Source organism: Caulobacter hibisci (assembly GCF_016135805.1).
GTDB classification, from domain to species: Bacteria; Pseudomonadota; Alphaproteobacteria; order Caulobacterales; family Caulobacteraceae; genus Caulobacter; species Caulobacter hibisci.
Genome location: NZ_JADWOX010000001.1, coordinates 1 through 55,060, shown reverse-complemented (window position 1 = coordinate 55,060; position 55,060 = coordinate 1). Strand labels below are relative to the sequence as shown.

Annotated in this window: 54 protein-coding genes (1 of these 54 cut by a window edge); 34 read left to right on the top strand and 20 right to left on the bottom strand. The window is 68.8% G+C overall.

Annotated features, from left to right (window positions below):
* Positions 1-139 carry the end of a LysR family transcriptional regulator gene (locus I4Q42_RS00270; protein WP_198574075.1) on the top strand. 749 nt of this gene lie to the left of the window's left edge, so 139 of the gene's 888 nt are visible here — the last part of the coding sequence; its start codon lies beyond the left edge, outside the window; its stop codon occupies positions 137-139.
* A 9-nt stretch (positions 140-148) separates the two neighbouring features.
* Here the strand turns inward: I4Q42_RS00270 and I4Q42_RS00265 are convergent, their stop codons facing one another.
* From I4Q42_RS00265 to I4Q42_RS00255, 3 genes are all read right to left on the bottom strand, one after another.
* Positions 149-568: a response regulator transcription factor gene (locus I4Q42_RS00265; protein WP_198574074.1), complete on the bottom strand. Its 420-nt coding sequence runs from the start codon at positions 566-568 to the stop codon at positions 149-151.
* Positions 565-1,428, bottom strand: a complete 864-nt coding sequence (locus I4Q42_RS00260) for an aldose 1-epimerase (RefSeq protein ID WP_198574073.1) — start codon at positions 1,426-1,428, stop codon at positions 565-567. The genes I4Q42_RS00265 and I4Q42_RS00260 overlap by 4 nt, the downstream gene beginning before the upstream one ends.
* Before the next feature lie 97 nt (positions 1,429-1,525).
* Positions 1,526-2,128: a YitT family protein gene (locus I4Q42_RS00255; RefSeq protein WP_198574072.1), complete on the bottom strand. Its 603-nt coding sequence runs from the start codon at positions 2,126-2,128 to the stop codon at positions 1,526-1,528.
* Positions 2,129-2,377: 249 nt separating this feature from the next.
* On the opposite strand from I4Q42_RS00255, the gene infC reads away from it, so the two are divergent.
* Together infC and I4Q42_RS00245 are read left to right on the top strand one after the other, a co-directional pair.
* Positions 2,378-2,899, top strand: a complete 522-nt coding sequence (infC, locus tag I4Q42_RS00250; protein WP_198574607.1) for a translation initiation factor IF-3 — start codon at positions 2,378-2,380, stop codon at positions 2,897-2,899.
* A gap of 66 nt (positions 2,900-2,965) precedes the next feature.
* Positions 2,966-3,706 (top strand): 2OG-Fe(II) oxygenase, encoded by a 741-nt coding sequence (locus tag I4Q42_RS00245; protein WP_198574071.1) that lies wholly within the window; start codon positions 2,966-2,968, stop codon positions 3,704-3,706.
* Here I4Q42_RS00245 and I4Q42_RS00240 read toward each other — a convergent pair.
* Positions 3,703-4,695, bottom strand: a complete 993-nt coding sequence (locus I4Q42_RS00240; RefSeq protein WP_198574070.1) for a GlxA family transcriptional regulator — start codon at positions 4,693-4,695, stop codon at positions 3,703-3,705. The two genes, I4Q42_RS00245 and I4Q42_RS00240, sit on opposite strands and share 4 nt — an antisense overlap.
* Complete coding sequence (locus I4Q42_RS00235; RefSeq protein ID WP_198574069.1) at positions 4,692-5,237, bottom strand: isochorismatase family protein; 546 nt, start codon at positions 5,235-5,237, stop codon at positions 4,692-4,694. Before I4Q42_RS00235 ends, I4Q42_RS00240 begins: the two co-directional genes overlap by 4 nt.
* A 192-nt stretch (positions 5,238-5,429) precedes the next feature.
* On the opposite strand from I4Q42_RS00235, the gene I4Q42_RS00230 reads away from it, so the two are divergent.
* The 10 genes from I4Q42_RS00230 to I4Q42_RS00185 all read left to right on the top strand — a co-directional run bounded on the left by I4Q42_RS00230 (position 5,430) and on the right by I4Q42_RS00185 (position 14,084).
* Positions 5,430-5,618, top strand: coding sequence for a hypothetical protein (locus tag I4Q42_RS00230; RefSeq protein WP_198574068.1), 189 nt, complete (start codon positions 5,430-5,432; stop codon positions 5,616-5,618).
* A 41-nt stretch (positions 5,619-5,659) separates the two neighbouring features.
* Complete coding sequence (locus I4Q42_RS00225) at positions 5,660-6,460, top strand: transglutaminase-like domain-containing protein (protein ID WP_198574067.1); 801 nt, start codon at positions 5,660-5,662, stop codon at positions 6,458-6,460.
* A 226-nt stretch (positions 6,461-6,686) separates the two neighbouring features.
* Positions 6,687-7,907: an MFS transporter gene (locus tag I4Q42_RS00220; RefSeq protein WP_198574066.1), complete on the top strand. Its 1,221-nt coding sequence runs from the start codon at positions 6,687-6,689 to the stop codon at positions 7,905-7,907.
* A 160-nt stretch (positions 7,908-8,067) separates the two neighbouring features.
* Positions 8,068-8,268 carry a 50S ribosomal protein L35 gene (gene rpmI, locus I4Q42_RS00215; protein ID WP_018061454.1) on the top strand — a complete coding sequence of 67 codons (201 nt, stop codon included), beginning with the start codon at positions 8,068-8,070 and terminating at the stop codon, positions 8,266-8,268.
* Between the two features lie 15 nt (positions 8,269-8,283).
* Positions 8,284-8,643 carry a 50S ribosomal protein L20 gene (rplT, locus tag I4Q42_RS00210; protein ID WP_018061453.1) on the top strand — a complete coding sequence of 120 codons (360 nt, stop codon included), beginning with the start codon at positions 8,284-8,286 and terminating at the stop codon, positions 8,641-8,643.
* A 123-nt stretch (positions 8,644-8,766) separates the two neighbouring features.
* Positions 8,767-9,840, top strand: coding sequence for a phenylalanine--tRNA ligase subunit alpha (gene pheS, locus I4Q42_RS00205; RefSeq protein ID WP_198574065.1), 1,074 nt, complete (start codon positions 8,767-8,769; stop codon positions 9,838-9,840).
* Positions 9,840-10,238: a hypothetical protein gene (locus I4Q42_RS00200; RefSeq protein ID WP_198574064.1), complete on the top strand. Its 399-nt coding sequence runs from the start codon at positions 9,840-9,842 to the stop codon at positions 10,236-10,238. Before pheS ends, I4Q42_RS00200 begins: the two co-directional genes overlap by 1 nt.
* Positions 10,235-12,673 (top strand): phenylalanine--tRNA ligase subunit beta, encoded by a 2,439-nt coding sequence (gene pheT, locus I4Q42_RS00195; protein WP_198574063.1) that lies wholly within the window; start codon positions 10,235-10,237, stop codon positions 12,671-12,673. The genes I4Q42_RS00200 and pheT overlap by 4 nt, the downstream gene beginning before the upstream one ends.
* A gap of 87 nt (positions 12,674-12,760) precedes the next feature.
* On the top strand, positions 12,761-13,033 hold the full coding sequence (locus I4Q42_RS00190) for a GNAT family N-acetyltransferase (RefSeq protein WP_198574062.1): 273 nt from the start codon (positions 12,761-12,763) through the stop codon (positions 13,031-13,033).
* A gap of 172 nt (positions 13,034-13,205) precedes the next feature.
* Entirely contained in the window at positions 13,206-14,084 is an 879-nt protein-coding gene (locus tag I4Q42_RS00185; RefSeq protein WP_198574061.1) for a 3-hydroxybutyryl-CoA dehydrogenase, read from the top strand.
* Between the two features lie 96 nt (positions 14,085-14,180).
* On the opposite strand, the gene I4Q42_RS00180 is transcribed toward I4Q42_RS00185, so the two are convergent.
* The 4 genes from I4Q42_RS00180 to I4Q42_RS00165 are packed head-to-tail and all read right to left on the bottom strand — an operon-like array spanning position 14,181 to position 17,049.
* Positions 14,181-14,561: a type II toxin-antitoxin system VapC family toxin gene (locus I4Q42_RS00180; protein ID WP_198574060.1), complete on the bottom strand. Its 381-nt coding sequence runs from the start codon at positions 14,559-14,561 to the stop codon at positions 14,181-14,183.
* The gene (locus tag I4Q42_RS00175; RefSeq protein WP_198574059.1) at positions 14,558-14,824 is read right to left on the bottom strand and encodes a hypothetical protein; all 267 of its coding nucleotides are present in this window, start codon (positions 14,822-14,824) and stop codon (positions 14,558-14,560) included. Before I4Q42_RS00175 ends, I4Q42_RS00180 begins: the two co-directional genes overlap by 4 nt.
* 36 nt (positions 14,825-14,860) lie before the next feature.
* A complete protein-coding gene (gene feoB / locus I4Q42_RS00170; protein WP_198574058.1) occupies positions 14,861-16,732 on the bottom strand; it encodes a ferrous iron transport protein B in 1,872 nt (623 codons plus the stop codon).
* Positions 16,729-17,049: a FeoA family protein gene (locus tag I4Q42_RS00165; RefSeq protein ID WP_198574057.1), complete on the bottom strand. Its 321-nt coding sequence runs from the start codon at positions 17,047-17,049 to the stop codon at positions 16,729-16,731. The genes feoB and I4Q42_RS00165 overlap by 4 nt, the downstream gene beginning before the upstream one ends.
* A 200-nt stretch (positions 17,050-17,249) precedes the next feature.
* Between I4Q42_RS00165 and tipF the strand changes: the two genes are divergently transcribed.
* The 3 genes from tipF to I4Q42_RS00150 all read left to right on the top strand — a co-directional run bounded on the left by tipF (position 17,250) and on the right by I4Q42_RS00150 (position 20,073).
* A complete protein-coding gene (tipF, locus tag I4Q42_RS00160) occupies positions 17,250-18,518 on the top strand; it encodes a flagella assembly cyclic-di-GMP phosphodiesterase TipF (RefSeq protein ID WP_198574056.1) in 1,269 nt (422 codons plus the stop codon).
* A 134-nt stretch (positions 18,519-18,652) separates the two neighbouring features.
* Entirely contained in the window at positions 18,653-19,390 is a 738-nt protein-coding gene (locus I4Q42_RS00155) for a methylated-DNA--[protein]-cysteine S-methyltransferase (protein ID WP_198574055.1), read from the top strand.
* Complete coding sequence (locus I4Q42_RS00150; protein ID WP_198574054.1) at positions 19,387-20,073, top strand: 2OG-Fe(II) oxygenase; 687 nt, start codon at positions 19,387-19,389, stop codon at positions 20,071-20,073. Before I4Q42_RS00155 ends, I4Q42_RS00150 begins: the two co-directional genes overlap by 4 nt.
* 104 nt (positions 20,074-20,177) lie before the next feature.
* On the opposite strand, the gene I4Q42_RS00145 is transcribed toward I4Q42_RS00150, so the two are convergent.
* A complete protein-coding gene (locus I4Q42_RS00145; RefSeq protein WP_198574053.1) occupies positions 20,178-21,482 on the bottom strand; it encodes a YadA-like family protein in 1,305 nt (434 codons plus the stop codon).
* 289 nt (positions 21,483-21,771) lie between these two features.
* On the opposite strand from I4Q42_RS00145, the gene I4Q42_RS00140 reads away from it, so the two are divergent.
* Genes I4Q42_RS00140 through I4Q42_RS00130 form a run of 3 tightly spaced genes read left to right on the top strand, consistent with a single transcriptional unit; the run spans position 21,772 to position 24,063 of the window.
* On the top strand, positions 21,772-22,632 hold the full coding sequence (locus I4Q42_RS00140) for a TIGR01459 family HAD-type hydrolase (RefSeq protein ID WP_198574052.1): 861 nt from the start codon (positions 21,772-21,774) through the stop codon (positions 22,630-22,632).
* A 55-nt stretch (positions 22,633-22,687) separates the two neighbouring features.
* Positions 22,688-23,107, top strand: coding sequence for a MaoC family dehydratase (locus tag I4Q42_RS00135; protein WP_198574051.1), 420 nt, complete (start codon positions 22,688-22,690; stop codon positions 23,105-23,107).
* A 14-nt stretch (positions 23,108-23,121) separates the two neighbouring features.
* Entirely contained in the window at positions 23,122-24,063 is a 942-nt protein-coding gene (locus I4Q42_RS00130) for a bifunctional riboflavin kinase/FAD synthetase (protein WP_198574606.1), read from the top strand.
* Between the two features lie 170 nt (positions 24,064-24,233).
* Here the strand turns inward: I4Q42_RS00130 and I4Q42_RS00125 are convergent, their stop codons facing one another.
* On the bottom strand, positions 24,234-25,538 hold the full coding sequence (locus I4Q42_RS00125) for an acyl-CoA dehydrogenase family protein (RefSeq protein WP_198574050.1): 1,305 nt from the start codon (positions 25,536-25,538) through the stop codon (positions 24,234-24,236).
* A 168-nt stretch (positions 25,539-25,706) separates the two neighbouring features.
* On the opposite strand from I4Q42_RS00125, the gene I4Q42_RS00120 reads away from it, so the two are divergent.
* The 3 genes from I4Q42_RS00120 (at position 25,707) to I4Q42_RS00110 (ending at position 29,043) form a co-directional block, all read left to right on the top strand.
* Positions 25,707-26,297, top strand: a complete 591-nt coding sequence (locus tag I4Q42_RS00120; protein WP_198574049.1) for a GNAT family N-acetyltransferase — start codon at positions 25,707-25,709, stop codon at positions 26,295-26,297.
* A 238-nt stretch (positions 26,298-26,535) separates the two neighbouring features.
* Entirely contained in the window at positions 26,536-27,759 is a 1,224-nt protein-coding gene (locus I4Q42_RS00115) for a hypothetical protein (RefSeq protein ID WP_198574048.1), read from the top strand.
* An 81-nt stretch (positions 27,760-27,840) separates the two neighbouring features.
* Positions 27,841-29,043, top strand: a complete 1,203-nt coding sequence (locus I4Q42_RS00110) for a hypothetical protein (RefSeq protein WP_198574047.1) — start codon at positions 27,841-27,843, stop codon at positions 29,041-29,043.
* A gap of 178 nt (positions 29,044-29,221) precedes the next feature.
* Here the strand turns inward: I4Q42_RS00110 and I4Q42_RS00105 are convergent, their stop codons facing one another.
* Positions 29,222-29,626 (bottom strand): VOC family protein, encoded by a 405-nt coding sequence (locus tag I4Q42_RS00105; protein WP_198574046.1) that lies wholly within the window; start codon positions 29,624-29,626, stop codon positions 29,222-29,224.
* Positions 29,627-29,765: 139 nt separating this feature from the next.
* On the opposite strand from I4Q42_RS00105, the gene I4Q42_RS00100 reads away from it, so the two are divergent.
* On the top strand, positions 29,766-30,983 hold the full coding sequence (locus I4Q42_RS00100; RefSeq protein WP_198574045.1) for a hypothetical protein: 1,218 nt from the start codon (positions 29,766-29,768) through the stop codon (positions 30,981-30,983).
* 167 nt (positions 30,984-31,150) lie between these two features.
* Here the strand turns inward: I4Q42_RS00100 and mutL are convergent, their stop codons facing one another.
* On the bottom strand, positions 31,151-33,109 hold the full coding sequence (gene mutL / locus I4Q42_RS00095; protein WP_198574044.1) for a DNA mismatch repair endonuclease MutL: 1,959 nt from the start codon (positions 33,107-33,109) through the stop codon (positions 31,151-31,153).
* Between the two features lie 129 nt (positions 33,110-33,238).
* Here mutL and I4Q42_RS00090 point away from each other — a divergent pair, with 129 nt between their 5' ends.
* Positions 33,239-34,243, top strand: coding sequence for a TraB/GumN family protein (locus I4Q42_RS00090; RefSeq protein WP_332872992.1), 1,005 nt, complete (start codon positions 33,239-33,241; stop codon positions 34,241-34,243).
* Positions 34,244-34,281: 38 nt separating this feature from the next.
* Complete coding sequence (locus tag I4Q42_RS00085) at positions 34,282-35,235, top strand: TraB/GumN family protein (protein ID WP_198574043.1); 954 nt, start codon at positions 34,282-34,284, stop codon at positions 35,233-35,235.
* Between the two features lie 6 nt (positions 35,236-35,241).
* Here the strand turns inward: I4Q42_RS00085 and I4Q42_RS00080 are convergent, their stop codons facing one another.
* Together I4Q42_RS00080 and I4Q42_RS00075 are read right to left on the bottom strand one after the other, a co-directional pair.
* Complete coding sequence (locus I4Q42_RS00080; RefSeq protein ID WP_198574042.1) at positions 35,242-36,324, bottom strand: S1C family serine protease; 1,083 nt, start codon at positions 36,322-36,324, stop codon at positions 35,242-35,244.
* 254 nt (positions 36,325-36,578) lie between these two features.
* Positions 36,579-37,610, bottom strand: a complete 1,032-nt coding sequence (locus I4Q42_RS00075; RefSeq protein WP_232792753.1) for a hypothetical protein — start codon at positions 37,608-37,610, stop codon at positions 36,579-36,581.
* 303 nt (positions 37,611-37,913) lie between these two features.
* Between I4Q42_RS00075 and I4Q42_RS00070 the strand changes: the two genes are divergently transcribed.
* Positions 37,914-38,441, top strand: coding sequence for a methylated-DNA--[protein]-cysteine S-methyltransferase (locus I4Q42_RS00070; protein WP_198574041.1), 528 nt, complete (start codon positions 37,914-37,916; stop codon positions 38,439-38,441).
* 180 nt (positions 38,442-38,621) lie between these two features.
* Here the strand turns inward: I4Q42_RS00070 and I4Q42_RS00065 are convergent, their stop codons facing one another.
* Both I4Q42_RS00065 and I4Q42_RS00060 read right to left on the bottom strand, forming a co-directional pair.
* Positions 38,622-39,050 (bottom strand): DUF4345 family protein, encoded by a 429-nt coding sequence (locus tag I4Q42_RS00065; protein WP_198574040.1) that lies wholly within the window; start codon positions 39,048-39,050, stop codon positions 38,622-38,624.
* A gap of 36 nt (positions 39,051-39,086) precedes the next feature.
* Complete coding sequence (locus tag I4Q42_RS00060; protein WP_198574039.1) at positions 39,087-39,470, bottom strand: VOC family protein; 384 nt, start codon at positions 39,468-39,470, stop codon at positions 39,087-39,089.
* 177 nt (positions 39,471-39,647) lie between these two features.
* Between I4Q42_RS00060 and groES the strand changes: the two genes are divergently transcribed.
* The 4 genes from groES (at position 39,648) to I4Q42_RS00040 (ending at position 42,995) form a co-directional block, all read left to right on the top strand.
* Positions 39,648-39,938 carry a co-chaperone GroES gene (groES, locus tag I4Q42_RS00055; protein ID WP_198574038.1) on the top strand — a complete coding sequence of 97 codons (291 nt, stop codon included), beginning with the start codon at positions 39,648-39,650 and terminating at the stop codon, positions 39,936-39,938.
* Positions 39,939-39,998: 60 nt separating this feature from the next.
* Entirely contained in the window at positions 39,999-41,642 is a 1,644-nt protein-coding gene (gene groL, locus I4Q42_RS00050; protein WP_198574037.1) for a chaperonin GroEL, read from the top strand.
* A 96-nt stretch (positions 41,643-41,738) separates the two neighbouring features.
* Entirely contained in the window at positions 41,739-42,050 is a 312-nt protein-coding gene (locus tag I4Q42_RS00045) for a hypothetical protein (RefSeq protein WP_198574036.1), read from the top strand.
* Positions 42,051-42,311: 261 nt separating this feature from the next.
* Entirely contained in the window at positions 42,312-42,995 is a 684-nt protein-coding gene (locus tag I4Q42_RS00040; protein ID WP_198574035.1) for a Fe2+-dependent dioxygenase, read from the top strand.
* A 188-nt stretch (positions 42,996-43,183) separates the two neighbouring features.
* On the opposite strand, the gene I4Q42_RS00035 is transcribed toward I4Q42_RS00040, so the two are convergent.
* The 3 genes from I4Q42_RS00035 to I4Q42_RS00025 form a co-directional block, all read right to left on the bottom strand.
* The gene (locus tag I4Q42_RS00035) at positions 43,184-44,710 is read right to left on the bottom strand and encodes a tryptophan halogenase family protein (RefSeq protein WP_198574034.1); all 1,527 of its coding nucleotides are present in this window, start codon (positions 44,708-44,710) and stop codon (positions 43,184-43,186) included.
* Positions 44,711-44,746: 36 nt separating this feature from the next.
* On the bottom strand, positions 44,747-46,285 hold the full coding sequence (locus I4Q42_RS00030) for a tryptophan halogenase family protein (protein ID WP_198574033.1): 1,539 nt from the start codon (positions 46,283-46,285) through the stop codon (positions 44,747-44,749).
* 121 nt (positions 46,286-46,406) lie between these two features.
* A complete protein-coding gene (locus I4Q42_RS00025) occupies positions 46,407-49,493 on the bottom strand; it encodes a TonB-dependent receptor (protein WP_232792752.1) in 3,087 nt (1,028 codons plus the stop codon).
* 704 nt (positions 49,494-50,197) lie between these two features.
* On the opposite strand from I4Q42_RS00025, the gene I4Q42_RS00020 reads away from it, so the two are divergent.
* The 4 genes from I4Q42_RS00020 (at position 50,198) to I4Q42_RS00005 (ending at position 54,955) form a co-directional block, all read left to right on the top strand.
* A complete protein-coding gene (locus tag I4Q42_RS00020; RefSeq protein ID WP_198574032.1) occupies positions 50,198-51,238 on the top strand; it encodes a LacI family DNA-binding transcriptional regulator in 1,041 nt (346 codons plus the stop codon).
* 68 nt (positions 51,239-51,306) lie between these two features.
* Positions 51,307-53,562 carry a beta-glucosidase family protein gene (locus I4Q42_RS00015; protein WP_198574031.1) on the top strand — a complete coding sequence of 752 codons (2,256 nt, stop codon included), beginning with the start codon at positions 51,307-51,309 and terminating at the stop codon, positions 53,560-53,562.
* Positions 53,563-53,785: 223 nt separating this feature from the next.
* Positions 53,786-54,529 carry a hypothetical protein gene (locus I4Q42_RS00010; protein ID WP_198574030.1) on the top strand — a complete coding sequence of 248 codons (744 nt, stop codon included), beginning with the start codon at positions 53,786-53,788 and terminating at the stop codon, positions 54,527-54,529.
* A 30-nt stretch (positions 54,530-54,559) separates the two neighbouring features.
* A complete protein-coding gene (locus tag I4Q42_RS00005; RefSeq protein ID WP_198574029.1) occupies positions 54,560-54,955 on the top strand; it encodes an OsmC family protein in 396 nt (131 codons plus the stop codon).
* Positions 54,956-55,060 lie beyond the last annotated feature (105 nt).

The window sequence follows — 55,060 nt, the reverse complement described above, 5'->3', positions numbered from 1 at the left end:
GCTGGCCGTCGAGGGCGTGGCCTATCGCGAGATCGCCGGCCAGACCCCCGTGGCGCGGCTGAGCCTGGCGAGCGCCAAGACGCCGAGCCCGGCGCTGCGCAACTTCATCCAGGTGATGCGGCCGAGTTTTCGGGGGTGATGAGAGGCCCTAGGCCCCCACCACCTTGCGCACCTGAAGGCTCAGGGCGTCGGTGATCAGCGGCTTGTGGATCACGCCGGCCCACAGCGCGTCGGCGGCGGAGAGGTCGACCGGACCGTCGGCCAGCAGCACGGCCGGGGTGCGCACGCCCTTGCCGCGCAGGGCGGCCAGCGCCAGGAAATCGACGTCCAGCACCAGGCAGTCGGCGGCGATCAGGTCGGTCAGCGGCGCCTGGGCCACGCCGGCGAAGGCGCGGATCCAGTAACCCTCGGTCTCCAGGGCGAAGGCCAGGGCCTCGCGCAGGGCCGTATCGGCTTCGACGACGACCACCAGCGGACGGGCGGGCGATGGAACGCTCATCGCGTCATTCAGGCCCGCCTCGGGCCAGCGCGCCTTGATCGCGCGCAAATCCAGCAGGTCGGCGATCATGCGATCTTCAGGGTCATCCAGACGGCGGTCTTCTCGCCCGGAGCCAGGGCGACGATGCCCGTCTCGCCTTCACCGAACGGATCGGGACGGCTGGCGGTCGGCTCGACGCAGACGAAATCGGCGCCCGGCGGCGAATAGACATGCGCCCAATGGCAGTTGTCGGACGCCTCGATCACCGTCGAGGCTCCGCCCGGCGCCGACAGCACGGCCTTGCCGCCGAAACCGGTCCAGCAGTTGTCGATCAAGGTGTCGGTCGCCGCGAGCGCGCCGGCCGCCCAGTCGCGCATCCACGGCCCGTCCTTGGCGATGTCGTGACGCACGGTGGGCAGGACGTCGGCGTCGACCATCCAGACGCCGTCGGCGTCCAGGGTCAGGGTCTCGCCCGGGCGGGCCGCGAAATAGGGGTGCAGGCCCAGGCCAGCCGGCATCACCTCGGTCCCGGTGTTGGTCACCGACAGCTCGACCCGCAGCCCCTCGTCGGACAGCACGAAGATCTGCTCGGCGCGATAGGCCCAGGGCCAGTCCGAGGGGGCGTGGTCGTAGGTCAGGACGGCGCGGGTGTCCGACAGGCCGGTGACGGTCCAGGCCGCCCGCCAGCCCTGGCCGTGCAGCGCGTGCGGATGGCCGGCGAGGTTCGGAGCCAGGACGACGTCGCGGCCCTCGAACGAAAAGCGGCCGTTCGGGATGCGGTTGCAGAACGGGACCAGCGGGAAGCAGCCGACGTCCAGGGCGTCGGTCGTTCCTTCCGGCGCCCTGCGCAGCACGTCGCGGCCGTCGACCACGAAGCGGCCGATCGAGCCGCCCACCTGCGGCAGCAGTTCGACGCGGGCGCGGGCGGTCGCCAGGACGGGACGTGTCATCGGGAACCCATTGTTATGTTAGCGCTAACTGGCTCAGCTCGGGCCGTCATATGCCAGTTCGGTCCCCGCTCGGCCAGGGGCGTCGAACAGGCCGCGTTCAGTAACCGGCGTAGCGGCCGGGCTTGTGGTTGGCGATGATCACGACGCTGAGCGCCACCGCCGACAGGATCGACAGCAAGAGCTTGTCGAAGCTGACCACCATGAAGGCCGCGCCCACCACCAGGACGTCGGTGGCCATCTGCACCTTGCCGGCGCTGATCCCGTGCTTTTCCTGCAGCCACAGGCCCAGCACCCCGATGCCGCCGACCGACGAGCGGTGGCGGGCCAGGGCCAGGATGCCCATGCCGATGATGGTGCCGCCGAACACCGCCGCGAAGATCGGATTGACGCCCTGCAAGGTCAGCCAGTGCGGCAGGGCCAGGGTCAGCACGGTCAGCAGGACGTTGGTGGCCAGGGTCTTGAGCATGAACACCCAGCCCAGGGCGCGCTGGGCGAAGACGTAGAACGGCAGATTCAGCAGGAAGAACACCACCCCCACCGGCCAGCCGCCCAGGTAGGATATGATCAGGGCGATCCCGGCGATGCCGCCCGTCACCAGGCCGGCGGCCTTCAGCAGGGTCAGGCCCACGGCGATGAAGCTGGTTCCGATCAGCAGGGCGTGCACGTCCTCGATGAACGTGTGGCGCGGAACGGCGGACATGGCGGAGGAGGCGGCGGTCAAGGCAGGGGCGAGTCGCGTCTGGAGGATGGGAAAACGCCCCTTCGTCCCGTTCGCGTTCCCGTCCCGCCGCTCCTTTCACCGCTTATCGGCGGTCGTGGAACGGTCTTGTCGCGGCGAGCGCTTGATAGCGCCCGTGTCTGGCGTCATATATCATCTGAACGCGACGCCCCATGGGCGCCGCGCGAAATCCTCTACAACAATTCCGGAGCCGCCCCTATTCGCCGTCCCATGCAAGCGCCGCCCGTCAAGGATGGACCGCGTATCAACGATGAAATTCGCGTCCCCCGCGTTCTGCTGATCGACCAAAACGGCGAGAAGCAGGGCGAGATGCCGACCGCGTCCGCCATGGAAGCGGCCGAAGAGGCTGGGCTGGACCTGGTGGAAATCGTTCCGAACGCGAACCCGCCCGTCTGCAAGATCCTGGACTATGGCAAGTTCAAGTTCCAGGAACAGAAGAAGAAGAACGAGGCCCGCAAGCGTCAGAAGGTGGTCGAGCTCAAGGAGATCAAACTCCGCCCGAACATCGACATCCACGACTACGAGGTGAAGGCGAAAGCCATGCACCGCTTCTTCGAGGAAGGCGACAAGGTCAAGGTCACCCTGCGCTTCCGCGGTCGTGAAATGGCTCACCCGGAACTCGGCATGAAGCTGCTGCTCAAGGTCAAGGCCGACTTCGAGGAAGTCGCCAAGGTCGAATACGAGCCGCGCATGGAAGGCCGCCAGATGATCATGATCCTGGCGCCCCGCTAAGCTTCCGCTCTATCTTCGAAGACGCCCCGGTGAGAGCCGGGGCGTTTTTCGTTTCCGGTCACCTCGATGTCCCAGCACGCCGCCAAGCAAGCCCCCCTCTCCCTGGATCCCGGCCTGACGCCCAAGGCGTGGCGCGAGGCCTTCGCCGTCAACGGTCGGCTGCACGTGCCGGGGATCCTGACCGCCGACTCGGCCGCGCGGCTGCACGCGGGCCTGGCGCTCGACACCCCGTGGAGCGGGGTGGTCGGGATCGGGACCAAGCTGTGGACCCTGCCGCTCGACGGCCCCGGCGCCCTGTCGGAGGCCGACGATCTGGCCCTCGACCGCCAGGTGGCCGAGGAAACCCGCAACGGCTTCGGCTTTCGCTTCGACAATTTCCGGGTCAGCGACGAGATCGAGGCCGGCCGCCGCGAAGGCCGGCTGGTCGAGGCCGCCTACGACCTGCTGAACGGCGCTGCGTTCCTGGACTTCGTGCGCGACCTGACCGGCGACGACCGACCCGCCTATTGCGACAGCCAGGCCACCCGCTATCGCCCCGGCCATTTCCTGACCGAGCACGACGACCACGCCGACGGCAAGAACCGCCTCTACGCCTACGTCCTGAACCTGACGCCCAACTGGCGGGCCGACTGGGGCGGCTTGCTGCTGTTCCTCGACGGCGACGGCCACGTGGCCGAGGGCTACACGCCCAGTTTCAACGCCCTCAACATCTTCCGCGTGCCGCAGAAGCACGCCGTGACCTATGTGACGCCGCACGCCGCGGCGCCGCGCCTGTCGCTCACCGGCTGGATCCGCTCGAAACGCTAGATCGACGCCCGCGCCGCCTTGGGCGGGGTGGCGTGATGCCGGCTCCAGACCCGGCGCAGCTGACGGGTCGAGGTGAAGCCGGCCCGTTCGGCGACGCTTTCCATGTCCAGGCGCGTGGATCCCAGCATTTCGCTGGCCAAGGCCAGGCGCAGGCGGTTGACGTAGTCGGTCAGGCTCATGCCGGCATGGGCGTTGAACAGCCGCGACAGGTGGCGCGGACTGGCGGCGGCCAGATCGGCCAGCACCTCCAGGCTCCAGTCGTGGGTCTGATCGGCGGTGATGGCGTCCTGCACCCGGTGCACCGCCGGATGGACGTGGTTGCGCCCCTCCAGCCACGGCGACAGCTGCGGGTCGGCCGGACCGCGGCGCAGATAGACCACCATCTGCCGGGCGATGAACACCGCCAGGGCCGGGCCGCGCAGCCGGGCGACCAGGTGCAGCATCAAATCCACGCCCGAGGTGACGCCGGCGCTGGTCAGGCGCTCGCCGTCCTCGACGAACAGCCGGTCCTCCAGCACCCGGGCGCTGGGGGCGATCCGGGCCAGTTCCTCGGTGCAGGCGTGATGGGTGGTGCAGGCCTTGCCGGCCAGCAGACCCGCCCGCGCCGCCAGCAGGCTGCCCGAGCAGATGCAGGCCAGGGTCACGCCTGGCCGCACCGCCCGCGCCAGCCAGCCGACAATGGCGGCTTCGTCCTCTGCGTCCTGACCGGAAGCCGAGGCGCCGCCCAGCACCTGGTCGACATTGCCCGAGACTACGACCAGCGCCCCGTCCGGCAGGGCGTCCGGCAGGGGCTGGAGCCCTGCCAGCGCCAGTCCGATAGAGCTGTCGATCATCGGCCGGGCGGCGACATAGGTCACGACAAAGCCCGGCGCGCCCGGCTCCAGCGCCGCCCGCCGCAGCACCTCCAGCGGTCCGGCGACGTCGAGCAGCAGGGTGCGCGGCGGCAGGACGACAAAGACGGGGATGACGGCGGGCGGCGTCTCGGTCATGCGGCTTCAAGGGCCTCCTCGACGGTTGCGATGCGGGCGAAGCGTTCGTGCAGGACGAGCTCGGTGCGCACCTTGATCTCGTCGACAGTGAACACCCGGCCATGGCGGTCGGTCATGTCGAAGGTCAGGGTGGCCTCGGTGACGTAGTCGACGGCGAAGCCGAGGTCGGAGGCATGGCGGGTCGTCGTTTCGCAGCACTGCTCGGTGCGGATGCCGCTGACGATGATCTTGCCGATGCGGTTGCGGATCAGCCAGACCAGCAGCCCCGTGCCGGCCAGGGCGCTGTGGGCGGGCTTGTGGAAGACGACGTCAGGCGTAAGCGACAACCCCTCGACCGTGCGCACATGGCCCGAGGCCAGGCTGAACAGCCCTTCGGCCTCGACATGCAGGATCTGCACGACCGGCAGGCCTCGGGCCTTCGCCCCGTCGATCAGCGCCTGCTGGCGCTCCAGATAGACGCCGGCCACGGCCGGGTCCCACGAGGCGCGCTGGCGGAAGGAGTCCTGGGCGTCGACGACGATCAAGGCAGTGGCGGCGGACATTTTTCGTAGCTCCGTGGCGATGAGGATGCCGCAAGCTATCGACGCCGTTCAAGGCGGATAAGGAAGGCGCCGGACGAAGAACGGACAGAAAAAGACATCCCTTGCGCTCAAGCTCGCAATCGGCGCCGTTCGTCCCTATATAAAGGACCGTGAAGCCCGCCGTGGACTTTGCCTTCGGCGAGGAGCTTCCCAATGCGTCATCCCCTTCGTGCGCCCGAATACCGCGCCCTGGCCGCCGCCTCGCTGGAAGCCGCCGGCGCGTGCGCCCTGCCGCACGTGCAGGCCAAGCACGAGCACGCCGCCCGCACCTGGACCGAACTGGCCGACGCCGAAGACGCCCGCCTGGCCTCGCGGGCTCGAATGACGCTCTCGGGCGTTTAGCGACGCCAGCCCTTCGCTCCAGCCCCCCGGACCCCCGCGCGATGCGTCTCTCGATCGACTGCCGCCTGCGCTACGAGGTGCGGACCCCGACCAGCTTCATCCTGGCGATCCAGGCCGCCGACGGCGCCGACCAGACGGTGGACGATGAGACCATCCTGCTGCCGCCCGGCGTGGCGGCCGACTTCTTCGTCGACGCCTTCGCCGGCAACCGCTTCGTCCGCTTCGTCGCCCAGCCCGGGCCGCTCGACATCGTCTATACGGCCCAGGTCGATCGCCGGGGGATCGTCGACCAGCGCGGCTTTATCGGCGGGGCGGTGATCAACGACCTGCCGGTCTCGGTGCTGCCCTATCTGAACCCCAGCCGCTATTGCCCGTCCGACCGGCTGACCCCCTTCGCCCGCCAGACCTTCGGCGCGCGCCCGCAGGGCCTGGGCCAGGTGCAGGCGATCGCCGACTGGATCGCCGCCTCGATCACCTACCAGGCCGGCGTGAGCAGCGACGTCACCTCGGCCATCGACACCCTGGTCGACCGGGCCGGGGTCTGCCGCGACTTCGCCCACATCGGCGTCGCCCTCTGCCGGGCCCTCGACATCCCCGCCCGCTTCGTCTCCTGCTACGCCTTCGACCTTTCGCCGCCCGACTTCCATGCGGTGTTTCAGGTCTATCTGGACGGCGCCTGGCGCACCTTCGACGCCACCCGCCGCGCGCCGCTGGCCGGCCTCGTCCCCATCGGCTTTGGCCGCGACGCCGCCGACGTGCCCTTCGCCGCGTCCTTCGGCGACGCGCGGTTCGAGGCCAAGTCCATCCTGGTGACGCGGGTGGACAACACCCCCGCTTCTTGAGCTTCCGCCTCTCTACAGAAGTCATCGCCCGCTTCATGCGGGCGACCCAAGCTGACCTGACCCCATCCTGAGATGTCGCTTGGGTCGCCCGAACAAGTCGGGCGATGACCTCCAAGAGGAGGAACCCGCCCCCTCTCCGCGACGATCGTCCGCACCCGGAAACTGAAATTTCAGGTCGCTTTATCCGCCCAGCGGGCGTAGAGGAGCCGCCTCGAAGGTTCCCGTCATGTCCACGCTCGTCGCCCCGGTTGCCGCATCGGCGCCCGTCCATAGCTCCCGCGCCCTCTACGTCCTGCTGCTGGTGGTGTTCATCAATCTGGTCGGCTTCGGCTTGGTGATCCCGCTGCTGCCCTTCTACGCCAAGGCGCTGAACGCCAGCCCCTGGCAGGTGACGGCGCTGTTCTCGGCCTATTCGCTGGGCCAGTTCCTGGCCGAGCCGTTCTGGGGACGCCTGTCGGACCGCATCGGCCGGCGGCCGGTGCTGATCGTCACCATCCTGGCCAACACCCTGTCCTATGTGGCCCTGGCCTTCGCCCCGACCATCTTCGCGGCCTTCGCCATCCGCTTCTTCAGCGGGGCTGCCAGCGGCAACATCTCGACGATCCAGGGCTACATGGCCGACGTCACCCCGCCCGACAAACGGGCCGGGCGCATGGGCCTGCTGGGCAGCGCCTTCGGGGCCGGCTTCGTGGTCGGCCCGGCTCTGGGCGGCCTGCTGGCCCACCCGGACGCCGGCCGCATCGGCTTCCAGATCCCGCTGTTCGTGGCCGCGGGCCTGGCGGCGGCGGCCTCGCTGGGCGTCTTCCTGTTCGTTGTCGAGAGCCGCGCCCCGCGCAAGAACGCCCCGCCACCGCCGCCCCGGCGCGAGGCGCTGAAGGCCGCCTTCGCCCATCCGGTGCTGTCGCGGGTGCTGATGGTCACATTCGTCTCCACCGCCGCCTTCTCAGGCATGGAGGCGATCTTCGGCCTGTGGACCGCGTCGCGCTTCGATTGGGGTCCCCAGCAGGTGGGGCTGTGCTTCGCCGTGATCGGCGTCGTGGCCTCGCTGGGCCAGGGCGTGCTGACCGGACGCCTGGCGCGCCGATTCGGCGAGCCCAAGGTGCTGACGACCGGCCTGGCGATCATCTGCTTTTCGATGGCCATCACCCCGTTCACCCCCAGCGCCGCCTTCGTGCCGCTGTTCGTGGGCCTGACCGCCTTCGGCCAGTCGCTGGTCTTCCCCTGCATCGCCGCCCTGATCTCGCGCGCCACCCCGCCCGACCAGCAGGGCGCGATGCTGGGCCTCAACATGGCCGGCGGCTCGCTGGCTAGGATGAGCGGCCCGATGATCGCCGGCCCGCTGTTCGGCGTCGCCGTCGGCGGACCCTACTGGTTCGGGGCCCTGCTGACCGTGCCGGCCATCGCCCTGGCCGTCACCGTGGGCCGCCGCGCCAAGGCCGCACCCTGATGAAATTCGTGGCTGGGGACTAAGAGTCCGCCAGCACTTGCTTTTCACCCGGGGTTCCCGTATTCACCCCGCCTTTCCGGAACCGCCTGGCCAGTTTGGCATGCCATGGCGGTTCGTCTCGCTATCCAGAGGACGGGGCCGTTAAACGCTCCGACGCGAAATGCCTAAGTTGAAGACGAAGTCGGGCGCCAAAAAGCGCTTCAAGATCACCGCCACGGGCAAGCTGAAGGCCGGCGTCGCCGGCAAGCGCCACCGCCTGATCGGCCACAACGGCAAGTACATCCGCCAAAACCGCGGAACGAAGGTGATGAGCGAGGCTGACGCCAAGACCATCCGTTCGTACCTGCCCTACGGCCTTTAAGAGGAGCGCTGACACATGGCTCGCGTTAAACGTGGCGTCACCGCCCACGCCAAGCACAAGAAGGTTCTTGAACAGGCGAAGGGCTTCTACGGCCGCCGCAAGAACACCATCCGTACGGCCAAGGCCGCGGTCGACAAGGCCGGCCAGTACGCCTACCGCGACCGCAAGGTGCGCAAGCGCGCCTTCCGTTCGCTGTGGATCCAGCGCATCAACGCCGGCGCCCGCACCGAGGGCTTCACCTACTCGCAATTCATCCATGGCCTGGATGTCGCGGGTATCGTGATCGACCGTAAGGTCCTCTCGGACATCGCCGGCAACGACCCGGTCGCGTTCAAGGCCATCGCGGACAAGGTTCGCGCCGCCCTGGCCGCCTAAGATCCTTTTCGGGTTCCGACCCGAAGTTCGATCTGAAGAGCCCTCCGGTGCGAACCGGAGGGCTTTTTGCTGCGCGTTATCCGGTTCCACCGGACGTCAAAACCGCCTAGACGGAACCCCGTCATGACCGATCTTTCCATTCTAGAAGCCGACGTGCTGGCGCAGGTCGCCGCCGCCGCCGATCTCGCCGCCCTCGACGCCGTGCGGGTCGCCAACCTGGGCAAGACCGGAGCGATCTCCGGCCTGCTCAAGACCCTGGGCGCCATGAGCCCCGACGAGCGCAAGACGCAAGGCGCGGCGATCAACGCCCTGCGCGACCGCGTGCAGTCGGCGATCACCGAGAAGAAGGCCGCCCTGGAGACGGCCGAACTCGACGCGCGCCTGGCCCGCGAGACCCTCGACCTCACCCTGCCCGGCCCCTATCGCCGCAAGGGCAGCGTCCACCCAACGATGCAGACCATGGACGAGATCGTCTCGATCTTCGCCGAGATGGGCTTCGCCGTGGCCGAAGGTCCGGACATCGAAGACGACTTCCACAACTTCACGGCCCTGAACTTCCCCGAGAAGCACCCGGCCCGCGAGATGCACGACACCTTCTTCTTCAATCGCAAGGAAGACGGCGAGCGCATGCTGCTGCGCACGCACACCAGCCCCGTGCAGGTGCGCACCATGGTCAGCGATAAGCCGCCGATCCGCATCATCGCGCCGGGCCGCACCTATCGCGTCGACAACGACGCCACCCACACGCCGGTGTTCCACCAGGTCGAGGGGCTGGTGATCGACAAGGGCATCCACATGGGCCACCTGAAGTGGACCCTGGAAACTTTCCTGGCGCGGTTCTTCGAGACCGACGCGGTGACCACCCAGTTCCGCCCGCACCACTTCCCGTTCACCGAGCCCTCGGCCGAGATGGACGTTCAGTGCGACCGCTCGGGCGGCGAGATCAAGATCGGCCAGGGCACGTCGTGGCTCGAGATCCTGGGCTGCGGCATGGTTCATCCGAACGTGCTGCGCGCCTGCGGCATCGATCCGGACGAGTACCAGGGCTTCGCCTTCGGTGTCGGCGTCGATCGCCTGGGCATGCTGAAGTACGGCATGCCGGACCTGCGCGACATGTGGTCGTCCGACAGCCGCTGGCTGGCCCACTACGGCTTCTCGGGCTTCGCCGCGCCGAATCCGGCTTCGGGGCTGAGCTGATGACCCAGACCTTCCAAGCCGGCGGCCGCCCTGGCCGCACGCCGACCGACGCCTTCGCCAAGACCTTCGAGAACGTCGACGTCTCGCTGTTCGACCTCTATCGCGCGCACCTGCAGAAGGGGCAGACGGTCATCGAGGGCCGCACCTTCCGCAACTGCCGCCTGGAAGGCCCGGTGGTCCTGCTGGTCCTCGGCGGCGTCGACTTCGACGCCACCGACTTCGGCTACACCGGCGGCGACATCCGCAACATCGTACTGCGCCCGGCCTCCCCCACGACGGTGGTCGGCGCGGTGCCCTTCAAGGATTGCTCCTTCATCGACTGCCAGTTCTACATGGTCGGTTTCACCGGCCCCGATAGCTTCCTGCAGCAGATCCTGGCGCTGGACACCCCGAAATGAAGTTCACCCTTTCCTGGCTTAAAGATCACCTCGACACCGAAGCGACTGCCGCCGAGGTGGTCGCCGCCATGACCATGGCCGGCCTCGAGGTCGAGCACGTCACCGACCCGGCCGCCAAGCTGGCCGCCTTCAGCGTCGCCAAGATCGTCGAGGCCGTTCAGCACCCCAACGCCGACCGCCTGCGCGTCTGCCAGGTCGACACGATCGACGGCCGCAAGGAGATCGTCTGCGGCGCGCCCAACGCTCGCGCGGGCTTGACCACCGTCTACGCCCCGATCGGCGCCTATGTGCCCGGCCTGGGCGTCACCCTGGTCGAGAAGCCGGTGCGCGGCGTCGTCTCCAACGGCATGCTGTGCTCGGGCTCCGAACTGGAAGCCGACGACGGCTCCGAGGGCATCCTGGAACTGTCCAGCGACCTGGCCGTCGGTACGCCGGCCGCCGTCGCGCTGGGCCTGGAAGCCGTCATCGACTTCGAGGTCACGCCCAACCGTCCCGACTGGCTGGGCGTGGCGGGCATCGCCCGCGATCTGGCCGCCGCCGGCGTGGGCAAGCTGAAGGACCTGTCTATCGCGCCGGTCGCCGGAACCTTCCCCTGCCCGATCACGATCGACGTCGACGGCGAGGCCTGCCCGGTGTTCGCCGGCCGGCTGATCAAGGGCGTGAAGAACGGCCCCTCGCCGCAGTGGCTGCAGGATCGCCTGAAGGCCATCGGCATCAATCCGAAGTCGGCCCTGGTCGATATCACCAACTACATCTCCTACGACCGCGCGCGGCCGCTGCACGTCTATGACGCGGCCCTGCTGTCGGGGACCAAGATCGAAACGCGCCTGGGCCGCCACGGCCTGAACGGCGACGAGCACCTGATCGCGCTCGACGGCAAGACCTACGAGCTGACCCCGTCGATGTGCGTCATCGCCGATGCCGGCGGCGAACGCCCGATCGGCCTGGGCGGCGTCATGGGCGGCGAGAGCACGGGCTGCTCGGAAGCCACCGTCGACGTCTTCGTCGAAAGCGCCTGGTTCGAACCGATCCGCATCGCCCAGACCGGCCGCGAGACCGGCATCGCCAGCGACGCCCAGTACCGCTTCGCCCGCACGGTCGACACCGGCTCGGTCGTTCCTGGGTTGGAACTGGCGAGCAAGCTGATCCTGGAGCTGTGCGGCGGCGAGGCCTCGGAGATCGTGGTCGCCGGCGAGGCGCCCGCCCTGCCCGGCCCGATCCTGTTCGACCCGGCCTATGTGCAGGGCCTGTCGGGCCTGGAGATCGCGCCGGAAAAGAGCCTGGCGATCCTGCAGGCCCTGGGCTTCAAGGTAGAGCCGCCCAAGGACGTCTCGACCGCCGAGTTCGCCACCCACGCCGAGAGCGTGGTCTGCGTGACGCCGCCCAGCTTCCGCCGCGACGTTTACGGCAAGGCCGACCTGGTGGAGGAAGTCGCCCGCATCGCCGGCTACGGCGCCCTGCCCTCGACGCCCCTGCCGGAAGTCGCCCGCCCCTCCGGCGGCGTGCTGACCGCCCGCCAGGCCCGCGCCCGGATCGCCCGTCGCGCCCTGGCCGCGGCCGGTTACGCCGAGGCCGTGACCTGGAGCTTCACCAGCCGCTCGACCGCCGTGCTGTTCGGCGGCGGCGCCGACGCCCTGGTGCTGGCCAATCCGATCGCCTCGGAACTGGACTGCATGCGTCCGTCGATCCTGCCCAACCTGATCGAGGCGGCTGGCCGCAACGCCCGCAAGGGCTTCCCGGACGCCGCCCTGTTCGAGGTCGGTCCGGTGTTCCTGGGCGACGGTCCCAAGGACCAGCGCACGACCGTGGCCGCCATCCTGGCGCCGCGCCCGCCGCGCGCCTGGGACAAGGCCGCCGCCGACGACGTCTTCACCGCCAAGGCCGACCTGCTGGCCCTGCTGGAGGAACTGGGCGCGCCCGTCGCCTCGCTGCAGACCGCCCAAGGCTCGGCCTCGTCCTGGTGGCATCCGGGCCGCTCGGCCCGCCTGCAGCTAGGCCCCAAGGCGGTGATGGCCGAGTTCGGCGAGATTCACCCGGCCGTGCTGAAGGCCCTGGACGTCGCCGGCCCGGTCTACGGTTTCGAGATCACCCTCGAAGCCATCCCCGAGCCCAAGAAGAAGGCCGTGAAGACCAAGCCGGCCTTCAGCCCCTCGGCCCTAATGCCGCTGACCCGCGACTTCGCCTTCGTCGCCGACAAGGCCAAGGCGGCCGGCGACCTGGTCAAGGCCGCGGTCGGCGCCGACAAGGCCCTGATCGCCTCGGCCCGCGTCTTCGACGTCTACGAAGGCCCCGGCGTGCCGGACGGCTTCAAGTCGGTGGCCATCGAGGTGCTGGTCCAGCCGCGCGAAGCCACCCTGGCCGAGGCCGAGATCGAGGCCCTGTCGGCCAAGGTCGTCGCCGCGGTCGAGAAGGCGGGCGGCAAGCTGCGCGCCTGAGCTTGATCGTTCAAGCTTAGAGGCCATGTGAGGGGCGAAGGTGATGCTGCGGTGCATCCACCTTCGCCCCTTTCGCGTTTCAGGCCCATGAGCGACGACCTCTTCAGCCACAACCCCGCCAAGAGCCGCTATGAGCTGGAGGTCGACGGCCTGATCGCCTTCGCCGACTACCAGCGCAGCGGCCATCGCCTGGTCATCCCGCACGTGGAGGCCGATCCGGCCCTTCGCGGCACCGGCGCGGCGGGCCGGCTGATGGTCAAGGTGGCCGAGGTCGCCCGGGCCGAGGGCATGCGGATCACCCCGCTCTGCTCCTACGCCGCCGCCTGGCTGCGGCGGAACGACCCCGAATTGATCGCCTGATCCCTTCCGACAGGCGGATAATCCAGGATCATCGCGGCGCTGGCCAAGGGGCCGAGGTTTGCGGCGCAGCAAAGCCCTTGGCGGGCGTGCGGTTCCTCGTGCTAGAACTTCGCGGACGGTCAAGCGCGCCCTGCCGGGAGCTGCGCGACCGTGAGCGAAGGCTTGGATTTTCATGGTTGATATCAAGACGGTCGGCGTAATCGGCGCCGGTCAGATGGGTTCGGGCATCGCCCATGTTTGCGCCCTGGCGGGCTATGACGTCCGCCTGCACGACGTCTCGCGCGAGCGCATCGACGCGGGCCTGGCCCTGATCGAAAAGAACCTGGCCCGCCAGGTCAGCCGCAATATCATTGAACAAGATGCGGCCGACGCCGCCCTGGCCCGCATCTCGGCCGCCGAGGCCATCGAGGCCATCGGCCAGACCGACCTGGCCATCGAGGCCGCCACCGAGAACGAAGAGCTGAAGAAGGCCATCTTCCGGGGCCTGCAGCCGCACCTGAAGCCCGAGACCCTGCTGGCCTCGAACACCTCGTCGATCTCGATCACGCGCCTGGCCTCGGCCACCGACCGTCCCGAGCGGTTCATCGGCCTGCACTTCATGAACCCCGTCCCGCTGATGAAGCTGGTCGAGATCATCCGCGGCATCGCCACCGACGTGCCGACCTACGAGACGGCCGTGACCTTCGCCAAGTCGCTGGGCAAGATCACCAGCAACGCCGAGGACTTCCCCGCCTTCATCGTCAACCGCGTGCTGGTGCCGATGATCAACGAGGCGATCTACACGCTGTACGAAGGGGTCGGCACCGTCGACGCCATCGACACCGCCATGAAGCTGGGCGCCAACCATCCGATGGGCCCGCTGGAGCTGGGCGACTTCATCGGCCTGGACACCGTGCTGAGCATCATGAACGTGCTCTACGAAGGCCTGGCCGACAGCAAGTACCGCCCCTGCCCGCTGCTGGTGAAGTATGTCGAGGCCGGCTGGCTGGGCAAGAAGACCGGCCGCGGCTTCTACGACTACCGCGGCGAGGTCCCGGTCCCGACGCGCTGAGCGCGCCAGGGTTAGGTGTATGCGGCTAACCCGCCCGAGCGCGCTCTAAGCATTTGAATCTAGAGCTTGCTGATCAGCAAGCTCTAGGCGCGTCGGTTACCAGAGGAGCGGGACATCGTAGGCGGACAGGGCGCGGTCACAGGTCACGAGACGCGCGTCCTCGTCCATTGCCTGCTGGACGAGAATGCGATCCCAAGGATCGCGATGATGGAGCGGCAGCTTCGCCGCGGCTGATGCGTGCGCCGCTCCTATGGGCAGCCAAGTAAATCCTGTCGCCAGCACCGCGTCGTAGAGCGCCTCTGGGATCGCGGCGAGAGTCGCGTCGCGATGACGCTTGATCTCGATCTCATAAGCGCTCGCAGCGCTTACCAGCACGACGCTCGACTTGTCGCCGATGGCGTCCAGCGCCGCGCGCGAAAGCGCCTCGGGCTTCGCCAGCCACCAGATGACGGCGTGGGTGTCGAGAAGCAGCTTCACTCTTGGACGGGAAAGATCGGCCCGTGGGCAGCCTCTTCCAGTTCAGGATCAGGACGCAGGAACAGGTAGGGATCCTCCAGAGGACCGTACTTCGCCCAGGCCCCGGGCACGCGCCGCGGTCGCTCGTTGGCGTCCTGCTTGGCGATGCTAAGCGCCACCACGTCCTGACCGTCCTGCGTCAGCAAGACCTCCTCGCCCGCCTTCACATGGGCAACGAGTTCGGCCAATGGCGTCTCACTTGCGATGTCGACCCGGATCGTCATGGGCGAAGCCTAACACGGCCTCGCCCGCGCGACGACTCACCCCGCCCCGAGCGCCACGGCCACGTGGTAGACGATGAAGGCCGCCAGATAGGCCAGGCTGACCATGTAGACGAACATCACCGTCGGCCAGATCCAGCTGTTGGTCTCGCGCTTGACCACGCCCAGGGTGGGCATGCACTGCGGCGCGAAGACGTACCAGGCCAGGAAGGCGAGGGCCGTGGCCAGCGACCACTGGCTGTTCAGGGTGGCCGACAGGGCGTCGGTGGAGCCGTCGGCCCCGCCCACGGCGTAGACCGTGCCCAGCGCCGCCACGGCGACTTCGCGGGCCGCCATGCCGGGGATCAGGGCCACGGTCATCTGCCAGTTGAAGCCGATGGGATGCATGATGGGGGCCAGGAAATGGCCCAGGCGTCCGGCGATGCTGTAGTCGATGGCCGGCCCCGTCGCGCCTTCCGGCGGATAGGGGAAGGTCGACAGCACCCAGACCAGCACCATCAGCGGCATGATGATGCGGCCGGCGCGGTTCAGGAAGATCTTGGCGCGGGTCCAGAGGTTGAGCAGCAGGTTGCGCGGCTCGGGCCAGCGATAGGTCGGCAGCTCCATCATGAACGGCTCGACCGTGCCCCGCCAGAAGATGCGGCGGATGATGAACGACACCAGGAGCGCGAAGATGATGCCCGCGGCGTAGAGGCCGAACATCACCAGGCCCTGCAGCGACAGGCCGTGGACCGTGGTCCGCGGGATGAAGGCGCCGATGATCAGGGTGTAGACCGGGATCCGCGCCGAACAGGTCATCAGCGGGGCCACCAGGATGGTGGTCAGGCGGTCCTGCTTGTTGTCGATCACCCGCGTGGACATGATCCCCGGGATCGCGCAGGCGAAGCTCGACAGCAGCGGGATGAAGGCCCGGCCGTGCAGGCCCGCCCCGCCCATGATCTTGTCCATCAGGAAGGCCGCGCGGGTCATGTAGCCGCTGTCTTCCAGCAGCAGGATGAAGAAGAACAGGATCAGGATCGGCGGCAGGAACACCAGCACGCTGCCGACGCCGGCGATCAGGCCGTCGGCGATGAAGCTGGAAAGCAGCCCCTCGGGCAGGTGGGCGGTGACGAAGGCGCCGAACGCGGCGAAGCCGCCGTCGATGGCGTCGGCCGGGATTGTCGCCCAGGTGAACACCGCCTGGAACATCACGAACAGCAGGGTGAACAGGATCGCCAGGCCCGCCACCGGATGCAGCAGCACCGAGTCGATCTTGCCGGTCACCGTGTCGGGCCGCTCGGGCGGGCGCACGCAGGTCTTGAAGATGCGCTGGGCCTCGGCGTGGGCGGCGCGGATCTCGGCCGCGTTCGGCTCGCGCCAGCTGTTGTCGCCGGCGCCCGAATGGGTGAACGTCAGGGTGTCGACCTGGGTCAGCAGCTCGTCCAGGCCGCGCTTGCGGGTGGCCACCGTGGTGACGATCGGCGCGCCAATCTCGCGGCCCAGCTGCTCGAGGTCGATCCGCAGGCCCTGGCGCTGGGCGATGTCGAACATGTTGAGGGCCAGAACGAACGGCCGGCCCACCTGCTTCAGCTCCAGCACCAGGCGCAGCACCAGGCGCAGGTTGGTGGCGTCGGCCACGCAGATCAGCACGTCGGGCGCGGTCTCGCCGGCCAGGCGGCCCAGCACGGCGTCGCGGGTCACGACCTCGTCGGGGCTGCGGGCGCGCAAGCTGTAGGTGCCCGGCAGGTCGAGCACGCTGACGCTGCGGCCGCCCGGCGTGACCAGCTGGCCTTCCTTGCGCTCGACGGTGACGCCGGCATAGTTGGCCACCTTCTGGCGCGCCCCGGTCAGGGCGTTGAACAGGGCGGTCTTGCCGGAATTCGGATTGCCGACCAGCGCGACGCGCGCGGGACGGATGGCGGTGTCGGTCAAAGCGTCTTTCCGTCGAACTGAACGGTCACGGCGCGCGCCTCGCGGCGGCGCAGGGCCACGCGGGTGTCGTCCACCCGCACGGCGATGGGATCACGGCCGAAGAGGCCTTCCTGCAGGATCTCGATGCGGGCGCCCTCGACGAAGCCCATCTCCAGCAGGCGGCGCTCCAGCTCCTCGGCGGCCACGGCCTCGGGCGCGCCGGTCTCGCCGCGCACGGCCACGATCACCCCCTTGTCGCCCCGCCCGGCGGTGCTCAAGGCGCGGATCGACGCGTCGGAAGCGACAGGCGTGTCGGCGGTCAGGACGGCGTCGGACATGCGAAGGCCTCGCGGCGAAAAGTTGCGAACGGTTATCAGCCCTAACCGCCACTGTCGACGAAAGGATGATCCCCGCGAACGCCGGTCTCGAAAAAAATTAACAGGCGATGCGCGGCGTAATGGCCCAGCCGCGTTAATCTATTCGACTCAAGGCCGCAGCGGTTGCATTAATTTTTGCAAGCGATTCGTAGGGACCCGAAATGCGAAGGCTCAAGCTGGCTTTACTGACCGGCGCCTATCTTTGCCTGGCTCTGATCGTCTCCCTGCTGCTGTGGCGCATGGGAGCGACCCCGGCTGTCGGCCTGTCGGCCTTCATCGGGTCACTGGGGCTGTGCTTCGCGTTCCACGCCATCGTCAGCCACGCCTTCGACAACGCCCAGCTCAAGCTGGACATCGAGACGGTGCGCGAGGCCCACGCCATCCTGGTCGAGCAGATCGAGAAGATCGACGCGCGCATGACCACCCTGGTCGAGACCGTCGCCGAGGACGCCGAGAAGCGCTCGGCCGAGCTGACCACCGAGGTCCACCAGCTTGAAGACCTGATGCAGCGCATGAGCGAGCGTCTGGAAAGCCAGCTGACCCACCAGGTCGCCGCCGCCCGCCACGACGCCCGCAGCCGCCCCGTCGCCGCGCCGGTCGATGCGATGCTGGAGATCGTCCAGGACGCCCTGGCCGAGAACCGCGTCGACCTCTACCTGCAGCCGGTCGTCAGCCTGCCGCAGCGCCGCACCGTCTTCTACGAGAGCTTCTCGCGCCTGCGCGACGAGACCGGCCGCGTGATGATGCCCGCCGAATATCTGGCCGTGGCCGAGTCCCAGGGCCTGATGACGGCCATCGACAACCTGCTGCTGTTCCGCTGCGTGCAGATCGTCCGCCGTCTGGCCAAGCAGGACCGCAAGGTCGGGATCTTCTGCAACATCTCGCTGGCCAGCCTGGCCGACGAAAGCTTCTTCCCGCAGTTCCTCGAGTTCCTGCAGGGCCACAAGGACCTGGCCGGCTCGCTGATCTTCGAACTGGGCCAGACCGCCTTCAACCAGCGCGGCCCGGTCGAGGCCCGCCACATGGCCCGCCTGGCCAGCCTGGGCTTCCAGTTCAGCCTCGACAAGGTCGTGGACCTGGACCTCGACTTCCAGGATCTGGCCCGCGCCGACGTCAAGTTCGTCAAGGTCGGCGCCCAGCTGATCCTCGAGCAGCTGGAAGAGCAGGACGGCAAGCTGGTTCTGAGCTCGCTGCCCGACCTCAACGCCGCCGATTTCGCCGCCCTGATGCGCCGCTACGGTGTCGAGGTGATCGCCGAGAAGGTGGAGGCCGAGCGCCAGATCGCCGAGATCCTCGATCTCGATATCGGCTACGGCCAAGGCCACCTGTTCGGCGAGCCGCGGGCCATCCGCGACGCCGTCCTGGCCGAGACCGCCCCGCCGGCCGACTTCGTCCAGGCCCCGCTGCGCCGCCGCGCCGCCAACTGGTAGGGCTCAGCCGCTTCATCGAACGTCCAACCGCCGCCGGATCGCTCCGGCGGCGGTTTTCGTTTGGACCGCAAGCATCGGAATGACGCCCCGATGAGACGGCGCGATGGTGGGCTCAGATCCGAAAGGAGCCCGACATGACCACCGCCTACTCCACCGACACCGCCCGCTGGGCCGCGATCGAGCGCCGCGACCGCGCCGCCGACGGCGCCTTCTTCTGCGGCGTGCGCACCACCGGGATCTATTGCCGCCCCAGCTGTTCGGGGCGCCCGTTGCGCAAGAACGTCGCCTTCTACGACAGCCGCGAGGCCGCCCGGGCGGCGGGCCTGCGCGCCTGCCTGCGCTGCCGGCCCGACGAGCCGATCGAGACCCTGGCCTACGGCTTCGGCGACACCCCGCTGGGCCTAGCCCTGGCCGCGAGCTCGGAAGCCGGCTTGGCCCTGCTGATCCTCGGCCAGGACCGGACCGAGATGCGCGAGGATCTCGCCGCCCGCTTCCCCCGCGCCCGGCTGGTGGAGGACGAAACCGCCGCCACACCAGCCCTCGTCGCCCTGGCCCGCGCGCTCGATAACGGCCGGGCCATCGACCTGCCGCTCGACGAACGCGGCACCGACCTTCAGCGCGCCGTCTGGAAGGCCCTGCGCGACATCCCGGCCGGGACAACGGCCTCCTATGCCGAGGTCGCCCGCGCCATCGGCCGGCCCTTGGCCGTGCGGGCCGTGGCCCAGGCCTGCGGGGCCAATCCCGTCGCCGTGCTGACGCCCTGCCACCGCGTGGTGCGCTCGGACGGCGGCCTGTCGGGCTATCGCTGGGGCGTCGAACGCAAGCAGGCCCTGCTGGCCCGGGAGCGCGCGGCCAAAGAGATCGCGGCGTGAGCCTGGACTGGACGCGCATCGCCGCCGAACTCGACGCCCGCGGCTGGGCGACCACGGGGCCGGTGCTGACGCCGGAAACCTGCGGCCGCCTGGCCGGGCTCTATGCCGAGGAGACGCCGTTCCGCAGCCGCGTGGTCATGGCCCGCCACGGCTTCGGGCGCGGCGAGTACAGGTACTTCGCCTATCCCCTGCCCGAGACGGTGCAGAAACTGCGGACCGGCCTCTATCCGCCGCTGGCGCGCATCGCCAACGGCTGGATGCAGCGCCTGGGCGAGGAGCGCCGCTTTCCGGAAGACCTTCAGGCCATGCTCGACCGCTGCCACGCGGCCGGCCAGACGCGGCCGACGCCCCTGCTGCTGACCTATGGGGCCGGCGACTACAACTGCCTGCACCAGGACCTCTACGGCGAGCACGTCTTTCCGCTGCAGGCCGCCTTCCTGCTGGACCAGCCGGGCCGCGATTTCGAGGGCGGCGAGTTCGTGCTGGTCGAGCAGCGCCCGCGCCAGCAGTCGGCCGCCCAGGTCGTGCCCCTGGCCCAGGGCGAGGGCGTGATCTTCGCCGTGCGCGAGCGGCCGGCCGAGGGGAGCCGGGGCGTCCACCGCCGCATCCTGCGCCACGGCGTCAGCGAAGTGCGGTCTGGCCGGCGGCGCACCCTGGGCGTCATCTTCCACGACGCGACCTGAAGACTGCTCCGCACAAGCGAAAGACCCCGGAGCGAACTCCGGGGCCCTGTCGTTTCACGCCTTCTGCGTGGCTCGCGCTTCTGCGCCGCTGTTAGCGTCTGGAACTACCAGGCGAAGCCGACGCTGCCGCCGCTCATCACGTCGCGGCCGGTGGCCGAGAAGCCGACATTGTAGCTGACGGCGCGGCTGTTGTGCGAATAGCCCACGGCGACCGCGGCCTCGCCGCGATAGCCGCCGACGGCCATCGCCAGGCGGTTGCTCAGGCCCGCGCCCTGGCCGGCGTTGTTGGCGGCCATCATCGACATCGCCGAGCTCATCGCGCCGACGCCGTTCAGACGGTTCGACAGGTCGTTCATGCGGTTGTCGAACTGGGTGACCAGGGTGTCGACGCGCCAGTCGGTGTAGGCGTTGGCCGACGCCAGGGTCTGAGCCGATTTGGTGTCGGTATAGGCGTTGGCCGAGGTCAGGGTCTGGGCCGACTTGGTGTCGGTATAGGTGGTGGCCGTGGCCAGGGTCGCGGTCGCCTTGGTGTCCGTATAGGTGTTGGCCGTCGTCACGGCCGCGGCGGCGGCGGTGTCGGTATAGGTGTTGGCCGAGGCCAGGGTCTGGGCCGACTTGGTGTCGGTGTAGCTGTTGGCCGTGGTCACGGCGGCGGCGGCGGCCGTGTCGGTGTAGGCGTTCGCCGAAGTCAGAGTCGCGGCCGACTTAGTGTCCGTATAGCTGTTGGCCGTGGTGAGAGCGGCGGCGGCGACGGTGTCGGTGTAGCCGTTAGCCGTGGTCACGGCCGCGGCGGCGGCGGTGTCGGCATAGGTGTTGGCGGTCGAGGCGATGCTGGAAATGGCGCCGTCGGTATAGGCGTTGGCGCTCGACAGCGTCGAGGCGCTGTAGCTTTGCAGCTGGCCCAGGTTCACCGCGTCGGTGCTGTTGACGCCGTCCGAGACGTTGGTGATGCGGCGGGTCGAGCTGGCGCTGCCGACCGAGACCGTGTCGGCTTCGTCGGCGACCGAGCCGTAGCCGATGGCGACGCTGTTGTCGCCCGTAGCGTAGGCGTTGGCGCCGAGCACGGTGCTGTATTCGCCGGTGGCCGAGGAATAGTTGCCGACCACGGTCGAATAGGTGCCCGAGGCTTCACCGTGAGCGCCGATCTGGATCGAGCCGTAACCGCTGGCGACCGCGTCGTGACCGATGGCCAGGGCGTGATAGCCGCTGGCGACGGCGCTTTCACCGTAGGCGTTGGAGTAGCCGCCGCTGGCCGTGGCGCCGTCGCCGACGGCGGTCGCCGAACCACCCGTGGCCGTGGCCGTGTTGTCGCTGCTGACGGCGGTTTGAGCGAAGGCGCCTTGAGCGGCGAACAACGAGATCACGACGGCCGAGCAGAACAGAGCCGATTTATTGGAAAGCTTACGCACTACACTAAACTCATTTACTAATCAGGCTCGGAATTCTTCCGCCGCCCCCTGCCGATGAGAAATAGAAGCCAGTTCTTATTGTAGTCTTAACCGCAAAATATTAAATTGAATGAATATATCACGCCGAAATCCGAACGCTGTTACTTATAACTTCGACACAGCACCTATCCACATGGGTCTGTTGATATTCTGGCGAAGCATCACCACATGCGCGAGCGAGGCTGGCCGCCTTCCCAGGCGGACAAGCCGCCATTGACGCTTGGACTCCCGCCCGGTACCCGCCCTGACCATGATCGACTTTCCCGCCGGCCTTTCCGCCCTGACCGACCGCTACGACGTGGTGCTCTGCGACGTGTGGGGCGTGATCCACAACGGCGTGCAAAGCTTCCCCGAGGCCTGCGACGCCCTGGAGCGCTTCAACCGCGACCACGGCCCGGTGGTGCTGATCTCCAACGCCCCGCGCCCGTCCAACGACGTGCTGGCGCAACTGGACGGCCTGAAGGTGCAGCGCGAAGCGTGGAGCGCCTTCGTCACCAGCGGCGACGCCACCCGCTCGCTGCTGGCCGAGCGCGCGCCGGGCAAGGTCTGGAAGATCGGCCCAGAGCGTGACGAGCCGCTCTATGCGGGCCTGAGTCTCGACGGCGCCGGCTGCGAGGACGCCGACTTCATCTGCTGCACCGGCCTGTTCGACGACGAGGCAGAGACGGCTGAAGACTATCGCGACCAACTCAAGGTCGCCGCCGATCGCGGCCTGCTGTTCATCTGCGCCAATCCCGACCGGGTGGTGCAGCGCGGCGACAAGCTGATCTTCTGCGCCGGCGCCCTGGCCGATCTCTATGAGGAGCTGGGCGGCAAGGTGGTGATGGCCGGCAAGCCGTTCGCGGCGATCTACGACCTGGCCCTTGCGGAAGCCGAGCGCCTGAAAGGCGGCCCGGTCGATCGCTCGCGCGTGCTGTGCATCGGCGACGGCGTCATCACCGACGTGCTCGGCGCCGAGAACCAGAAGCTGGCCTGCCTGTTCATCGCCAAGGGCATCCACGGCGAGAAGGCCCTCGGCCCCGACGGCCTGCTATCGCCCGAGGCCGTGACCCAGTTGCTGGCCGCCGAAAGCGTCGGCGCCACCCACGCCGTCGCCGATCTGGTCTGGTGAAGCCGGCCCGTCGCGCTAAAAGACCTGTCCAAGAGCTATAAGAACGCAGGATCGCATGGGTCTCTTTCTCGAGGACTTGAGCGTCGGCCAGACCGCCGAACTCAGCCGCACCGTGGGCGAGGCCGACATCCAGGCCTTCGCCGACGTCACCGGCGACACCAACCCCGTGCACCTCGACACCGACTACGCCGCCACGACCAGCTTCGGCGAGCGCATCGCCCACGGCATGCTGTCGGCCGGCTATATCTCGGCGGCGCTGGGGACCAGCCTACCCGGTCCGGGCGCGGTCTATCTGTCGCAATCGCTGAACTTCAAGCGGCCGGTGCGCATCGGCGACACCGTCGTGGTCAAGGTGGCGGTCACCGCCATCGACGAGGCCAAGGGCCGCGTCACCCTTTCCACCACCTGCATCGTCGGCAAGAAGGCCGTGGTCGACGGCGAGGCCGTGGTCCTGGTTCCGAAGAAGGGCGCCTGAGCATGGATCCGCGCGTGCGCCTGAAGATCGTCCACGGCTGGAAGGACGTAGCGCCCGAGGAAAAGGGCGCGGCCGTGGCCCTGGGCAATTTCGACGGCGTCCATCGCGGCCACCAGCAGGTGATCGCCGAGGCCGCCCGCGCCGCGCGCGAGCTGAAGGTCCCGCTGGGCGTGGTCACGTTCGACCCGCACCCCCGGCGCCTGTTCCGCCCCACCGAGCCGGCCTTCCGGCTGATGACGGTCGAGCAGCAGGCCCGCCTGCTCAGCGATCTGGGCGTCGACTTCCTCTACCTGCTGCCGTTCGACTTCGAGATGGCCACGCTGGACGACCGGGCCTTCGCCGAGCGCGTGCTGCACGACGGCCTGGGCATCCGCCACGTCGCCGTCGGCTTCGACATCTCGTTCGGCAAGGGCCGCACCGGCAGCCCCGACGCCATGAAGGCCTATGGCCAGGAGCTGGGCTTCTCGGTCTCGGTGGCCGAACCGGTGGCCAATCGCGACGGCGAGAAGTTCTCGTCCACCGGCGTGCGCGAGGCCCTGCGGGCCGGCAAGCCGGAAGAGGCCGCCCGGATCCTCGGCCGCCCCTTCGCCATCGAGGGCGTGGTGCGCCGCGGCCAGCAGCTGGGCCGCCAGCTGGGCTTTCCCACCGCCAATGTCGAGATCGTCGACTACGTGGTGCCCAAGCTCGGCGTCTACGCCACCCGCACCCGCCTGCCCGACGGCCGCGTGATCCCGGGCGTCGCCAACCTCGGCAACAACCCGACCACTGGCGAGGTCGAGACGCGGCTGGAGACCTGGCTGTTCGACTTCGACGAGGACCTCTACGGCCAGGTCATCGAAACCCAGCTGATCGCCTTCCTGCGCCCGGAACTGAAGTTCGACAGCATCGAGCTGATGATCGACCAGATCCGCTGCGACGAGACGCAGGCGCGAGCGATCGTGGCGCCGACTTTTTAACCCTTCTCCCCTTGCGGGAGAAGGTGTCGCCGAAAGGCGACGGATGAGGGGTCGCACGAACGAAAAACGCCGCGACAGCTGATCGGCTGTCGCGGCGTCTTACTTTTGAGAGACCCCTCACCCGACCTCCTTCGGAGGCCACCCTCTCCCGCAAGGGGAGAGGGATCAGGTCAGCGAATCCCCGGCACCTGCAGCGCCGCCTCCCGCTCGGCCTTCTGCTTGAAGGCGAGATCCCCGTACTTGCCGTACTCCATCCGCGCGATCGTGCGGCAGTGGACCTCGTCGGGGCCGTCGGCCAGGCGCAGGGTGCGGATGCCGGCATAGAGCTTGGCCAGGCCATAGTCGGTGGTCACCCCGCCGCCGCCGTGGGCCTGGATGGCGTCGTCGATGACCTTCAGGGCGATGCGCGGGGCGGCGACCTTGATCATGGCGATCTCCAGCCTTGCCGCCTTGTTGCCGGCCTTGTCCATCATGTCGGCGGCCTTCAGGCACAGCAGGCGGCACATCTCGATGTCGATGCGGGCCTCGGCGATGCGCTGCTCCCAGACCGAGTGCTCGGAAATGTACTTGCCGAAGGCCTTCCGGGTCATCAGCCGCTTGACCATCTTCTCCAGAGCCACTTCGGCCGCGCCGATGGTGCGCATGCAGTGGTGGATGCGGCCGGGCCCCAGGCGGCCCTGGGCGATCTCGAAGCCGCGGCCTTCGCCCAGGATCAGCCCGTCCTCGACCGGCACGCGCACGTCCCTGAGGATCACCTCGGCATGGCCGTGCGGGGCGTCGTCATAGCCGAACACCGGCAGCATCCGCACCACCTCGACGCCCGGCGCGTCCAGCGGCACCAGCACCTGGCTTTGCTGCTGGTGGGTGGAGGCGGTCGGATCGGTCTTGCCCATGACGATGGCGACCTTGCAGCGCGGATCGCCCACGCCCGAGCTCCACCACTTGCGGCCGTTGATCACGTAGTCGTCGCCGTCGCGCTCGATGCGGGTCTCGATGTTGGTGGCGTCGGAGCTGGCCACGTCCGGCTCGGTCATCAGGAAGGCCGAGCGGATCTGGCCGTTCATCAGCGGCCGCAGCCAGCGCTCCTTCTGCGCCAGCGTGCCGTAGCGCATCAGCACTTCCATGTTGCCGGTGTCGGGCGCCGAGCAGTTGAAGACCTCGGACGCAAAGCCGATCTTGCCCAGTTGTTCGGCGATCAGGCTGTATTCGAGGTTGGTCAGTTGCACGCCCTCGAACGCGAAGCTGTCGTCGACGTGGGTCTGGCCGCTGTGGGGCGGCATGAAGAAGTTCCACAGGCCTTCGGCCTTGGCCTTGACCTTCAGCTCCTCAAGCACCTGGACGACCTTCCAGCGCTGCTCGGCGGGAACGTTCATCTCGGCTTCGTAGGTCGGGATCGCCGGCCGCACATGGTCCTCGATGAAGGCGTTGACGCGATCGAGGAATTCCCGCTGGCGGGGGGAGATGTCGAAGTCCATGGCGTTCCCGATCCCTGGTTCAAACACTTGTTTGAAGATGTTGTAACACCGAGTTTACGGGCGCGGCAAGCGGGTGATGCGGGAGCGTTTTGAACGATCCCGCCGCTTCGACGCCGGATCCTCGCCTGGCGGCTTGTCAGCCGCCCGCTCCTGGCGGAAAACACCGCCATGAACCTGACCATCAAGCCCCTCGAAGGCCGCTACGTCCGGCTGGAACCGATCACCCCGGACCTGCGCGACGAGCTGCGCGGCGCCATCGACTGCGATCCCGAAAGCTGGGAGATCATGTCGGTCAACGGCTGCGGCGAAGGCTTCGAGGACTGGTGGGGCGCCCTGCTGGGCGAGAGCGACCGCGGCGAGCGCGTCGGCTTCGCCATCCGCCGCCTGTCGGACGGCAAGATCGTCGGCACCTCGAGCTATCTGAACATCCGCCGCCTGCACAAGGGCCTGGAGATCGGCTCGACCTTCCTGCATCCCAGCGCCCGCTCGGGCCCGGTGAACCCGGAATCCAAGCGCCTGCTGCTGGGTCACGCCTTCGACGCCGGCGTCATCCGCGTGGAGTTCCTGATCGACGTCCGCAACGCCCGCAGCCAGGCCGCCGTCGAGAAGCTGGGCGCCTCCAAGGAAGGCGTGCTGCGCAGCCACAAGATCACCTGGACCGGCCACGTGCGCGACACCGCCGTGTTCTCGATCACCGACTTCGACTGGCCGGGCGTCAAGCAGCGCCTTGAATTCAGGCTCAGCGAGACGTTCGTCTGAAACCTCCCCCTCTGGGGGAGGCGATCGCATAGCGATCGGTGGGGGGCGTGGCTGAAAAATCGGCCAAGTTCAGCAGCGGCTGAAAACGTCCCCCCTCCGGCCCTACCGGCCACCTCCCCCACAGGGGGAGGATCCTGATGCGTCACCTCGTCGCACTATACCTGCAACTACATGAAAAACCGACGTTATCCTTGATCTGTAAGGATTTCGCCAAGCATTCGCAGGCAAGTTCCCGGTCATGACGGCCATTGCTTGCCTGCGCATCCTGCTCACCGCCGCGGAGACGGCGGGCGCGAGCGTTCCCCCGCCTCAGGTGCAGGCGGCGGCCGACCTCTATCTCAAGCATCGCTGGAAGGCCCCGCGCCGCTACGGCGTCGTCGCGCCCCTGGCCTTCGTGCTGGCCGACAGCAAGTCCGAGCAGCTGAACCCCGAAGAGATGCAGGCCCTGGCCATCGAGCTGGAGACCTCGTTGTTCCCCGGCCGCAAGAGCGGCCAGGTGTGCCTGATGACCTTCGAGGGCGACGAGAACGCCGTCCTGCAGTTCGCCAGCCTGTCACAAGGCGAGCTGGCCGGGCTGATGGCCGGCCGCGGCTATTCCGGCGCGCCGGGCCACGTGCAGGTGATCACCGCCGAGGAGATCCGCGCGGTGCCCAGCGCCCCGACCGCCCCCGGCGCCGAGCCCGCTCCCGCCAAGGCGGCGGCCAAGCCCGCACCGACGCCGGTCCGCCCGATCGCCGCCGCGGCCCCGGCCAAGACCGCCGCCCCGCTGACCACCGGCTGGAACGCCGTCTACCACCTGCCCAGCGAGACCCTGGTCGCCGCCCTGCTGGGCCACAAGGCTGACCTCGACAGGCCGCGCCCGGACGACGACTCGGCCCTGCTGGCCCGCGATCTGACCGGCCTCAACGACGCCCAGTTCGGCTTCCCGACCGTCAAGGACGGCGACGGGGCGCTCTACCTGCCGCTCAGCTTCTGGAACCTGACGACCCCGGCCTCGCAGGAGGCCTACAAGCGCCGGCTGTCGCGCTTCCCGCTCGACCTGCAGCCGCGCCTGGGCGCCAGCATCTACGACACCCCGCGCGAGCCCTCGATGGGCCTGCTGCAGCAGATCCGCGGCTTCCTGCAGGGCTCGTTCGCACACATCGATCTCTGCATCTCCGACCCGAACTTCCCGGTGAACACCCTGCCGGGCGACATCGCCTCCAGCATCTCGCTGGAGCTGCGCGACGACAACGACGCCGAGCGGATCAAGGCCATCGCCCTGTTCGCCTCGCGCCAGTCGATCTATCGCGGCAAGGGCGTGCGCCAGGCGGTGCTGGGCGTGCGCTCGGCCAAGGAGCTGGACGCCTGCCGCGCCGCCGGCCTGCGCTTCGCCGCCGGCCCCGCCGTCAGCGGCCTGCTCGACCGGCCGCCGATCCTGGGCGCCGCGCCGTCCCAGGACCTGCCGCTGAAGGCGGCCTAGCGTTCAGAAACCGGCGTTCGCGACGCTGGGTCGCAGCCGGCCTATAACGCGCGCTAACCGATAGCGCGCAACCTTGGCGTCATGACCGCCATCGCCTGCCTGAAAGTCTTCGCCGGCGAAGACCCCGCCGACACCGAGCGCAACGCCGCCCTGGTGGCCAAGGTCGCTTGCGACTACCTGAAGACCGCCTGGACCGCGCCCCGCCGGCACGGCCAGGTCGCGCCGTTCTCGTTCGTGCTGGCCGATCCCCGCGCCACGCGGCTGGACGCCCGCGAGTTGCAGGCCCTGGCCCGGGCGCTGCAACACAAGCTGTTCGGCGACGACGACACCGGCGAGATCGTCATGCTGATGTTCGAGGGCGACCAGCACGAGGTGATGCGCTTCGCCGGCCTGCCCGCCCGCCAACTGACCCTGCTGCTGGCCGGCGAGGAGGACGCCTCCCTGGCCGGCCGCGTCTGCCGCATCACCCCGCGCGAGGTGCGTTCGGTCATGCCGATGGGCGGACCGGTCGCCGGCACGCCCAGCATGGAGGCGCTGAGCCGCCTGTGCCCCCGCCCGCCGCCGGCCCGCACCACCTGGCGCGGCGTCTACCATTCCGGCCGCCAGCTGTTCGTCGGCAATGTCGCGGTCTGGCGCGAGCCCGGCACGATGGGCAAGGCCTACGAGACCTATGTCGACGGCCTGCGCACGCCGCACGACCTGGCGATCCTGAAGACCGCCATCGCCGCGATCGGCCCCAACACCGGCGTCGCCTACCTGCCGATCAGCTTCTCGGCCGTGCTGAAGCCCGCTCTGCGCGCCGAGCTCGAACGCTGCCTGCGCGCCCTGCCCCGCGACCTGCGCGGGCGGCTGGCGGCGGGCGTCTACGGCGTGCCCCGCGCGCCGTCCTTCGTGGCCCTGGGCCAGCTGAAGGCTTTCCTGGATCCCTATTTCAGCCGGCTGGACCTGCGGGTCAGCGACCCGGCCTTCCAGATCGAGGACCTGCCGCCGGGCCTGGCCGCGAGCATCACCTTCAACCCGGAAGGCGAGGTCGAGGCCAGCCGCGTGGCCGCCATCAGCCGCTTCCTCAAGGACGCCCCGGCCTATCGCCGCCGGCAGGTCTGGCAGGGCGTCAGCGACCTGCGCAGCCCGCGCGAACTGGCCACGGCCCTGGACCTGGGCGCGCCCTTCGTCAGCGGCCCGATGGTCACCGACCTGCTGGAGTCCCCGGCCGCCGTCGCCCCCTACGCCAAGGGCCAGCTGCCGCTCTACGGCTGGACGTCGGCGACCGCCGACGCGGCTTAGCGCGGATTGACCGTTAAAAAGTTGAGCCGATTTTTCACCGAGCATCCCCGCGAAGGCGGGGATCCAAGCCGAGTCTGAAGATGACTCACGGCCGCGCCTCGTCCTGAAAGCCAGCTTGGATCCCCGCCTTCGCGGGGAAACTCGGATCTGGGAGGGCGCGATTGCATGCGCGTCTCGCCTAAGGCGCCGCGAACGTGAACACCACGCTCTGCGCCGAGCGCTCGGCCGGGCCGTGGAACACCGCCTCGATGTTGTTGCCGTCAGGGTCCCACAGGAAGGCGGCATAGTAGCCGGGGTGATAGGGCCGCTCGCCCGGCCCGCCGTTGTCGCGCCCGCCGGCCGCCAGCCCGGCCGCGTGGAAGCGCTCCACGGTCTCGCGATCGGCCGCCATGAAAGCCAGGTGGATGTGCGTCGCGGGCTCTCCGGCGTCGACCCACAGCTCGTCGGCCGACAGGTGATCGCCGGTCTCCTCGTAGGGAACGCCGATCGCGTCCAGCACCGCCCGGTAGAAGCCCTTGGTCGCCTCCAGGTCCCTGGCGCGCAGGTGGACATGGTCGATCAGCCGGCCGCGATGAACTTGCATGGGGATCTCCTTCCCCCTCCTAACGCCCGGGTCTCCGGCGCCGTTTCGGCCCGGAAGGAGCGCTGGGCGAACGGCGTGCGACGTCGGGTCGCGGCGCGCGGGCGCCGGCCGGTAACCTCTACCCTCGATCGTGGCGGGCATGACCGCAGTCGCATGCTTGAAGATCTTCGTCGGGGAGGACCTCCGGTTCGCCGACACCGACGCCATGGCCGCCCTCGTGGCCAAGGTGGCCGGGGCCTACCTCGAAACGACCTGGCTGCATCCACGTCGCTACGGCCTGGTGGCGCCGTTCACCTTCGTCCTGGCCGATCCCCGCGCCACGCGGCTCGACGCGCGCGAACTTCAGGCCATGGCCCGCGACATGCAGCGCAAGCTGTTCGGCGTCGAGGGCGACGGCCAGGTCAGCCTGCTGCTGGTCGAGGGCGACCAGGCCGAGGTCATGCGCTTTGGCGGCATGTCGCTGGAAGCCGTGCGCGCCCTGATCGCGCAGGACGTCTATCCCGACGGCCTGGGCCGGGTCTGCCGGGTCACGCCCGACGGCGTCGTCTCCCTGGCCCCGCCGGGCGGACCGGTGGCCGGCGAACCGCCGATGGAGGCCCTGCCCAAGATCGTCTCGCGCCCCGAACCGACCGGCCCGCTGGGCTTTCGCGGCGTCTACCACCTGCAACGCGAGCTGTTCGTCGGCAGCGTCGTCGTCCATGGCCTGGTCGAGCGCCGGACCTTCGACCAGGAGATCCGCGCCGAGGCCGAGGACGCCGACTCCGCGGCCCTGGCGGCGATCCCCAGCCTGCTGAAGGCCGACGAAGCCGGCGTGATCTTCCTGCCGGTCTGCTTCTCCAGCCTGGTCAAGCCCAGCGGCCGCAACGTCCTGGCGACGGCCCTGGCTGCCCTGCCGAGCTCGGCGCGCGGCCGCCTGGCGGCCGGCATCTATGACACCCCGCGCGTGCCGTCGTTCTCGGCCCTGTCGCAGATCAAGTCGTTCCTGGACCCCTACGTCTCGCGGCTGGACCTGCGGGTGCGCGATCCGGCGTTCCGGGTCGAGGACCTGCCGCCCGACTTCGCCAGCAGCGTCACCCTCGACCTGCCCGAGTCGACGGAAAGCGAGCGGCTGGCGGCTATCGACCGCTTCATGCGCGAGAGCCCGGCCTACCGCCGCAAGCGCATCTGGCAAGGCGTCACCGGCGTCGCCCGCCGCCGCGAACTGCTGGCCTGCGTCGACCACGAGGTGCCGTTCGTCACCGGGCCGGAAGTCACCGACCTCCTCCACGCCCCCGCCGCCGTGTCGCCCTTCGCTCGGCCAATGCTGCCCCTGCACGACTGGCACGACGTGCAGTCGCTGGATCCTCACGCAGCCTAGATCCCTCTCCCCTTGCGGGAGAGGGTGGCCCGCGAAGCGGGTCGGGTGAGGGGTCGAAAGCCCCGTCAGCCGCGACGGCGGAACGGTTGGGCGAGGCGTCAGATATCTGAGAGACCCCTCATCCGACGGCTTCGCCGCCACCTTCTCCCGCAAGGGGAGAAGGAAGACTATCGCCGCCCGAACAGCTTCTCGATGTCCGAGAGCTTCAGCTCCACATAGGTCGGGCGGCCGTGGTTGCACTGGCCCGAATGGGGCGTGGCCTCCATCTCGCGCAGCAGGGCGTTCATCTCGGCGGCGTTGAGGCGGCGACCGGCGCGGACGCTGCCGTGGCAGGCCATGGTCGAGCAGACCTCCTCCAACCGCTCCTTCAGGGCCAGGGCCTGGCCATTCTCGGCCAGGTCGTCGGCGATGTCGCGCACCAGGCCGGCCGCATCGGCCTTGCCCAGCAGGGCCGGCGTCTCGCGCACCAGCACCGCGCCGGGACCGAAGCTCTCCAGGACCAGACCAAGCGAGGAAAGTTCCTCGGCCCGCGCCACGACGCGCTCGGCCTCAGCCGGGTCCAGCTCGACCACCTCGGGCAGCAGCAAGGTCTGGCGAGCGACGCCGCCGGCCTCCATCTCGTGCTTCATCCGCTCATAGACCAGACGCTCATGGGCGGCGTGTTGGTCGACGATGACGACGCCGTCGCGGGTCTGGGCGACGATGTAGGTCTCGTGCACCTGGGCCCGGGCCGCGCCGAGCGGGAAGTCGATCGGGTCGAAGGGCTGGCTCTGAACGTAATCCTGCGAGGGATAGGCCACCGACGGCGGGGCGTCGTAGCCGCCATAGGCCGCCTCGCGCACCGCCTCGGCCACGCCGCCGCCCGCAAAACCACCGCCCAGCGTCTGGTAGGCCTCCTCCGGCCGCGCCTCGTGGCGGGCCGAGACATCCGACAGCCCCGGCAAGTCCATCGGCCGCTGCGTCGGCGGCGTCCAGCCGCCCTCGCGCCAGGCCGAGAAGCCGGCCGGCGAAGGGCCTCCCTGATAGGAATTGGGCTGGTAGCCCGGATAGACGTTCTGCGCGCGGATGCTGTCCAGGGCCTGGGCGGCCGTGGTGGTCGAGGCCCGGTGACCGGCCCCGGCCAGGGCGTGGCGCAGGGCCCCGACGATCAGGCCGCGCACAAGGGCCGGATCTCGGAAACGCACCTCGGCCTTGGCCGGGTGCACGTTGACGTCGACCTCCGAGGTGTCGAGCGTCACGTACAGCGCCGCGCTCGGATGGCGGTCCCGCGCGAGAAAGTCTGCATAGGCCGCGCGCAGGGCGCCTTGCAGCAGCCGGTCGCGCACCGGCCGGCCGTTGACGAACAGGTACTGGTGGGCGGCGTTGCCGCGGTTGTAGGTCGGCAGGCCGGCAAAGCCCGACAGCCGCACGCCGTCGCGGGTCTGGTCGATCTCCAGCGCATTGTCCTGAAAGTCGCGGCCCAGCACCGCGGCCAGGCGCGCCAGACGCCCCTGCGGCCCCGGATGCTCGGGCGGCAGGCGCAGGATGCGGCGGCCGTCGATGTCGAGGGAAAAGCCCACCGACTCGTGGGCCATGGCCTGGCGCTTCAGTTCCTCGGTGATCGCCTGGGCCTCGGCGCGTTCCGACTTCATGAACTTCAGCCGCGCGGGCGTGGCGTAGAACAGGTCGCGCACTTCGATGCGCGTGCCGTTGTCGCCGGCGAAGGCGGCGGGGGCGACGTCGTCGACGCGGCCGCCCTCGACCAGGATCGACCAGGCCTCGCGCTGGCCCTTGGCGCGCGAGCTGATCTGCAACCGCGCCACCGAGCCGATCGACGGCAGGGCCTCGCCCCGGAAGCCCATGGTGTGGATGCGCAGCAGGTCCCACAGGCCCTCGTCGTCGGGGGCGAGCTTGGAAGTCGCGTGGCGCTCGATGGCGACGGGGAGTTCCTCGGCGCTCATGCCGCAGCCGTCGTCGGCGACCAGGATCCGGGTCAGGCCGCCGCCGTGGGCCTCCACCTCGATGCGGGTCGCGCCGGCGTCGATGGCGTTGTCGACCAGCTCCTTGATGGCGCTCGCGGGCCGCTCGACCACCTCGCCGGCGGCGATGCGGTTGACGGTCTCGGGCGGCAGGCGGCGGATCGGCATGGACGGACTTTCGGCGCAGGACGGGCCTGCATTGCGGCGACTTAATTTGACCGCCCCGGTTGAGAACGGTTCAGCTTGCAAGGAACCGCCATTCTAGAACGATTCCGAACAAGCCGAGGACGAGAGATAGTGATCCAGCGCGTCGCCCCCACCCTCGCCCTCGTTCCTGCCGTCGCGGGTTTTCTGCTGGCGCTCTGCGCCGGACCCGTCCTGGCCCAGCAGGCGGTCGACGCCTCCGGGCCGATCACGCTGCAAAGGGTCGATCCCCAGGAGAACCTCGTCGAGGAGCTGATCGTCAACGCCCGCCTGCCCGGGCCGGCCTGGTGGAAGGTCAGCGACGCCGACACCACGATCTACGTGCTGGGCGCTCCGGGCCTGACCCCGTCGGGCCTGACCTACGACGACTCTGTCATCAAGCGCCGACTGGAAGGCGCCGACCGGCTGATCATGGGCCAGGAGGCCGATATCAGCGTCGTCCGCATGATCGCCCTGGTGATGGGCGGCCGAAGCTATTTCCTGTCCGAGCAGCCGATGCGCGAGACCCTGCCGCCCGAACTGCGCGCACGATTGGACGCGCGCCTGGCCGCGACCAAAGCCGGCTCCGACTACGACAAGGTCAAGCCCGCCTTCGCCGGCTTCATGCTGGCCAAGGCGCCGGGCGGCAGCCTGTCGATCTCCAAAAGCGTCACCGACGAGATCCGCGACATGGCCAAGGAACTGCCGCAGGACAAGCGGCCGCGCATCCAGAACCTTTCCGGCTACAGCCTGGTGGACGCCATCAAGGCCCTGGGCTCGCTGCCCCAGCCCTTGCAGGAGCTTTGCCTCGACGCGGGCCTGCGCGAGGCCGAGAGCGGCCAGGGCGGGGTCAAGCAGATCGCCGAGCGCTGGGCGACCGGCGACGTGCGGGCCGTGGTCTCGGCCGATCGCGGCTTCCAGCGCTGCCTGGCCTCGACCCCCTCGATCGCCCGCGAGCTGCGCGACGGCCGCGACGATGCGGTGAAAGCCATCGAGTCGGCCCTGAAGAAGCCGGGAAAATCCGTCGCCGTCATCGAACTGCGGTCGCTGCTGGCGCAGGACGGCGTCCTCGACCAGCTGCGGGCCAAGGGCCTGAAGGTTTCCACGCCGGACGAGTGACGGCGGGCGGACCCGACGGCCAACAAGGGGGAACATCCGTGCGAAGACTGATCCTGGCCTTGGCCGGCCTGACGGCGCTGGCCGCGCCCTTCACAGCCCAGGCGCAAGCCCCGGCCATCGACGATCCCGAGGCCAATGTCGTCGAGGAACTGGTGGTCAACGCCAAGCTGCCCGGCCCGGCCTGGTGGAAGGTCAGCGACGGCGACACCACGATCTACATCATGGGCATACACGGCGCGGTTCCCAAGGGCATGACCTGGGACACCTCGGTGCTCGAGCGGCGGCTCGACGGCGCCTTCGTTCTGCTGACCCCCGCCATCGCCAAGGCGGGGGTGACAGACCTGCCGGCCTTGCTGTCGATGCGCGGCAAGCTGAAGGCCGACCGGCCGCTCGACGAGGTCGCGCCGGACCTGGCTCCGCGCATGGCCAGGGCCTGGGCGGCAACGGGCCGCACCGACGACGACTGGAAGGACTGGAAGCCGCTCGGGGCGGGACTGATGCTGCTGGGCGCCTCGCGCAAGACGAGCGGCCTGACCAGCTCCGAGCCCGACCGCACGATCGAGAGGTTGGCCCGCAAGCACAAAGTCAAGGCGCGACGAGCCGCTGTCTACAAGGCCGTGCCGATGATCAAGGGCCTGGTGAAGCAGCATTCGGAGGCCGCGGGCCTGACCTGCCTGGAGGGCGCCATCAGCGAGGTCGAGGCAGGTCCCGAACCGTTGCGCCGGGCCGCCAACGCCTGGGCGCAGGGCGACGTGCGCTCGGCTGTCTACGCCCCGCGCGAAAGCCGGCGCTGCATCATGGCCCTGCCCGGCATGGCCGACGACTTCCGCAAGATGTCCGACGCACAGGTCGATGCGGTCGCCGACGCGATGAAGACGCCGGGCAAGGCGGTGGCGGTGTTCTCGCTGCGCGGCCTGGTCGCCGAAGACGGGGTGCTGGAGCAGTTGAAGGCCCGCGGCTTCAAGGTGACGACGCCCGACGGCGTGAACTAGCCGTCCCTAGCCGCCCTTGCGCCTCAGTCTCGGCGTGATCGTCGTGGTCATCAGCCGCCCCTCGCGGATCAGCACGAAGGACGTGGCCACGTCGATGCAGGCGTGGTCGAGCACGCGCAGCATGTCGTCCAGGCCGGTCAGCGGCCGCTCGCCGGCCCTGACCAGCAGGTCGCCGGCCTTGACCCCGGCCTTGGCGGCCGGACCGCCCGGATCGGCCTGGGCGACGAACACCGCATAGGCCTGGGTGACGCCGGTCGAGCGCGCCAGCAGCGGCGGCACCGGGGCCTGCTGGGCGACGACGCCGATCGAGGCGCGGCGCACCTGGCCGTGCTCCAGCAGCTCGCCGATCACGAAGCGGGCGGTGTTGGCGGCCACGGCGAAGCACAGGCCCGGATAGCCGGCGATGACGGCGGTGGCGACGCCGATCACCTCGCCGTTCGAGGCCACCAGCGGTCCGCCGCTGTTGCCGGGATTGAGGGCCGCGTCGGTCTGGATCAGGTCCTCGATCAGCCGGCCGCGCTCGCCGCGCAAGGACCGGCCCAGCGCCGAGACCACGCCGGTGGTCACCGTCGCCTCGAAGCCCAGCGGCGCGCCGATGGCGATGACCAGCTGGCCGCGCCGCAGGGCCTTGGAATCGCCCAGCCGCACCGGCGCCAGGTCGACGGCCTGGTCGATCTTCAGCAGGGCCAGGTCGGTGTCGGGATCGTCGCCGATGCAGCGCGCCGTCAGGCTGCGGCCGTCGGCGGTGATGGCCACGAAGCGGCGCGCGCCCTGCACCACGTGGCTGTTGGTCAGCAGGACGCCGCCCTCGGCCACCACGAAGCCCGAGCCCACGCCCTGCAGGTGCGAATCCTCCAGCATCGGGTGGATGCGCACGACGCTGGGGCCGACGCTTTCGACGGCCCGGACCACGGCGTTGCTGTAGGCGTCCAGCAGGTCGGTCTCGTCGACGCGGGTCGGACGGGGCGCCGGCGGCGTTCCGGCGTCGAACACCAGCTGGGCCTCGGCCGGATAGGCCAGGATCTCCCGCGCCCGCATCGGACGCGGACGCCGCGCCCTCGCGAACAGATCGTACTTCCGCGCCTTCATGCCCCGCCCCCACGGGCGGCGACCGCCCGGGGCAAAGGCTAACGACGACGACGTTCGCCGATCAAGCCTCGCTTAGCGCACCGAGGCCGGATCGCCCCTATCTCCCCCAACCCGACCTTCCCCGCGAAGGCGGGGATCCAAGCTGGTGTTCAGGACGGGGCGCGGCCGTGGACTACCCACAAGCTCGGCGTGGATCCCCGCCTTCGCGGGGATGCTCGGAGAAAAATCGACCGAAGATCCAGATGTCGAGCTTACTACCGCGAACCCTCGGCCATCACCGCCGGCGAGACGCTGGCCACCGGGATCACGAAGCCTTGCGGACGCGGCGGCGGCGCGGGTGCGGCGGTCGGAGCCACGGCCCCGGCGCCGGCGGCGTCGTTGACGCACTGGGCGGTGTCGATCAGGGCGTGCTGGCCCAGGCAGAAGACGTCCTCGTAGTGCGGACCGGCGACGGCCAGGCACTGGTAGAGGTTCAGCTTGGCGATCTTCATGCAGAAGTTCGTCTTCTTCTCGCTCAGCACCGGGGCCAGGCGGGCGACGTCGGCGTCGCCGGCGGCGTCCAGCACCGCGAGGGCCGCCAGGGCCGCGGAACGTACGGTCACCGGGGTGAACACCGCGCCGCCCTCGGCGAAGCCGCCGCCGCCCGCGCCCGTCGCCGCCTGGATCAGGCGGCCGGCGTCGTCGCGACCGGGGGTGAAGACCGCCGTGGACAGCTGCTTGACCCGCGCCAGGCGGCCGGCGTTGTCGGCGATCGGCCCCTTGGACCAGGTCTGGCGCTGGATGTCATAGGCCGACTGCTTGACCGCGCGACCGGCCACGGCCAGCGGCGCGCCGCGGCCTTGCAGGGCCACCTGGGCGCGGGCGGCGGCCAGGCCGACGCCTTCGATCTCGACGACGCTTTCCGGCGAGGCCAGCAGGCGCTCGACGACGGCTTCGCGCGAGGTCGCCTGGGCGGCGCGGCGCACGCCGTCGAGGAAGGCCGGTTCCTGCAGGGCGGCGATGGCGCCGTAGGCGATCATGCCGGCTTCGAGCTGCTCGGCCTTGTAGGCCGAGCCCGCCGTCAGGGCCTTGGCCACGCCCTGGCCGTCGGTGAAGGCCGCGGGCGAGATCTCGCCGGCGCCGCGGGTGTAGGTCTCGAAGGCGCTGGCCGCGGCCACGACGTCCTGGGCGAGGCTGACCCCGGGGGCCTCACGCTCCTGGCGCGCCGTCGCCAGCCCGCCGATGCCGAGTCCAGCCAGAGCGACCACCGCCGCGCCCGCCACCATCCACTGCTTGTTCCACGCCATGCCCAAAGCCTCCCAAACCACGAGCGGCATTGGGCGGTCGGCGCGGTTGACGAGGTCGTAACCACCATGGTGAATCGACCCTTAACCGCTATGTATTCACTCAGTTTTTACGCGCAAAATGTCGCACCCGAACAGCGCAGTTTTCGATAAGTCAGAGACACGACAAATCTTCGCGCCATGTGTTGGACTGACGACATTCCCCGAATGCGACACTACTCATGCGGCCATTCAACCCGCGCAAGAAACCAGGACAAGCGCAAGAAACAGGCGGACGCCGAAAGCAACCCCCGCCATAGTGTCGCCATGCCGACGCTTGGTTCACTTCGCCTCCACCTCGACCGCGCGCCCAGCCCGATCGGCGAGCTGCTGCTGGCGTCCGACCAGGAAGGCCGCCTGCGGGCGGTCGATTTCCACGACCACGAACCGCGGCTCCTCAGGCTGTTGAAGCTGCACTACGGCAGGACCTCGCTGGAGGCCGGATCCGCGCCGCCGACGATCCGCGCGGCGCTGGCGGCCTATTTCGACGGCGACCTGGACGCCCTGGCCGCGATCCCCTGGGCGACCGGAGGCACGGCGTTCCAGCAGGCGGTGTGGCGGGCCCTGGGCGAGGTGGCTGCCGGAACCACCCTGACCTACGCCGCCCTGGCCGCCCGCATCGGCAAGCCGGCGGCCGTGCGCGCCGTCGGCGCGGCCAACGGCGCCAACCCGCTCAGCATCGTCGTGCCCTGCCACCGCCTGGTAGGCGCGGACGGCTCCCTCACCGGCTACGGCGGCGGCATCGAACGCAAGGCCTGGCTACTGGCCCACGAGGGGGCGCGGGTCAGGGCGTAGCTCCTTACTTCCCGTCATTCCCGTCCTTGTGGCGGGAAACCCTGGTTCCGCTTGCACGGGAGACGTCAGCGGATCGCCAGCGATCCGCCCCATCTGCCCTTGCGGCTGAAAGAGGGGTTCCCGCCACAAGGGCGGGAATGACGGGAGAATGGGGTAGCGGGCCGGATCTGGACCTGCCCCCTAGACCAGCATGCTGCCGCCGATGCGGTGCAGCGGCAGGGCGCCCTGGTTGAAGAACGGCAGGGCCAGGGTGACGCCCATCAGGATGTCGAGCCCGACGCTGCCATAGTTGAACTTGCCGCCGGCCTTCTGCAGCAGCATCGAGACCAGCCGTCCAAACGCCGCCCCGAACCAAGCCACGGCCAGCACCAGGGCCATGGCCGCCCCGGCGCTGGACTGCCAGCCGAGAAAAAGGGCCGCCGCGCCGTGCGAGGCGATCAGCAGGCCGCCGAAGGCCCGCCCCTCGGTGACGGCGGCGCTCTCCTGCTCGGCCTTCAGCCCCGCCAAGCCGAGCATCGAGTCGGGCCGCGCCAGCACCAGTCCGCCCAGCACGCCGCCGATGACGCAGGCGATCACGGCCAGGATAAGCGACAGGGCGTAGCTCGACATCAGGGGCGGTCTCCGTAGGGCTCAGGCGGGAGGGACTCAGGCAGGCGCGTGGCAGACGGCTTCGACATTGAACCCGTCCGGGTCCAGAACGAAGGCGCCGTAATAATGTTCGTGGTAATGAGGGCGAAGTCCGGGCGGGCCGTTGTCGGTTCCGCCGGCGGCGATGGCGGCGGCATAGAACGCATCGACCACCGCGCGGCTGGGCGCCGAGAAACAGACGTGCAGCTTGCCGCTGGTGCCACCGCCGCCCGAGATCCAGAACTGCGGGCGCTCGGCGCCGTAGCCGACCACGTCGAGCCCGCCGGTGTATTCCTTCGGCACCGCGTAGAGCCGCTTGACGCCCAGCGGCGCCAGGGCCGCGTCGTAAAAGGCCGCCGACGCCTCGAAATCGACGACGTTGAACCCCAGATGGTCGAACATGGACGGCCCTTCCGTTCACCTTGATCGCAAAAACTTCGCCAGCCTCGTCCTTGACTCACCAAGGGCCGGCGCCTAACTCGTGCCTGGCGTTGGCACTCGATGGGAGCGACTGCTAACAGCGACGCTCCCTCGGCCTAACGAAGCCTTTTACAGAAACCGTTCCGACGGAGAAGACACATGAAATTTCGTCCCCTGGGCGACCGCGTCCTCGTGAAGCGCGTCGAAGAAGAAACCACCACCAAGGGCGGGATCATCATCCCCGACACCGCCAAGGAAAAGCCGCAAGAAGGCGAAGTCGTCGCCGTGGGCCCCGGCGCCCGCAACGACAAGGGCGAAGTCGTCGCCCTCGACCTGAAGGCCGGCGATCGCATCCTGTTCGGCAAGTGGTCGGGCACCGAAGTGAAGGTCGACGGCAAGGACCTGCTGATCATGAAGGAAAGCGACGTTCTGGGCGTGGTCGAGGCCTAAGCCTCCCCGTCTTCCGACGCTTACTTCCCAAGACAAACCTTATTCAGAAAGGCGCCCACCATGGCCGCTAAAGACGTTTATTTCGGTTCCGACGCGCGCGACAAGATGCTGCGCGGCGTCAACATCCTCGCCAACGCCGTGAAGGTGACGCTCGGTCCGAAGGGCCGCAACGTCGTCATCGAAAAGTCGTTCGGCGCCCCGCGCACCACCAAGGACGGCGTCTCGGTCGCCAAGGAAATCGAACTGTCTGACAAGTTCGAGAACCTCGGCGCGCAAATGATCCGCGAAGTCGCCAGCAAGACCAACGACAAGGCCGGCGACGGCACCACCACCGCCACCGTCCTGGCTCAAGCCATCGTCCAGGAAGGCCTCAAGTCGGTCGCCGCCGGCATGAACCCGATGGACCTGAAGCGCGGCATCGACAAGGCCGTCGCCATCGCCGTCGAAGACATCAAGGCGTCGTCGAAGAAGGTCACCACCAACGGCGAGATCGCCCAGGTCGGCACCATCTCGGCCAACGGCGACAAGGAAGTTGGCGAGATGATCGCCAAGGCCATGGACAAGGTCGGCAACGAAGGCGTCATCACCGTCGAAGAAGCCAAGACCGCCGAGACCGAACTCGACGTCGTCGAAGGCATGCAGTTCGACCGCGGCTACCTGTCGCCGTACTTCATCACCAACGCCGACAAGATGGAAGTTCAGCTCGAAGAGCCGCTCATCCTGCTGTTCGAAAAGAAGCTGTCGTCGCTGCAGCCGCTGCTGCCGGTGCTGGAAGCCGTCGTCCAGTCGGGCCGCCCGCTGGTCATCATCGCTGAAGACGTCGAAGGCGAGGCCCTGGCCACGCTGGTCGTCAACAAGCTGCGTGGCGGCCTGCGCGTCGCCGCCGTCAAGGCTCCGGGCTTCGGCGATCGCCGCAAGGCCATGCTGGAAGACATCGCCATCCTGACCGGCGCCCAAGTCGTCAGCGAAGACCTCGGCATCAAGCTCGAGAACGTGTCGCTCGACATGCTCGGCCGCGCCAAGAAGGTCTCGATCACCAAGGACGACACCACCATCGTGGACGGCGTCGGTGAGAAGGACGCGATCGAAGCCCGCATCGCCCAGATCAAGCGCCAGATCGAAGACACCACCTCGGACTACGACAAGGAAAAGCTGCAAGAGCGTCTGGCCAAGCTGGCCGGCGGCGTCGCGGTCATCCGCGTCGGCGGCTCGACCGAAGTCGAAGTGAAGGAAAAGAAGGACCGCGTCGACGACGCCCTCAACGCGACCCGCGCGGCCGCCGATGAAGGCATCGTCCCCGGCGGCGGCACCGCCCTGCTGAAGGCCTCCAAGGCCCTGGCCGGCGTCACCGGCGAGAACGACGACCAGACGGCCGGCATCGCCATCGTCCGTCGCGCCCTGCAATCGCCGATCCGTCAGATCGCCGAGAACGCCGGCGTCGAAGGTTCGATCGTGGTCGGCAAGATCCTGGAAAACGACAGCAGCTCGTTCGGCTTCAACGCCCAGACCGAGCAGTACGTCGACCTGGTGGCCGACGGCGTCATCGACCCCGCCAAGGTGGTCCGCACCGCCCTGCAGAACGCCGCCTCGGTGGCCGGCCTGCTGATCACCACCGAAGCCGCGATCGTCGAGGCCCCCAAGAAGGGCGGCGGCGCTCCGGCCGGCGGCGGCATGCCGGGCGGCATGGGCGACATGGACTTCTAAGATAGAAGTCCGGTCACCTAGACCGAACCAAAGAGAAGGGCGGGGCCGCGAGGCTCCGCCCTTTTTCTTTGCCTCCGCGCCCGCTACACCCGGCCCATGTTCCGCCAACGCCCCGACGCCGACATGATCCCCCAGGGCTGGGTGATCGCCGTGATGGTCGAGGTCCCGGGCGAGCGGACGCCGGTCGCGCACTATTTCGCCGTCGGCAAGGCCGACCGGGCCCTGGCCGAATGGGCGGCGGTCGACCTGGCCCAGCAGGCCGGAACCATCGCCTCCAGCCCCGTGGACGGCCGCGAGCCGGTCGACGCCATGCGCCAGATCCTCGCCTACCGCATGCGCGAGCTCGGCCTTAAGACCGGCGAGACCCGGGCCCTGGGCGACAAGCATCCGAGGCGGTGGCTGTTCTGATCCCTCTCCCCTTGCGGGAGAGGGTGGCCCGGCGGAGCCGGGTCGGGTGAGGGGTCGAAAGCCCTGTCCGCCGCGACAAGTCGATCGACCAGGCGCAGCGTCGCAAGTTTGAGAGACCCCTCATCCGACGGCCTTCGGCCGCCACCTTCTCCCGCAAGGGGAGAAGGCCCCCCTTACGCAATCTTCTGCGAGGCGTTCGCATTGCCCGCGGCCGCCCCAGGCCCTAAAGCCAAGGCACGAGACGACGAAGGCCGACCGCCCATGATGATCCAGATCCCCGACGTGCTGAGCGCCGACCAGGTCGCCCATTGCCGCGCGATCATCGACGCCGCCCCGTGGATCGACGGCAACGCCACCTCGGGCTTCCAGGCGGCCATGGCCAAGAACAACGAGCAGCTGCCGCAGGACGGCCCGGCCGCCCGCGAGGTGGGCGCGATCATCGTCCAGGCCTTGCAGAGCAATCCGCTGTTCGTCTCGGCCGCCCTGCCCCAGACCATCCTGCCGCCGCTGTTCAACCGCTACGGCGAGGGCATGGGCTTTGGCGACCACGTCGACAACTCGATCCGCAGGAACCCCGCGACCGGCGCCCAGATCCGCACCGACCTGTCGGCCACCCTGTTCCTGACCGATCCCGACGACTACGACGGCGGCGAGCTGGTGGTCGAGGACACCTATGGCAGCCATCTGGTGAAACTGCCGGCCGGCTCGCTTATCCTCTATCCGGCCTCCAGCCTGCACCACGTGACCACGATCACCCGCGGCCGCCGCACCGCCAGCTTCTTCTGGATCCAGAGCCTGGTCCGCGATGACGCCAAGCGCGCCCTGCTGCTCGACATGGACGTCTCGATCCAGCGCATCGCCGGCCAGGTCGGCCACGCCGATCCGTCGGTGCTGTCGCTGACCGGGACCTACCACAACCTGCTGCGCATGTGGGCCGAGGTTTGAGACGTAAGACCCTCTCCCCGTGGGGAGAGGGAGGGGCCCGCGCCGTAGGCGTGGGAGGGTGAGGGCGTACGCCATTGGCGGTCCCATCACCCCCTAATCCTGGCATGTCCGGAAAGGTCCCTAACCCCTCACCCTCCCAGGCTATCGCCTGGGCCCCTCCCTCTCCCTCTGGGAAAGGGTAGGAAAATCTACCCCGCCTTCTTCAAGGCCTCCGGCACCGGCGCCGGGCAGTACTGGCGCAGGAAGTCGCCATGGCTGGGCAGGGTGTCGACCAGATCGCTCAGCATCGGCGCGGACTGGTCGAGCAGGCCCTTCACCACGCCCGCCGGCAGGGTGTCGACCAGCTGCTGATAACGCTGGGGCCGGATGCCCATGCCTTCCATCACCGACTGCCAGCTGGGGGCGCGGAACATGTCGTCGACGCCGTCGCGCAGCACGCCGCTGGCCTTGAACAGCTCGATCCGCTCGCGCAGGCTGTCGGGCGGGGTGACCTGCTGGTAGGCGCGCCAGAACGGCGTGTCGTCGCGCTTGGTCGTGAAGTAGTGCAGCACGATGAAGTCGCGGATCTCCTCGTAATCGGCCCGCATGCGCCGATTGTACTCGGCCGCCAGGGTGGCGTCGCAGTCGCGGTCGGGGAAGAACCGCAGCAGGTAGTCGACGCCGCGATAGATCAGGTGCAGGGCCGTCGATTCCAGCGGCTCGATGAAGCCGCCCGCAAGCCCGATGGCCACGCAGTTCTTGTTGAACAGCTGCTTGCGCATGCCGGTCTTGAACGGCACCAGCCAGGGCTCGCGCACGGCCTCGCCCTCGACCTGGCTCATGAGCGTCGCCCGGGCCTCGTCGTCGCTGCAGAACTGGCTGCAATAGACGTAGCCGTTGCCGGCCCGGTGCTGCAGCGGGATGCGCCAGCGCCAGCCGGAGTCCTGGGCCTGGGCCAGGGTGTAGGGATGCGGGTCGCGGAGATTGGCGGTCTGCACGGCGATGGCGCGGTCGCAGAGCAGCACGTCCGACCAGTCGAGGAACTCGGTCTTCAAGGCCTGGCCGTTCAGCAGCGAGCGGAAGCCCGAGCAGTCGATGAAGAAGTCGCCCGAGACCTCGCGGCCGTCCTTGAGGATCACCTTCTCGATGAAGCCGTCGGGCCGCGTGGCCACGTCGTTGACGATGCCTTCGGTGCGCTTGACGCCCCGGGCCTCGGCGAACTTGCGCAGGAACTTGGCCAGCAGGGCCGCGTCGATGTGCACGGCGTAGTTGGCGTTGGCGATCATGGTGCGCGGGGCCATGGCCGGCGACATGAACTTCCAGCGGTCGGCCATCACCGAGGCGGTGGCGAAGTCCTGCAGGTTCGACGGATGGCCCTCGGCCTTGCCGCGCAGCCAGACCTGATAGAACTCGTGCACGTCCACCGGCCCGCCGATCAGGCCGAACGGATGGTAGTAGACGTCGCCCTTCTGGCGCCAGTTCTCGAAGCGGATGGCCAGCTTGAAGGCGGCCTGCGTCTCCTGCATGAACTCGACCTCGTCGATGCCGAGGCTGCGGATCAGCTGCAGGAAGGGCGGGATCGTGCTTTCGCCGACGCCGATGATGCCGATCTGCTCGGACTCGATCAGCTCGATCTCGCAGGGACTGTCCTTGAGATAGTGGCTGATCATCGCCGCCGTGATCCAGCCGGCCGAACCGCCGCCCACGATCACGATCTTCCGCAGATTATTGGCCATCGGGCCTCTCCCGTACGCTTGTCTTTTATCGTTGGTCTATTCGGCCGCCGCCGGCTGGGCGGCGACGTAGCGGCGCAGGAACTCGCCGTGGGTCGGGGCCTGGGCCACCGCCCGGGCGACGCCGGCCCGCATCTGGTTGAGGCTGGCGGCTAGGACCGCCCCGTCCACCCCGTCCAGCGCCGGATCCCAGCTTTCCGGCCAGATGCCGAAGCCGTCGAAGATCGCCAGCCAGCTGGGCGGCTGGAACATTTCCCAGCGATAGCGGGCGACGTGCCCGCGCGAGCGGAACAGCTCGACCTTACGGGCCAGGGTCTCGGGAATGTCGGCGTCGCGGGTGGTGCGCCAGAACGGCGTGTCGCCGCGCTGGGCGGCCTTGTAATGCAGGATCACGAAGTCGCGCACCCGCTCCATCTCGCGCCGCGACCAGTCGTTGAACTCGTCGACCACCGCCGGGTCGAAGCTTCGATCGGGGAACAGCTGCTTGAGCTTCTCGATGCCGGTCTCGATCAGGGCGATCGAAGTGCTCTCCAGCGGTTCGAGGAAACCCGACGCCAGGCCCAGGGTCACGACGTTGCGGTTCCAGACCTTCTTGCGGCGGCCGGGGGTGAAGCGGATCAGCCGCGGCTCGTGCAGCAGCTTGTCAGGCACGGCGGCGATCAGCTCGGCCTTGGCCGCCTCGTCGTCGATATGGCGGCTCGAATAGACGTAGCCGTTGCCGTAGCGGTGCTGCAGCGGGATGCGCCAACGCCAGCCGGCGGTATGGGCGGTGACGTCGGTATAGGGCGGTGGCTCAGCGCTTTCTGGCGGCTGGCTCTGCACGGCCAGCGCCCGGTCGCAGAACAGCCACTGCGACCAGTCCTCGTAGCCGGTCTCCAGCGCCTCCTCGATCAGCAGCCCCCGGAAGCCGGAGCAGTCGATGAAGAGGTCGCCCTCGACCACCTGGCCGGTATGCAGGTCCAGCGAGGCGACGAAACCGTCCTCGGGCCGCAGATTGACCTTTACGACCTTGGCGTCGATCCGGCGCACGCCGTTGGCCTCGGCCACCCGTCGCATCAGCTGGGCGAACAGGGCAGCGTCGAAATGCAGGGCCCAGTCGAAGATCGACAGGCTGGAGGGCGGATTGGCCGCCGGCACGGTGAACTTGCCCGCCGCCGCCAGGGACGCGCCCAGGCAGTATTCACCGAACGCCCCGACCTCGCCGCCAGCGCGGGCCTTGGTCCAGTAGTGCTGGAAGCCGACCCCGTTGAGGTCCTGGCCGTAGAGGCCGAAGGGATGGATGAAGGCCGAACCCGGCGCCATCCAGTCCTTGAAACGGATGCCCAGCTTGCAGGTGCCCTGCGTGGCGCGCAGCACCTCCAGGTCGTCGAGACCCAGGTTCTGGTAGAAGCCGCGAATGGTGGGGATGGTCGCCTCGCCCACCCCGATCGTGCCGATTTCGGAACTCTCGACCAAGGTGATGTCGATCGGCGCGGGGCCAAAGTGGCGGCGCAGGGCCGCGGCCGCCATCCAGCCGGCGGTGCCGCCGCCGACGATGACGATGCTGCGGATGCGCCCTTTGCGGACGTCTTCGCTCATAGCCGGTCCTCCCCGACCGAAACTGGCGCCGTAAGGCGCGACTGCAAAGCGCCCTCCCAAACAAAAAAACCGTCGTGGCGGCCTAGGGGACCGCCACGACGGGCAGGGAAAGAAAGTCAGATCACCACTTGGCGCGGACGCCGATCACGTAGCGGGGTTCGAACTCGTTCTGCGACGAGTACTGCTCCTTCCCCTTCGCGAACTTCAGGTAGTAATCCTCGATTTCGCCGGTCACGTTCGAGCCGTTGAAATAGACCGTGACGTTGTCGCGGACCTGGTAGCTGACGTTGACGTCGACGTAGCCGGTGGCGTCCTGCATGACCGGGATGGTCCGGCCGCCGCCGCCGCCCATGGTGCCGGCCAGGCGATCGGTGCGGAAGTTGTAGGCCACCCGGGCCTGCAGCTTGTCGTCCTGGTACCAGCCCACGAAGTTGAACTGGTGCTTGGAGTTGTCGAAGAACGGCAGCTTCTCGCCCGACAGGTCGATCCGGGCCTCCTCGCTGGGCGAGAAGGTATAGTTGGTGTCGACCCCGAAGTTGCGCAGGATCGGGGTGTCGGGGATCACGTCGCTGAAGGCGACCTTGGCGCCCACTTCCAGGCCCTTCACCTCGCCGCCGTCGCCTTGCAGCGGCAGCGACACGTCGACCTCGCGGCGGATCACGCCGTCCTGGTCGGGGAAGCTGCCCTTGATGGTGCCGCCGGTGACGTAGCTGTCGATCTTCAGCCGGAAGGCCGTGATGTTCAGCATCGAGGCCTGGCCGAAGTAGTACTCGGCCGCGACGTCGAAGTTCTGCGAGCGCCACGGATCCAGATCCGGGTTGCCCGAGGCCTCGGCGCCGGTGACGCAGCGGACGTTCGGCAGAGACGCGCCGCAGTCGGCGGTGTTGATCTTGAGGCCGCCGCCGTAGCTGCCCAGGTCGAGCGGCTGCATGGTCTTGGAGTACGAGAAGCGGAGCTTGACGTTGTCGGTCAGCTCATAGGCGCCGTTGAACGACGGCAGCCAGTCGCGGTACTTGCGGCGGGTGACCGTGTCGCCGTCGTCGGCGTTGGTGTCGCCGTAGTTCATCGTATCGCCGGTCAGGTTCTGCTTGACCAGCAGCTCCGTCTCGATGACGCGCAGGCCGAAGTCGCCCGAGAACTTGCCGATCTCGTAGCTGCTGGCGAAGTAGGCGCTCTGCTCCTTCAGGTCGACGTCGTAGGTCTGGCCCGGAACGGTGACGCGGACGGCGTCGCCGAACACCTTCTTCTGGAAGGCCAGCACGTTGTCGAAGTCGCGCGGATCGACGGCCCAGAACCCGGGCATGCCGGAGGTGACGCCGCCCAGGTCGGTGACGAACAGCGTGTTGTTGTAGGTCGAGAGCTTGGTCGGACGGTTGACGGTGTAGCCCTGGAACTCGGGCACGCCGGTGACCGGGTTCGGCACGAACTCGCCGGCCTGGCACTGGTTCTGGTTCATGACCACGTCGATGGCCTTCCACTGCGCCATGCAGCCGGCGGCCGGCACGGCCGAACCGTTGGCCTGCACCGCGCCCGGCGTGCCGCCGTAGAAGCCCGAGAACAGGTGGAACTGCTCGACGCTGACCGAACGGTCACTGAGGCGAACCCCGGCGTCGACCTTGGTGATGAAGCCCAGGAAGTTCTCGTCGAAGCGATAGTGTCCGTCGGCGCGGAACACGTTCATGTCCGACTCAACTTCGTTATTGCCTTCCGACGAGAAGGCCGCGATCGCGTAGCTGTCCTTGTTGGCCATGTAGTCGCGCAGGGTCTTGCCCGCGCCCAGGCCGCCCGAGATCGGCGTATCGAAGCCGCTCCACACCGGGTGATTGCCGCTGATGTCGTAGTGCAGCTGCGGGTTCTGCCCGTAGCCCAGCGGGTTAGGGTTCAGGTAGCAGCCGCCGGCCGAGCCGACGACGGCGTTGCTGCGCTGGCTGGCCGGATAGGTGTCGCAGATGGCCTTGGGATAGAACGGACCGCGGGTGCGGTCGGCGGCGTTGCGGAACAGGTTGAAGCGGCCGTCGCCGTACTGCCAGTTGGAAAGGTCGCCCTGGGCCTGGCCGTTCATGCTCAGGCGTTCGCCGTTGGCGCGGATGGCGCGGGCCTCGAAGGTGAGGTTGCCGCCGTTGTCGTACTTCAGTTCGAGATTGTAGTTCTTGCTCTCGGACTTGGTGACGCGGTTGACGGTGAAGGAGTTAATCCACCACGCATTGATGTCGTACTCGTCCACGGCCAGCCACGGACGGCCGTTGCCGCCGCCGGTCGAGGGCGCGCTGACGCCGGTCGCGCGGGTGTCGGTGGGCGTGGTCCAGGCGCCGAAAGCGCCGCCGTCCCAGCGGTTGGAGATGTTGATGCCGACGGCGCGGTTATATTCGTCGAGCTTGGCGTAGAAGCCTTCCGCGATCAGGGTGAAGCCTTCGCCCAGGTCGGCCTCGAACGACACGTTCAGGCCGGTCCGCTTGCGCTCCACGACGCGGTTGTAGCTTTCGAAGCCGTGCGGCGAGAGGAAGTTGTTCGGGTTCGAACCGCCCCAGTCGTTGTTGCCCGACAGCACGACGGCGCCCGAGAAGTTGTTGCTCAGGTGCGACTCGCTGCGCACGCCCGAGACCAGCACCCCGACGCGGTCGTTGCGCCAGCTGGCCAGGATGTTGGCCAGGTAGTCGTCGTCCTTGGTGCGCTCGCCGCGCTGGGCTTCGAGACCGCCGGCGATCTGGAAGCCTTCCTTCATCATGAAGGGGCGGCGGGTGCGCAGATCGATGGTGCCCGAGATGCCCGCCAGGGCGTTGTTCGGGTCGGTCGACTTGTAGACCACGACCTGGTTCATCAGCTGCGAGGGCACGTCCAGCAGGTTGGGCTGGGCCGAACCCATGTTGCCGGCGCTCAGGTATTGCTCGCCGTTCAGCAGGGTGATGACCTGCGACAGGCCGCGGATGTTGACACTCTTGCCTTCGCCGGCGTCGCGCTGGATCTGGATGCCCGAGATGCGCTGCAGCGCGTCGGCGACGGTGACGTCAGGCAGCTTGCCGATGTCTTCCGACGAGATCGCGTCGACGATCGCGGTTTCCTTGCGCTTGACGTCGACGGATCGCAGCTGCGAGCCGCGCACGCCGGTGACGACGACTTCCTCGACCGTGTTCTGCTCGATGATGGCCTGCGCCATGGCGGTGGTGCTGATGGCGGCCTGAGACGCGCCGGCCAGCAAGGCCAGGGTCAAGCCGCGAGTCCAGACGGACTTCGTACGTGGTATGGTCAACTGATCGCTCCCCAATGTCTTTGTTCTTGCGTTCGGGCCACGACGCCTGCGGACGCCGCGGTAGGTCTTGAGCCCGGGTCCAGACCCTCACGCCACCTGCTGTTGGCGGCCTTGACCCGGCGATGTCCTGTCGGCGACCCCCGGCGCCGGAACGGTGCTGCGAGCCGGCTCTTTGTCGCCGGTCACGGTGGCTACATTCCCAAATGTCCCGAGCAAGTCAACAGGAATGTCAACGTTGTCATTTTTGGAAATCCGCCGATTTCCAAGCATTTCCACGAAGCTACACACCCTTGCAAGCGACGGCGAACCCTCCACGTTTCCGTTGTTTTACAATGACTTTTACCTACATCGCGCCATTGCCTCGAACTCGCAAGACAGCGCTGCCAATGAGTGTGCGCCATGGCCAAACAAAATCGTCAGGCGAGCATCATGGCGAGATCCAGGCGGCAGATTCGGCTCCATCGCGACCGGAAAGCCACGCTTGAATGTCCTGAAAGCCATTTATAGGACATATCAATGTCTGACTCTGAGACATTTTTTGACCCGTGCATGTCCCATCGCATGACAAGCCCGTCGAGCTGGGGTATGGCTGGCTCAGCAGCCGTCCAGCCGCCGCCCCTGCCGGGGAGACGCGTGGCGACGGCCAGGTCGGGTGCGGATCCTTCATGGCGACAATTCACGATGTGGCCCAACGCGCGGGGGTCTCGGCCAAGACGGTGTCACGGGTCCTGAACGACCACGCCAGCGTCACCGGCAAGACTCGCGACAAGGTCCGCGAAGCCATGTCGACGCTCGGCTATCAGCCCAGCGCCGTGGCCCGCCAGTTTCGCGCCCAGGGCGCTTCGGCCGTCGGCGCCCTGATGGGCGACCCCAGCGGCGGCTACCACACCCGCACCCACCACGCCCTGCTGCTGGCTTGCCTGGAGACCGGCCGCCACCTGACGGTCGAGCTGTTCGACGGCCCGATCTCCGGTTGGCAGGACCGCATCCGCGCCTTCGTCGAGGACGGCGGCATCCGCGAGGTCGTGCTGCTGCCGCCCGAATGCGACTTCGGCCCGCTGAAGGCGCTTCTGCGCGAGCTGGAGGTGCGCTGCGTGCTGATCTCGCCGACCACGCCGGACCCGCACTTCCCCGCCATCGCCATGGACGACCGCGCCGCCGCCCGCGAGGTGGTCGAGCACCTGTTCAGCCTGGGCCATACCCGCATCGGCCACATCTCGGGCCACCCGGACCACGCCGCCAGCACCCATCGCCGCAACGGCTTCTTCGAGGCCTATGCCGCCGCCGGCCTGCCGCGCCCGGCGCCGGAGCTGATCGTCCAGGGCGAGTTCACCTTCAAGACCGGCCTGGACGCGTCCAAGCTGCTGCTCGAGATCGACAATCCGCCGACCGCCATCTTCGCCGCCAACGACGAGATGGCCGCCGCCACCTGCATGGAGGCCCAGCGCCGCGGCCTGCGCATTCCCGACGACATCTCGGTGGTCGGTTTCGACGACGCGCCGATCGCCGGGGTCATCTGGCCGACCCTGACCACCATCCGCCAGCCGTTCGAGCCCATGGCCCTGCGCGCCCTGCAGACCTTCGCGGCCTGGAACAGCGGCGAATCGGGCCTGCGCACCGGGCCGTTCCTGGCCCAGCACAGCCTGGTGATCCGCGAATCCACCGGCCCGGCCCGCAAGGGACCGCCGCCGGCCAAGACCAGCTGACGGAGCGTCTCCGTCCGCCGCACGCCCGCCGGCTCGCCCGGCCAATAAAGATCCATGTGGGAGGTAGAATGAACTCGCGTTTCCGCGCCAGCGCCCTGGCCCTGACCATCGCCCTGGGGGGCCTGGCCGCCCTGCCCGCCTGCGCCCAGGATCATGCCGGCCACGCCGCGGCTCCCGCCGCCAAGCCCTGGCTCGCCCCCAAGCTCGACGCCGACACCCGCGCCGACCTCGTCCTCAAGGCCATGACCCAGGACGAGAAGCTGACCCTGGTCTACGGCTACTTCGGCGCTGACATGAAGCCGAAGTACACGCGCATCGAGGGCTCGCTGCCCGGCTCGGCCGGCTACGTGCCGGGCCTGCCGCGCCTGGGCATCCCGGCCCAGTGGGAAACCGACGCCGGCGTCGGCGTGGCCACGCAAGGCAGCGCCGCCGAGTTCCGCGAGCGCACCGCCCTGCCCTCGGGCATGGCCACCACGGCCACCTGGAACCCTGAGCTGGCCCAGAAGGGCGGCGCGATGATCGGCTCTGAGGCCCGCAACTCGGGCTTCAACGTCATGCTGGCCGGCGGCGTCAACCTCGTCCGCGAGCCGCGCAACGGCCGCAACTTCGAATATGGCGGCGAGGATCCGCTGCTGGCCGGCGTCATGGTCGGGGCCCAGATCAAGGGCATCCAGTCGGCCAAGATCGTCTCGACCATCAAGCACTACGCCCTGAACGCCCAGGAAACCGGCCGCTTCGTGGTCGACAGCAAGATCGGCCAGGCCGACGCCCGCACCTCCGACCTGCTGGCCTTCCAGATCGCCATGGAGGCGTCGGACCCGCACTCGGTGATGTGCGCCTACAACCGCGTCAACGGCGACTACGCCTGCGAGAACGACTGGCTGCTCAACAAGGTGCTGAAGCAGGACTGGGGCTACAAGGGCTACGTGATGTCCGACTGGGGCGCGGTGCATTCCGGCGCCAAGTCGGTCAATGCCGGCCTCGACCAGGAATCGGCCGGCGACGCCTTCGACAAGCAGCCCTTCCTGGCCAGCGTGCTGAAGGCCGATCTCGCCAGCGGCGCGGTCAGCCAGGCGCGCCTGGACGACATGGCCCGCCGCATCGTCCGCTCGCTGTTCGCCAGCGGCGCGGTCGACCATCCGGTGAAGATCGCCCCGATCGATCTCGCCGCCAACGGCAAGGTCAGCCAGGCCGACGCCGAGGAAGGCATGGTCCTGCTGAAGAACGACAAGGGCCTGCTGCCCCTGGCGCTCAAGGCCCAGAAGATCGCCGTGATCGGCGCCTACGCCAATGTCGGCGTGCTGTCGGGCGGCGGCTCCTCGCAGGTCTATCCGGCCGGCGGCCGCGCGGTGCAGGGCCTGGAGCCCAAGACCTGGCCCGGCCCGGTGATCTACTACCCGTCCTCGCCGCTGAAGGCCCTGCAGGCGCGCGCGCCCCAGGCCAAGTTCACCTACAACGACGGCAAGGACGCCGCCGCGGTCGCCAAGCTGGCCGCCGAGAGCGACCTCGTCATCGTCTTCGCCGATCAGTGGACCACCGAGTCGGAAGACGCCCCCAGCCTGACCCTGCCCAAGAACCAGGACGCGACGATCGCGGCGGCCGCCAAGGCCGGCAAGAACGTCGTCGTGGTGCTGGAGACGGGCGGCCCGGTGCTGATGCCGTGGCTGAACGACGTCGGCGCGGTGCTGCAGGCCTGGTATCCGGGCACCAACGGCGGCGAAGCCATCGCCCGCGTGCTGACCGGCGAGGTCGACGCTACCGGCCGCCTGCCGGTGACCTTCCCTGCCGGCGAGGCCCAGCTGCCGCGTCCCGTGCTCGACGGCGATCCCAAGACGCCCGAAGCGCTGTTCGCGGTCGACTATTCGATCGAGGGCGCGGCCATCGGCTACAAGTGGTTCGACAAGAAGGGCCTGCAGCCGCTGTTCCCGTTCGGCCACGGCCTGTCTTACACCTCGTTCGCCTATTCGGACCTGAAGACCTCGACCGCCGGCGGCCAGCTGACCGTGTCGTTCAAGGTCACCAACACCGGCAAGCGCGCCGGCAAGGACGTGCCGCAGGTCTATGTCTCGCCCAAGGCCGGCGGCTGGGAAGCCCCGCGCCGCCTGGCCGGCTTCCAGAAGGTCGCCCTCGCGCCCGGCGCCAGCCAGGCCGTCACGGTGACCGTCGACCCGCGCCTGCTGGCCACCTGGGACGAAACCGCCCACGGCTGGAAGGTCGCGGCCGGCGACTACGAGGTGCAGCTGGGCGCCTCCTCGGCGGCGATCAGCGCCAAGGCGATGGCGACCGTGGCGGCGCAGAGCGTGCCGGTGGGGCTGTTGAAGTAAGGGGGAAGACCCCCTCAGTCGCTCCGCGACAGCTCCCCCAGAGGGGAGCATATGGATGCATAGATCCTCCCCCCTTGGGGGAAGGTGGCCCGGAGGGCCGGAGGGGGGCGGACGCGGCAGCGTCCGCCCACTTTCGTTCAAGCCATGCACGCTGCATCGGGCTATGCCCCATCCTCTCACCCGGCGCTTCCCACCGCCGCCGCACACGCTCTAGTCTCCCCCCATGCGCGCCCCGCTCCTCGTCCTGGCCCTGATCCTCGCGACCGCCGCCTCGGCGCGGGCGGGCGAGACCGCGTGCTGGTTCGAGAACGGCGCGGTCGTCGCCCCCGCCGCGATCGGCGACATGACCGGCGACTTCGTCATCGACCTGTCGGCGCCCCATACCCTGTTACACGAGACCAAGGCCCAGGCCGGCGGCTTCGAGGCCACCGACCTGAACCTGCCCGTGCGCCTGGCCGGCGAGGCGCTGCCTGCCCTGCCGGTGGCCGTCACCGACCTCGACTATCGCGGCGTCGGCTTCGTCGCCCCCATCGCCGGGGTCATCGGCGCCGACGTCCTGGCCCGCTACACGGTCGTCATCGACTTCGCCCCCTGTCGCCTCCGGCTGGAGCCCCCCGACGGGCTGACGAGGCCCTCAGGGCCGTCCCTGCCCGTCGAGATGGTCGGCGGGGTGCCGACGGTGCGCGCGACCGCCTCCGACGGCTTCACGAGCGTCCAGGGGTCCTTCGCCCTCGACACCGCCTCGGGCGGCGCCCTGCGGGCCCGAGGGCCGGCCGACGGCCCACGCCAGAGGCCGGCCGGAACCATCGCGGCCCTGGCCTTCGACGGCCGGCTCTATCCGCGCGCCCGCGCCGTGAAGGCCGGCGACCTGCCGCCCGGCGTCGTCGGCGCCCTGGGGGTCGAGGTCCTGGCGCGTGGACGCCTGCGCTTCGATCCAACCGCCCACGCCCTTTGGCTGACGCCCTAGACACACACCTTCCCTGTACGGAGTTTCCCCATGGCCTCGCGCGCCCACGCCGTCACCGCCGATCCGCGCCACACGATCCTGCTCGAGGTGAACGGCCATAAGCTGGTCGGCGACGAGCCCACGGCCCTGGGCGGCCAGGACGCCGGCCCGCCGCCGTTCGGCTTCGTGCTGGCCGGCCTGGCCGCCTGCACCGCCACCACGCTGCGGATGTACGCCGACCGCAAGGGCTGGGGCGACGTCACGATCGAGACCGAGCTGACCCTCGACACCCACGGGGACAAGCCGAAGATCGACCGCAAGGTCTCGGCCACGGGCGACCTCGACGAGGCGGCCATCGCCCGTCTGCGTGATGTCGTCGAGCGCACGCCGGTGACCCTGGCCCTGAAAGGCGGGTTTACGATCGATACGGTGCTGGAGAAGGGGTGACGGGTATTTAGAAACCTCCCCCTTTGGGGGAGGCGATCGCATAGCGATCGGTGGGGGGAGTGAACGCCAAATCGGTCGACTCCGGCGGCGGCTGAAAACGCCCAG

What these genes read in the sequence shown, in the direction of transcription:
- I4Q42_RS00265 (WP_198574074.1), bottom strand. Translation starts at nt 568, where the DNA reads ATGATCGCCGACCTGCTGGATTTGCGCGCGATCAAGGCGCGCTGGCCC.
- I4Q42_RS00260 (WP_198574073.1), bottom strand. Translation starts at nt 1,428, where the DNA reads ATGACACGTCCCGTCCTGGCGACCGCCCGCGCCCGCGTCGAACTGCTG.
- I4Q42_RS00255 (WP_198574072.1), bottom strand. Translation starts at nt 2,128, where the DNA reads ATGTCCGCCGTTCCGCGCCACACGTTCATCGAGGACGTGCACGCCCTG.
- infC (WP_198574607.1), top strand. Translation starts at nt 2,378, where the DNA reads ATGCAAGCGCCGCCCGTCAAGGATGGACCGCGTATCAACGATGAAATT.
- I4Q42_RS00245 (WP_198574071.1), top strand. Translation starts at nt 2,966, where the DNA reads ATGTCCCAGCACGCCGCCAAGCAAGCCCCCCTCTCCCTGGATCCCGGC.
- I4Q42_RS00240 (WP_198574070.1), bottom strand. Translation starts at nt 4,695, where the DNA reads ATGACCGAGACGCCGCCCGCCGTCATCCCCGTCTTTGTCGTCCTGCCG.
- I4Q42_RS00235 (WP_198574069.1), bottom strand. Translation starts at nt 5,237, where the DNA reads ATGTCCGCCGCCACTGCCTTGATCGTCGTCGACGCCCAGGACTCCTTC.
- I4Q42_RS00230 (WP_198574068.1), top strand. Translation starts at nt 5,430, where the DNA reads ATGCGTCATCCCCTTCGTGCGCCCGAATACCGCGCCCTGGCCGCCGCC.
- I4Q42_RS00225 (WP_198574067.1), top strand. Translation starts at nt 5,660, where the DNA reads ATGCGTCTCTCGATCGACTGCCGCCTGCGCTACGAGGTGCGGACCCCG.
- I4Q42_RS00220 (WP_198574066.1), top strand. Translation starts at nt 6,687, where the DNA reads ATGTCCACGCTCGTCGCCCCGGTTGCCGCATCGGCGCCCGTCCATAGC.
- rpmI (WP_018061454.1), top strand. Translation starts at nt 8,068, where the DNA reads ATGCCTAAGTTGAAGACGAAGTCGGGCGCCAAAAAGCGCTTCAAGATC.
- rplT (WP_018061453.1), top strand. Translation starts at nt 8,284, where the DNA reads ATGGCTCGCGTTAAACGTGGCGTCACCGCCCACGCCAAGCACAAGAAG.
- pheS (WP_198574065.1), top strand. Translation starts at nt 8,767, where the DNA reads ATGACCGATCTTTCCATTCTAGAAGCCGACGTGCTGGCGCAGGTCGCC.
- I4Q42_RS00200 (WP_198574064.1), top strand. Translation starts at nt 9,840, where the DNA reads ATGACCCAGACCTTCCAAGCCGGCGGCCGCCCTGGCCGCACGCCGACC.
- pheT (WP_198574063.1), top strand. Translation starts at nt 10,235, where the DNA reads ATGAAGTTCACCCTTTCCTGGCTTAAAGATCACCTCGACACCGAAGCG.
- I4Q42_RS00190 (WP_198574062.1), top strand. Translation starts at nt 12,761, where the DNA reads ATGAGCGACGACCTCTTCAGCCACAACCCCGCCAAGAGCCGCTATGAG.
- I4Q42_RS00185 (WP_198574061.1), top strand. Translation starts at nt 13,206, where the DNA reads ATGGTTGATATCAAGACGGTCGGCGTAATCGGCGCCGGTCAGATGGGT.
- I4Q42_RS00175 (WP_198574059.1), bottom strand. Translation starts at nt 14,824, where the DNA reads ATGACGATCCGGGTCGACATCGCAAGTGAGACGCCATTGGCCGAACTC.
- I4Q42_RS00165 (WP_198574057.1), bottom strand. Translation starts at nt 17,049, where the DNA reads ATGTCCGACGCCGTCCTGACCGCCGACACGCCTGTCGCTTCCGACGCG.
- tipF (WP_198574056.1), top strand. Translation starts at nt 17,250, where the DNA reads ATGCGAAGGCTCAAGCTGGCTTTACTGACCGGCGCCTATCTTTGCCTG.
- I4Q42_RS00155 (WP_198574055.1), top strand. Translation starts at nt 18,653, where the DNA reads ATGACCACCGCCTACTCCACCGACACCGCCCGCTGGGCCGCGATCGAG.
- I4Q42_RS00140 (WP_198574052.1), top strand. Translation starts at nt 21,772, where the DNA reads ATGATCGACTTTCCCGCCGGCCTTTCCGCCCTGACCGACCGCTACGAC.
- I4Q42_RS00135 (WP_198574051.1), top strand. Translation starts at nt 22,688, where the DNA reads ATGGGTCTCTTTCTCGAGGACTTGAGCGTCGGCCAGACCGCCGAACTC.
- I4Q42_RS00125 (WP_198574050.1), bottom strand. Translation starts at nt 25,538, where the DNA reads ATGGACTTCGACATCTCCCCCCGCCAGCGGGAATTCCTCGATCGCGTC.
- I4Q42_RS00120 (WP_198574049.1), top strand. Translation starts at nt 25,707, where the DNA reads ATGAACCTGACCATCAAGCCCCTCGAAGGCCGCTACGTCCGGCTGGAA.
- I4Q42_RS00115 (WP_198574048.1), top strand. Translation starts at nt 26,536, where the DNA reads ATGACGGCCATTGCTTGCCTGCGCATCCTGCTCACCGCCGCGGAGACG.
- I4Q42_RS00110 (WP_198574047.1), top strand. Translation starts at nt 27,841, where the DNA reads ATGACCGCCATCGCCTGCCTGAAAGTCTTCGCCGGCGAAGACCCCGCC.
- I4Q42_RS00105 (WP_198574046.1), bottom strand. Translation starts at nt 29,626, where the DNA reads ATGCAAGTTCATCGCGGCCGGCTGATCGACCATGTCCACCTGCGCGCC.
- I4Q42_RS00100 (WP_198574045.1), top strand. Translation starts at nt 29,766, where the DNA reads ATGACCGCAGTCGCATGCTTGAAGATCTTCGTCGGGGAGGACCTCCGG.
- mutL (WP_198574044.1), bottom strand. Translation starts at nt 33,109, where the DNA reads ATGCCGATCCGCCGCCTGCCGCCCGAGACCGTCAACCGCATCGCCGCC.
- I4Q42_RS00080 (WP_198574042.1), bottom strand. Translation starts at nt 36,324, where the DNA reads ATGAAGGCGCGGAAGTACGATCTGTTCGCGAGGGCGCGGCGTCCGCGT.
- I4Q42_RS00075 (WP_232792753.1), bottom strand. Translation starts at nt 37,610, where the DNA reads ATGGCGTGGAACAAGCAGTGGATGGTGGCGGGCGCGGCGGTGGTCGCT.
- I4Q42_RS00070 (WP_198574041.1), top strand. Translation starts at nt 37,914, where the DNA reads ATGCCGACGCTTGGTTCACTTCGCCTCCACCTCGACCGCGCGCCCAGC.
- I4Q42_RS00065 (WP_198574040.1), bottom strand. Translation starts at nt 39,050, where the DNA reads ATGTCGAGCTACGCCCTGTCGCTTATCCTGGCCGTGATCGCCTGCGTC.
- I4Q42_RS00060 (WP_198574039.1), bottom strand. Translation starts at nt 39,470, where the DNA reads ATGTTCGACCATCTGGGGTTCAACGTCGTCGATTTCGAGGCGTCGGCG.
- groES (WP_198574038.1), top strand. Translation starts at nt 39,648, where the DNA reads ATGAAATTTCGTCCCCTGGGCGACCGCGTCCTCGTGAAGCGCGTCGAA.
- groL (WP_198574037.1), top strand. Translation starts at nt 39,999, where the DNA reads ATGGCCGCTAAAGACGTTTATTTCGGTTCCGACGCGCGCGACAAGATG.
- I4Q42_RS00045 (WP_198574036.1), top strand. Translation starts at nt 41,739, where the DNA reads ATGTTCCGCCAACGCCCCGACGCCGACATGATCCCCCAGGGCTGGGTG.
- I4Q42_RS00040 (WP_198574035.1), top strand. Translation starts at nt 42,312, where the DNA reads ATGATGATCCAGATCCCCGACGTGCTGAGCGCCGACCAGGTCGCCCAT.
- I4Q42_RS00035 (WP_198574034.1), bottom strand. Translation starts at nt 44,710, where the DNA reads ATGGCCAATAATCTGCGGAAGATCGTGATCGTGGGCGGCGGTTCGGCC.
- I4Q42_RS00030 (WP_198574033.1), bottom strand. Translation starts at nt 46,285, where the DNA reads ATGAGCGAAGACGTCCGCAAAGGGCGCATCCGCAGCATCGTCATCGTC.
- I4Q42_RS00020 (WP_198574032.1), top strand. Translation starts at nt 50,198, where the DNA reads ATGGCGACAATTCACGATGTGGCCCAACGCGCGGGGGTCTCGGCCAAG.
- I4Q42_RS00015 (WP_198574031.1), top strand. Translation starts at nt 51,307, where the DNA reads ATGAACTCGCGTTTCCGCGCCAGCGCCCTGGCCCTGACCATCGCCCTG.
- I4Q42_RS00010 (WP_198574030.1), top strand. Translation starts at nt 53,786, where the DNA reads ATGCGCGCCCCGCTCCTCGTCCTGGCCCTGATCCTCGCGACCGCCGCC.
- I4Q42_RS00005 (WP_198574029.1), top strand. Translation starts at nt 54,560, where the DNA reads ATGGCCTCGCGCGCCCACGCCGTCACCGCCGATCCGCGCCACACGATC.